Here is a 55,536-nt window from a genome sequence, read left to right as displayed (position 1 = left end):
AGGGTGATGCTGTCGCCCTGGCTGGCCTTCAGGCGGTCGAGGGTCACGATCGTGCCCACCTCGACCTTCTCCTGACGACCACCGGCGCGCACGACTGCGTAGACCATGGTTGCGTTCCTTGCTCGAGGTGGTGACGAAAGAGTGGGGGTCGGCGGCACGTGGGCGCACGACGAAGGGCTAGGGTACACGGCGTCAGCGGCCTCGGTCAACGAGCCCCGCGTAGCATCGATGCGTGAGCATCCTCATCGACGACCCCGTCTGGCCGGCCCACGGGACGCTCTGGGCGCACCTGGTCAGCGACGAGACGTACGACGAGCTGCACGACTTCGCCGGGCGGCACGGCGTGCCCCGTCGGGCGTTCGACCACGACCACTACGACGTACCCGAGGCCCGCTGGGCCGACCTCGTCGCCGCGGGCGCGGTCCCCGTCACCGGGCTCGACCTGGCCCGCCGCCTCGAGCGGAGCGGCCTCCGGGTGTCCCAGCGCCGCAAGCGCGGGCTCGGCGACGCAGCGGTCGCCCCGAGGCCCTGACCGACCGGGCCCACGGCTCACCAGGCGACGCTGGACCCCGCGAAGCTCGCGACGACGGCCGCGCCGGCCACGTCGACGACCACCGTCGTCGTCCCGACGGGGACGGGCGCGATGAGGTCGCTCGTCTCGGTGGGCGTCGACGCGTCGGCGGTCTCGACCGCGAGGTACTGCCCGTTCGGCGAGACCGAGAAGCCGACCACCGCGGCCGTCGCCGTCGGCTCGTAGAGCGTGACGGCCTCGCCGTCGTCGTCGAGCACGATCCGCGTCTCGTAGTCGGCTCCCTCGCCCACGGGGAGCGTGACCTCCTGCACGTACCGGCCGCCACCGACGGCCACCGCGTCACCGCGGAACGGCGTGCGCCCCTCGACGCCCGCGAAGGCCACGGGCTCCTCGCGCCCCGTGGCGAGGTCCACGCGCACCGTCTGCAGGGCGGTCGCCGCGACGAGCGACCCGCCGTCGGGCGAGACGGACTGCAGCGAGACGTAGGTGCCGACGGGCCGGGGCGGCTCGACGCCGGAGAGGTCGACGAGCGTGACCGAGTCGTCGTCGGCACGGACCACCAGGGCGTCGCGCCCCGGCACGACCAGCCAGTCGGCGACCGTGATCGGCTGGCCGGTGATCGACGGCACGGCGACCGGCTCGCGCGCGCCCTGCAGCGGCAGCGAGAAGAGCACCTCCGAGTCGCTGCCGGCCGCCCGGAACGAGAACGCCAGGGTCGTCGTCGCCCGGTCGGCGTCGAAGGCCGTGACGCGCCCCTCCCCCGGCAAGGGCAGCTGCTCGACGGCCACGCCGTCGTCCGAGACGAGCTGCAGCGCCGACCGCTCCCCGTCGTCGGTGACCACCGCGACCGCCGTGTCGAACGGCTCGAAGGCCTGGATGCCCGGCGCGCTCCAGACCTGCTCGCGCTCGCCCCCGTGCAGCGGGGCGCGCTCGAGGACGTCGTCCGCGCCCCCTGCCCCGCGCACGAGCCGCCACGTGTCGGCGGTGCCCGTGCTGAACCGCGTCTCGAAGGTCGACGACGTCGGCTGGTAGACGCTCGTCACGCCCTCGACCGTCACCCGGTAGGTGGCGTCCCAGCGCAGCCGCTCGGTGAACTGCACCGAGACGACGTCGCCGTCGGTCTGCACGGTCACGTCGGCCGCCGGCGAGACGGTGACCTGCGAGGGGTCGACCCGCGCCACGGCCTGGTTGGCGAAGAAGCGCAGCTGCTGCCCCGGGCGGTCGACGACGGCGCCCACGTCGACCGACGTGCGCTGGAGCTTGGGGCCCTGCAGGTGCGTCAGCACCCCGAACACGGCGCAGACGAGCACGAGCACGCCCACGACGCCGGCCAGGCCCCGTCGGAAGCGGCGGGAGCCCTGCGGGTCAGTAGAGGTACGGGTCACGCGGCTGGTCCACCTGCTCGATCGTCTCGGGGACGAGCGCGACGGGGTCGCTGCTCTCGGCGCTGCGGTTCGTCTGGAACCCGCCCTCCACGCGCACCCACTGGTCGACGGCGAGCTCGTCGCGCCAGTCGGGCAGCTGCACCGGCACGCCCACCGGCTGCGCGTCCACGGCGCAGCAGGTCACGACGAAACGGGTGAGGTAGAAGACGTCGGGGTCGTCGCCGGACGCCGTGACGATCCCTGTCACGTCGGCCTGCTTGCCCGTGTAGAACGCCACGTCGCTCGTCTGGCGCAGGAGGCCCGCCCAGTCGAGCACGCTGAACGAGGCGTAGGCCGACGAGCCCGCCGCGTTGGCCTCGTCGACCGTCGTGCCCTCGAGGGCAGCCGTCGACGAGTTGACGTCGCGCGTGGTGGCCGTGGCGCTCGTGAGCGTCGCCGGCGGCAGCGCCACGATCGCCACCGCGAGCGCCGTGACGACGATCGTGCCGGCCGTGAGCAGCGAGCGCCGGAGGGCCGTGCGGCCCGGGCGGGAGCGCCGGCGCCGGGCGCGCCCCGGCTCCTCGGTCGGCCAGGTCTCGTCGGCGTGGTCGTGGTCGTCGGGGTCGTCCCCGCGCGGCGACCACAGCAGCACGGCGAGCGAGGCCGCGACGCCGATGAGCGTCATGACCACCGTGAACACGACGTACCGCGGGTGGATGTAGAGCACGAGCTGCCCGGTCGCGGCCAGCCACAGGGTGGCGACGCCGACGACGAGGGTCAGCAGCACGCCCTGCCAGCGGGCGAGGAGGACGTCACGCAAGGAAGTTCACCACCAGTCCGATCGCGGCGCTCGTCAGGGCGACCACGAGGGTGATCTGCGCCAGCACCCTGGGTCGGTAGGTCGTGCGCAGGAGCGCGAGCATCTTCACGTCGATGATCGGTCCGAACACGAGGAAGGCGGCGATGCTGCCCGGCAGGAAGGTGCTCGCGAACGGGAGGACGAAGAACGCGTCGACGTTCGAGCAGAGGGAGATGACGAAGGCCAGGGCCATCATCGCGAGGACGCTCCACACGGGGTTGCTGCCGAGGGCCACGAGCACCGAGCGGGGCACGATCGTCTGGACCCCGCCTGCGATCGCGGCGCCGATGAAGAGGGCCGGCATCATCGTCGCCATCTCGCGACGGAACAGGTCGACGCTCTCGATCCTCCTGCCGGTCGCGTGACCGTGGTCGGCGACGGCGCACGCCGCGGCGAACGAGCCCGTGAGCAGCTCGTCGGGGCGGGGGTGACGGCTGAAGAGCCATCCGATGAGGTTGGCGATCGCGAAGCCGCCCACGAGGCGGGCGACGAGGATCCCGGAGTCCCAGCCGAAGGCCGCGTGCGTCGTGAGGATCGTGATGGGGTTGAGGATCGGCGCCGCGATGAGGAACGTCATCGACTCGGGGACCGTGAAGCCCTTGAGCACGAGCCCGCGGGCCAGCGGCACGTTGCCGCACTCGCAGACCGGCAGGAACATGCCCAGGAACGAGATCACGGCCCGGCGCAGCACCGGCTGACGCGGGAGCCACGACTCGAAGAAGGCCTGGGGCAGCCAGACCTGCACGACGACCGAGAGCACGATGCCGAGCAGCACGAAGGGCATCGACTCGACGATGACGCTGATCGTGAGCGTGACGAAGTCCTGCAGCGAGGGCGGCAGGAGGCCCGGGCCGGCCCCGGCGGTTGCCACGCGCAGGCCGACGAGCAGGACGAGCACGACGCCGCCCGCGACGAGCAGGCCCGCCGACGACCGGCGCACGCCGTGCTCGTGCCCGGCGTGGTCGGTCGTGGGACGTTCGGGGGCCGTCGTGCTCATCGGTCCTCCGGGGGCGCGAAGCGCGAGTGGTCGTCGGGGCGGGGCTCGCGACGGCCCGGCCCGGGCGGCGACGCGGCGGGGACGTCCGTGGGATCGAGGGCGGCGTGCGTCGAGGCGGTGCGCCGGGCGCGGGCGCCCTCGGCGTCGCCGGCGTCGGCACCGGTGCCGGGGGGCGGCACCGCTCCGTCGGTCGCGCTGGTCCGCTCGGGACGGTCGACGACGTCGTCGCCCTGCGGCTCGTGCAGCCAGAGGCGGGCCAGGACGCAGCCGACGAGCAGGACGGCCGTGAGGCCGATGCCCCGGCTCAGCGGGATGCTCGTCAGGTAGAGGGCCAGGTTGGCCCAGGTGCCGCCCTCGAGCGACAGCAGCACGCCCGGGACGATGCCGACGAGGGCGAGGGCGACCGTGCCGACGGCGCCCGCGAGGGTGCCGCGGACCAGGACGACGGGCAGCGGCAGCGCGGCCGAGACGGGACGGACCACGAGGAGGACGACGGCCGCCGCCACGTAGAACGGCCAGGGGTAGAGGAGGAACGTGCCCAGGAACTGGCCCACGGGAGTCGCGACGAACCCGCTGGGGAACGGCGTCGCCGTCGTGGCGACGGCCGCGCCCAGGAGGGCGGCGAGGCCGAGGACGAACTGCACCACGAGCAGCACGACGAGGGCCGTGCTCGTCGCGAGCACGCGCTCCCGCCACGACGCCGCCGGGCCCCCACGCGCCAGCGCCGCCCCGATCGACGACCGGAGGCGGCGCTGGGGGTGGTCTGCGGCGGGCACGCAGACACCCTAGACGACCTACAGCTCGTCGGAGCTGACGCCCACGCCCAGGATGAACGGTCCGCCCTCGGGGGCGTCGTCGGACGACGAGGCCGACGGGGCCGGCGCAGCCGTCGTGCCGGCGCTCGAGGCGCGACGCGAGCGCCCTCGGCCCTGCCCGGGCTGGGCCGGCTCGGGCAGCGCGCCGAGAACCGAGTCGAGCAGCTGCTCGGCGTCGGGCGAGATGCGGCGCGGCGCACGGGTCGTCGCCGCGACCGGCAGGTCGAGGATCGCGACCGTCGCGTCGGGCGTCGTGCCCGTGGACGTGGCCCGGCGACGCTCGCCGCGACGCGGGCGCTCCGGCTCGGCCTGGGCAGGCGTGCGCGCAGCGTTGCCGACGGGCGCCGGGTCCTCGGCCGGGGCGACGGGCGCCGACGACGGAGCCGGGGCCTCCTGCTCGGTCGAGGTCGGCTCGGAGGTCGCGGCCTGCGGCGGCTCGGTGCCGTCCGTGGCCTCGTCGTCGCGAGCGGGACCACGGCCCCGACGGCCACGGCGACCGGACCGGGCGCGGCGTCCGTCGCCGTCGTCCGCCGACGGCCCCGTGCCCGGCGCCTCGGACGGCCCCGTGGGGGCCTCGAGACCGGCGGCGCGTGCCGCGGCCTCGGCCGCGGCCGCATCGATCGCGGCCTCGACCGCCGCCGCCGCCTCGGACGCGGCCTGTGCCGGACGCGTCGCGTCGTCGGCGGCCGAGATCGTGCTCGCCGCGATGCGCGAGAGCGCGTTCTTCACGTCGTCCGTGATGGCGTGCGTGGGCGTCGTGGTCGACGCGCCCGAGCCGCGACCCGCGCCGGCACCCGCCGACGAGGGCTGGCCCGAGGACGCGCCCTGGCCGCCCTTGCCGCGACGACGCGGCTCCTGCTGGGCCCGGCGCGGCTGCTGGTCCTGCTTCTGCTCCGCACCGGCCGTGTCGGTGACCGACTCCGCGAGGCCGAGGCCCAACTTCTTGCGGGTCATCTGCACGAGGCCGAGCGAGGTCACCTCGGCGACCTGGTGCTTCGTGCGGTCCCGGCTGAGGCACTCGACGAGGCGGCGCAGCACGAGGTCGCGGTTCGACTCGAGCACCATGTCGATGAAGTCGACGACGATGATCCCGCCGATGTCGCGCAGGCGCAGCTGGCGGACGATCTCCTCGGCGGCCTCGAGGTTGTTCTTCGTGACCGTCTCTTCCAGGTTGCCGCCCGAGCCGACGAACTTGCCGGTGTTGACGTCGACCACGGTCATCGCCTCGGTGCGGTCGATGACGAGCGAGCCGCCCGAGGGCAGCCAGACCTTGCGGTCGAGGGCCTTCTCGATCTGCTCGTTGAGGCGGTGCTCGTCGAAGGCGTCGCGGTCGCCCTCGTACCGCTGCACGCGGTCGAGCAGGTCGGGCGCGACGGCCGAGAGGTACGACTGCAGCGTCTCGAAGGCCTCGTCGCCGTCGATGACGAGCTCGTGGAAGTCCTCGTTGAAGACGTCGCGCACGATCTTGATGAGCAGGTCGGGCTCCGAGTGGAGCAGCGCGGGGGCGACGCCCTTCTCGACCTTGGCGCTGATGTCGGCCCACTGGGCGAGGAGGCGCTGCACGTCGAGCGTGAGCTGCTCCTCCGTGGCACCCTCGGCGGCCGTGCGGACGATGACGCCGGTGTTCTCGGGGAGGGCCTCCTTGAGGATCTTCTTGAGACGGGCGCGCTCCGTGTCGGGCAGCTTGCGGCTGATGCCGTTCATCGAGCCGTTCGGCACGTAGACCAGGTAACGGCCGGGCAGGGAGATCTGGCTGGTGAGGCGGGCACCCTTGTGACCCACCGGGTCCTTCGAGACCTGGACCAGCACGCGGTCGCCGGGCTTGAGCGCGAGCTCGATGCGGCGGGGCTGGTTGCCGTGCTCGACGGCGTCCCAGTCGACCTCGCCCGAGTAGAGGACCGCGTTGCGACCGCGGCCGATGTCGATGAAGGCCGCCTCCATGCTCGGCAGGACGTTCTGCACGCGGCCGAGGTAGACGTTGCCGATGAGCGAGACGTTCTTCGACTCGGCGACGTAGTGCTCGGCGAGGGTGCCGTCCTCCATGACGCCGATCTGCACCCGGTCGCCCGAGGAGCGCACGATCATCTTGCGGTCGACGCTCTCGCGGCGCGCCAGGAACTCGGCCTCGGTGATGACGGGACGACGGCGCCCGGCGTCGCGGCCGTCGCGGCGACGCTGCTTCTTCGCCTCCAGTCGGGTCGAGCCCTTGACCTTCTGGGGCTCGGTGATGAGCTCGACCTGGCGCTGGGGCCGCTCGCGACCCTGCCGGTCGTCGCGGTCGTCGCGGTCGTCGCGGTCCTCGCGACGACGGCCCTCGCGATCACCGGAGCGGCCGCGGGTGCGACGACGTGACGAGGGCTGCTGGGGCCGGTCGTCGTCGTCCTCGTCGTCCCACGCGTCGTCCACGTCGTCCCGGCGGGCGCGCCCCGGACGCGCGGGCAACAGGTCGTACTGCGGCGCGTGGAAGATCAGCGACGTCGTCGTGAGGTTCGCCGGGATCGGCGACGACGCGGCCTCCGGCTCGGGCTCGGGGGCGTCCGCGGGCTCGTCGGGCGCCGTGGCGGGGTCCGTCTGGTCGACGGCCTCCTGGTCGACGACGCCCTGTCCCGTCGTCGCCTGGTCGGTGCTGGTGGGGTCGGTGCTGGTCGTGGCCTCGGCCGCGACCTCGGTCTCGTTCGTCACGGGTGATGCCTCCTGGGCGTCGTCCTGTCGGTTCGTCTCGATCGTCGCGGGCTCGTCGGAGCTCGCCGGGCGCCTGGCCGGTGCGGCCTGCCTGGCGAGCAGTCCGGCGAACAGCCCTCTCCGCCGCTTGGGGCGGACGGCGTCGGGACCGTCGTCGTGCGTGTCGTTCTCCACCACTGGTGGTGCTCCTCAACCCTGCCGACCATCTCGTCGGCGGGAACTCTCGTGTCGCGACCGGTCCGGAGGGGCTGCCCTCGGCAGCACCGGGTCCCGGTCGCCGCGCCCTCTCACGGCGCACGTCGTCTCGTCATCGTCTGCGGAGCTGGCCATCCGCCGCGAGCGCCTGCGCTCGTGACCCGGTACTCGCTCCGCCTCGCGAGAGCTGCCGTCTGCACGGAGCTGCCACCAGGACGAGCACGGCCCGGAAAGTCCGGTCCACGGGGCCTTCGCCCCGTGACTCGGTCCCATCTTCGCACGACCTGCACCGACGGGTGAGCAGGCTCGTGCGAGGATGACGGCCGTGACGGACTCCCAGCACGCCCAGCACCCCGCGTCCGACCGCCGCCCGGTGGTGGCCGCCGTGCTGCTCCTCGTCGCCGGCGCGACGGGCTTCGTCGGCTCGTTCGCCCTGGTGCTGGACAAGTTCCGCCTGCTCGCCGACCCCGGCCGGGCGCTCTCCTGCGACGTCAACCCGTTCATCGGGTGCAGCCCCGTGATGCAGAGCTGGCAGGCCTCGCTCTTCGGGTTCCCGAACCCCGTCATCGGCGTGGCCGCGTTCGTGGCCCCCGTCGTCGTCGCCCTCGCCCTCCTCGCCGGCGCCCGCTTCGACCGGTGGTTCTGGGTCGCGTTCCAGATCGGGCTGTTCCTGGCCTGGGCCTTCGTCACCTGGCTCTTCACCCAGGCGGTCTACGCGATCGGCGCGCTCTGCCCCTGGTGCATGCTCGTCTGGCTCGCGACGATCCCGCTCTTCTGGGTCACGACGGTCTGGATGGCCTCCCGGGGCCTCACGACCGGCCGGGCGGGCCTGCGACGCGCGGCGACGGCCTTCCTGCCGTTCTCGTGGGTGCTGCCCGCGGCCAACCTCGTCCTGGTGGCCAGCCTGATCCTCGTGCAGTTCCCGCGCCTCCTGCCGACGCTGTTCGGCTGAGCCCACGCCGGCGCCCGTGCCGGCGCCCCCGCCCGCAGCCGGGCCCGAGCGCGCGGCACGCGCCGCTGCCAGCGAACTCTTGGACTGGTCCGCCATGCTCGCTCCGACCGTCCACGACGACCCGTGAGGACCCATGACGCCAGCCGCCGACCCTGCCCCCTCCAAGCGCGACCGGCGCCACGCCGCCCGTGAGAAGGCCCGCCTCGCCCGCGAGGCCGAGGCCCGCCGTCACCGCCGCAACCGGTGGCTGCTGCAGGGCGGTCTCGTGCTGGGCGCCCTCGCCGTCGTCGCGATCGTCGTCCTGGTCGTGGTGCAGGTGGCGAAGCCCTCCGGACCGGGGCCGGCGAACATGGCCAGCGACGGCATCGTCCTGCGGTCGGACGGCGCCCAGGGGGTCGAGGCGGTGCGGACCGACGCGATCCCGGCAGGAGGCACGCCCACCGCGACCGAGACCGCGGACGACGGCCCGGCGCGCATCGTGATCTACCAGGACTACCTCTGCCCGGCCTGCGGCGCCTTCGACACGACGAACGCCGATCAGCTCGAGGCCCTCGTCACCAGCGGTGCCGCCACGCTCGAGCTGCACCCCATCTCGATCCTCGACCGGGCCTCCCAGGGCACGAAGTACTCGACCCGTGGCGCGAACGCCGCCGCGTGCGTCGCGGACGTCGACCCCGACGCGTTCCTCGACGTCAACACGGCCTTCTACGCGCAGCAGCCCGGCGAGAACACCCGGGGCCTGACCGACGACGAGATCGTCGAGCTCGTGCAGGGTGCCGGCGTCACCGACCCCGCGGTCGAGAGCTGCATCCGCGACGGGTCGTACGAGGACTGGGTCGCCGACGCGACGACGCGCGCTCTCGACGGGCCGCTGCCCGGCACCGACCTCCCCGCGGTGACCGGCACGCCCACGATCCTCGTCGACGGCCAGCGGTACGAGGGCGGCCTGACCGACGCCGCGGCGTTCGCGGCGTTCGTCACGGAGGTCTCGGGCGTCGAGGTCCCCGCGACCGACGAGGGCTGAGCGGGCCCGCGGCCGGCGCCCGCGCCCGCGAGCGCGAGCGCCGACGCGTGCCCCCGCACGTGACGAGGCCCGGACGTCAGGACGACGTCCGGGCCTCGTCACGCGCGGGCGCTCAGAACCAGAGGGCGAGCTCCCGGGCGGCGGACTCGGCCGAGTCGCTGCCGTGCACCAGGTTCTGCTGCACCTTCAGGCCCCAGTCGCGGCCCAGGTCGCCGCGGATCGTCCCGGGCGCGGCCGTGGTCGGGTCCGTCGTGCCCGCCAGCGAGCGGAAGCCCGCGACGACGCCGTTGCCCGCGACGCGGAGGGCGACCGTCGGTCCGCTCGTCATGAACTCGACGAGGGGCTCGTAGAAGGGCTTGCCGACGTGCTCCTCGTAGTGGGCGGCCAGCAGGTCGCGGTCGGCCTGCAGCATGCGGAGGTCGACGAGCGAGTAGCCCTTGGCCTCGATCCGGCGCAGGATCTCGCCGGTGAGGCCGCGGGCGACGCCGTCGGGCTTGACGAGGACGAGGGTCTCTTCGATGTCGGGCACGGTGGTCTCCTTGGATGGGTGGCCTGATCGGCCGGGGCGGGTGGTCGGTGGTCAGTCGGTGGCGGGTCGCCCGTCGGCGGCGTCGCCGAGCGCGCGGCGGCGCGCCGCGTTGGTGCGGTCGAGCTGCCTGCCCTTGACGAGGCAGTAGGCCCAGAGCGAGAGGAACACGGCGGCGACGGCGAACATGACGGGGTCGAGGAACCCGAGGGCGACGAGCCCCACCTGGACGAGGGCTCCCAGCACGACGCCCCAGCGGGTCCGCTGGACGCGCGAGACGAGCAGCACGACGACGATCGCGCCGAGGCCCCCGCCCCACGCGGCCCCGGCGGGCAGCAGCTGCCGCCCGAACACCACGAGGACCACGAAGAACAGCGAGATCGCCTCGAGCACCAGCACGATCGAGAGCAGGCTCTCGGCCGCGCCGCGCTCCCGACGCGGTCGGCGCGGGCGAGGAGCGGTGCCTCGGCTCACGCCAGGCCTCCCTCGCCCTGAGCCAGCGTGAGCACGTCGCCGACGAGCGTGACGGACCCGGTGACGACGACGCCGCCCGGCTCGTCGCCCTCGGTCTCGTCGGCGAGGTCGCGTGCGGTGGCCAGCGCCGCGCGCAGGTCGGTCTCGACGACGACGCGGTCGGCGCCGACGACGCCCACGGCGATCGCGGCGAGGTCGTCGGCCGCGACGGCGCGCTCCGAGGCGGACGCCGTCACGACGAACTGGCGCACCGAGCCGGCGAGCGCGCGGACGATGCCCGCGGCGTCCTTGCCCTCGACGACGCCCAGGACGGCGACCACCTGTCCGAACGAGAAGTACTCGTCCAGGGCGGTCGCGAGCGAACGGGCGCCGTGCGGGTTGTGCGCGGCGTCGACGAGGATCGTCGGCTCGTTCGCGACGATCTGCAGGCGACCGGGCGAGGTCGCGGTCGCGAGGCCCTCGGCCACGATGTCGGGGTCGAGGGGCTGCGAGCCGCCCCCGATGAACGACTCGACGGCGGCGACGGCCACCGCCGCGTTCTGCGCCTGGTGCCGACCGAAGAAGGGCAGCAGGAGGTCGTCGTAGCGCCCGGCGAGGCCGCGCAGGCTGACGAGCTGCCCGCCGACCGCGACCGTCGACGAGAGCACGCCGAAGGCGTCGTCCTCGACGACGAGCGTCGACTCGGTGAGCTCCGCCGCGCGGCGGAGCTCGGCGAGCGCCTCGGGGGCCTGCGCGGCCGAGACGACCGAGGCGTCGGGCTTGACGATCCCGGACTTGGTGCGGGCGATCTCGGCGAGCGTGTCGCCGAGGCGGTCCTGGTGGTCGAGGGCGACGGGCGTCACGACCGCGACCTGCCCGTCGGCGACGTTGGTGCTGTCCCACTCGCCGCCCATGCCGACCTCGAGCACGACGACGTCGACGGGGGCGTCGGCGAACGAGGCGAAGGCCAGCGCGGTGAGCGCCTCGAAGAACGTCAGGGCGGGTTCGCCGGCCGCCGCCAGCTCGACGTCGACCATGCCGAGGTACGGCTGCACGTCGTCCCAGTTCGCCACGAGGTCGGCGTCGGGGATCGGCTCGCCGTCGACGACGATCCGCTCGTTGAGGCGCACGAGGTGCGGGCTCGTGAGCAGCCCCGTGCGCAGCCCGTGGGCACGCAGGAGGCTCTCGATCATGCGGCTCGTCGACGTCTTGCCGTTGGTGCCCGTCACGTGGACGATCGGGTAGGCGCGCTGCGGGTCGCCGAGCAGCTCGACCGCCCGCCGCGTGGGCTCGAGCCGCGGGCGCGGGGCCTGCTCGCCGACGCGGGCGAGCAGTTCGTCGAGGACGCGACGCGCCCCCTCGGCGTCGCGAGCCTCCTGCTGGTCGTGGTCACTCACCGCGCTGCACCTGCACCTTCACTGCCGAGCCGGATCCCACCGGCGTGCGGTCGTCGCCGGACGGCACGACCTCCAGCCTCTCGACGACCAGGTCGGTCGTGAGGGTCTCCCCCGCGATGAGCGCGCGGTGCGCCTCGACCGCGGCCGCGGCGGTCGGGTCGGCGACGATCGTCGTGACGATCCGGTCGCCCACGTCGAGGCCTGCCGCACGACGGGCCTGCTGCACGGCCCGGACGACGTCGCGGGCCAGGCCCTCGGCCTCGAGCTCGGGCGTCGTGGTCGTGTCGAGCAGCACGAAGCCGCCGTCCCCGACGAAGCCGATCGCGGCGTCGGGGTCCGCGACCGCGAGCTCGAGGGTGAACTCGCCGGGCAGCAGCTCGACCCCGCCGACCACGACGCGGTCGCCCACGGCGTGCCAGTCGCCGCGCTTGGCCGCGGGGATCACCTGCTGCACCTGCCTGCCGATGCGCGGGCCGGCGGCGCGGGCCGCGACCGTGAGCCGGCGCGTCACGCCGTAGCCGCCCAGCGTCTCGTCGCTGAGGGGCTCGAGCACGACCGCCTTGACGTTGAGCTCGTCGCGGAGGATCCCCACGAAGGGCTCGAGGGCCGCGGGGTCGGGCGTCACCACGGTGAGGGTCGACAACGGCAGTCGCACGCGCAGGCTCGTCGCCTTGCGCAGGGCGAGCCCGGCGGAGGCGACCTCGCGCACGGCGTCCATCGCGGCGACGAGGGCGTCGTCGGCCGGGAACGCGTCGGCGTCGGGCCAGTCCTCGAGGTGCACGCTGCGACCGCCGGTGAGGCCCTTCCAGATCTCCTCCGTGACCAGGGGCGCGAGCGGCGCGGCCACGCGGGTCACGGTCTCGAGCACGGTGAACAACGTGTCGAAGGCGTCGCGGTCGTCGCCCGACCAGAAGCGGTCGCGGCTGCGTCGCACGTACCAGTTCGTGAGCACGTCGGCGAAGTCGCGCAGCGAGGCGGCCGCGAGGGGCGAGTCGAGCGCGTCGAGGTGGCCCTGGACGTCCACGACGAGGTCGTGGACCTTCGCCAGGAGGTACCGGTCGAGGACGTCCGTCGAGTCGGTCCGCCAGGTGGCCTCGTAGCCGTCCGGCCCCGCCGCGTTGGCGTAGAGCGAGAAGAAGTACCACGTGCTCCACAGCGGCAGCAGGAACTGCCGCACGCCCTCGCGGATGCCCTCCTCGGTGACGACGAGGTTGCCGCCCCGGATCACCGAGCTCGACATGAGGAACCACCGCATGGCGTCCGCGCCGTCGCGGTCGAAGACCTCGCTGACGTCGGGGTAGTTGCGCAGGCTCTTCGACATCTTCTGGCCGTCGGAGCCGAGCACGATGCCGTGGCTGATGACCGACGAGAACGCCGGACGGTCGAACAGCGCGGTCGAGAGCGCGTGCACGACGTAGAACCAGCCGCGCGTCTGGCCGATGTACTCGACGATGAAGTCGGCGGGCGCGTGCGTCTCGAACCACTCGCGGTTCTCGAACGGGTAGTGCACCTGCGCGAAGGGCATCGACCCGGAGTCGAACCAGACGTCGAAGACGTCCTCGATGCGCCGCATCGTGCTGCGCCCCGTGGGGTCGTCGGGGTTCGGGCGCGTGAGGTCGTCGATGTACGGCCGGTGCAGGTCGGGCTCGCCCTGCTCGTCGAGCGGCAGGCGGCCGAAGTCGGCCTCGAGCTCGGCCAGCGAGCCGTAGACGTCGGTGCGGGGGTACGCGGGGTCGTCGCTGCGCCACACGGGGATCGGCGAGCCCCAGTAGCGGTTGCGCGAGATCGACCAGTCGCGGGCGCCGGCGACCCACTTGCCGAACTGGCCGTCCTTGACGTTCTCGGGCACCCAGGTGATCTCCTGGTTGAGCTCGCCCATGCGGTCGCGGAACTCGCTGACGCGCACGAACCAGCTCGAGACGGCCTTGTAGATGAGCGGGTTGCGGCAGCGCCAGCAGTGCGGGTAGCTGTGCTCGTAGCTCGCCAGGCGCACGAGGCGGCCGTCGGCGCGCAGGCGCTGCACGAGCGTCTTGTTCGCGTCGAACACCTGCTGCCCGGCGACGCCGAGCTGGTCGAACATCGGCAGGAAGCGACCGTTGTCGTCGACGGACACGAGGACGGGGATCCCCGCCGCCGCGCAGACGAGCTGGTCGTCCTCGCCGTAGGCCGGGGCCTGGTGCACGATGCCGGTGCCCTCGCCCGTGGCGACGTAGTCGGCGACGAGCACGCGCCAGGCGTTCTCGGTCCCCCACGCCTCGGCGTCGGCGTAGACGTCCCAGAGGCGGTCGTACTCGAGGCCCTCGAGCTCGGACCCGGCGAAGGTGGCCGTGACCGCGGCCTGCGCGGCCTCGGCGGACTCGTAGCCGAGGTCGCGGGCGTACGCCGCGAGCGTGTCGGCGGCCAGCAGGAAGACGCTGCCGGTGAGGAGCTCCTGGTCGCCCCGGCGCTCACCGGGCAGGAGCGCGTGCGGCACGGTGACGTAGTCGATGCCGGGGCCCACGGCGAGCGCCATGTTCGTCGGCAGGGTCCACGGCGTCGTGGTCCAGGCGAGCGCCTCGACGCCGGTCAGCCCGAGGGCCTCGGCCTTGGCGCCGACGAGCGGGAACGCGACCGTGACGGTCTGGTCCTGACGCATCTTGTAGACGTCGTCGTCCATGCGCAGCTCGTGGTTCGACAGCGGGGTCTGGTCGTGCCAGCAGTAGGGCAGAACGCGGAACCCCTCGTAGGCGAGGGACTTGTCGTGCAGCTGCTTGAAGGCCCAGAGCACGCTCTCCATGAAGGTCACGTCGAGGGTCTTGTAGTCGTCCTCGAAGTCGACCCAGCGCGCCTGGCGCGTGACGTACTGCTGCCACTCGTCGGTGTAGCGCAGCACCGAGGCACGGGCGGCCGCGTTGAACTCGCCGACGCCCATGTCGTCGATCTGGTGCTTCTCGGTGATGCCCAGCTGGCGCATCGCCTCGAGCTCGGCCGGCAGCCCGTGGGTGTCCCAGCCGAAGCGGCGGTGCACCTGCTTGCCGCGCATCGTCTGGTACCGCGGGAAGAGGTCCTTGGCGTACCCGGTCAGCAGGTGCCCGTAGTGCGGCAGGCCGTTGGCGAACGGGGGGCCGTCGTAGAAGACCCACTCGTCGCAGCCCTCGCGACGGCGGATGGACTCCTGGAAGGTGTCGTCGCGGCGCCAGAAGTCGAGCACGCCCCGCTCGACGTCGGGCAGGCGCGGCGAGGCGGGGACGCCGCGGTCGGCGGCGTCGGGGCCCTTGGGGTAGGTCATGGTCGGTCTCCAGTCGTGCCGAGGCTGCTGCACGAGGACGCCACCTGCCGTCGCCGGTGCCGCGGTACCACCCCGCTTGCCGTCGCCCCGACCCGCGTGGCGACGACCGCTCTCTGCTGCGGCTGTGACGGGCCTGCCCCGCTCGGGTCTAGTGACGCCGCCCGAGGGCGGCGCGTTCTTCCGAGTGCTCCCCGGTGATGGCCGGATCGGTGCTCCTCCATGCTAGCGGCGCGGGGCAGGAGGCGCGATCACCCCCGCCGGGTCGCCTCCGCCCGCCGTCGCGACGGTCGGGCGGCCCCGGGAGCAGACTCGGGGGCATGCCCACCGACCCCTCGCCCACCGGAGCCGCCGCGCCCGGGGCGTCCGCGCCTCCTGCGGCGCCCGAGAGCACGCTCACGGTCCTCGTCGCCTTCGGCGCCAACCTCCTCATCGCGGTCGCGAAGAGCGTGGCGGCCCTCCTGACGGGCTCGGCCTCGATGGTCGCCGAGGCGGCGCACTCGTGGGCCGACACCGGCAACGAGGTCTTCCTCTTCGTGGCGGGACGCCGCGGCGCACGGCGTCGCGACGAGGCCCACCCGCTCGGCTACGGCAAGGAGTCGTACGTCTGGTCGATGTTCGCCGCGTTCGGCCTCTTCACGGCGGGTGCCGTCGTCTCGATCACGCACGGGATCTCGGAGCTGTCCAGCACCGCCGAGGACACCGACTACCTGGTCGCCTACGTCGTGCTCGCGATCGCCTTCGTGCTCGAGGGGACGTCGTTCCTCCAGGCCCTGCGGCAGGCGCGCGGCACCGCGCGGCGCACCCGCACGCCCCTCCTGCGCAGCGTCCTGCGCGGCTCGGACCCGACCCTCCGGGCGGTCTTCGCGGAGGACGCCGCGGCGCTCGTCGGCCTCGTGGTCGCGTTCCTGGGGATCCTGCTGCACGAGCTCACGGGCGACGCCGTCTGGGACGCGATCGGCTCGATCGCCGTGGGCGTGCTGCTCGGCCTCGTGGCCCTCGTGCTCATCGACCGCAACCGGAGGTTCCTCGTCGGCGAGGGCCCGGGACCGGACGTCGAGGCCCGCGTGCTCGAGCGCCTGCTGGCCCGACCGGACGTCTCCCGCGTGACCTACCTGCACCTCGAGTTCGTCGGCCCCGGCCGCCTGTACCTCGTCGCCGCCGTCGACCTGGTCGGCGACGAGCGGGAGGAGCACGTGGCCGTGGCCCTCCGGCGCCTCGAGGCGGACGTGGAGGAGCACGACCTCGTCGAGGAGGCCGTGCTCACCCTCGCCACCCCCGACGAGCCGAGCCTCGTGCCTCAGCGGCCCGTGGCCTCCTGACCGCGACGGGCCGGGGCACGTCGACGAGCGAGCGCGAGCGTCGCCGACCCGACGCCGGCCAGCAGGAGGCCGACGAGCAGGGCGTCGCCGGCGCCGTCCGCGCTGCCCGTGCTCGCGAGGGCGGGGCGCGAGGACGCAGGGCGGGCCGTCGGCACGAGCGTCGTGGTCGGCGTCGGCGCCGCGGGTGCGACCGCCGCGACGGGCTCCACGGGCGCCACGACCGGAGGTGCGGCCTGCGCCGGCACGAGGCGGACGTCGATGCTCGTCGCGGGCGAGAGCCGGGTGGTGGCCGTGCCGAGGAGGTAGCCGTCCTCCTCCCGGACGTCGGTCAGCCCGTACTGCGCGACGCTGACGCGCCACGTGCCGAACGGGCGGGCGATGTCGAGCGTCCACCGACCGTCGGCCCGGACCTGCACGGGGACCCCGTCGGTGCCGTGGTCCGACTCGAGGTCGAGCGCCCGGAGGTCGAGGTCGAGGTACTGGCCGGGCACGCCCGTGCCCGTCACGCGGAACCAGCCCCAGTCGGGCGTCGTCGGAGCGCTCCCCGGGCCCCGGTCGACGACGTCGGCGGCGAGGACCGAGCCCGTCGCCGGCGACGTGACGACGACGGGCGGGCTGGTCGGCACGTCGATCGTGACGGTGCGCTCGGCGCGTCCGAGCTCGGCGCCCGCCGCGTCGACGCTGCGCACGGTCACCGTGAGGCTGGACGCGACGTCCGAGGGCAGCTCCGCCCGGAAGGCGAAGCGGGGCGCTCCCCCGACCTGCCCTCCGTGCACGCGCGGGTCGCTCGTGACGAACTCCACGGACTCGGCCCCGGGCGACTCCCCCTCGATCCGGAGCTCGAGGTCGCGACGGACCTCGCCGGCCACCGGACTCGTGAGCACCAGGGGCTCCGCGGCGTCGGCGTCGGCGTCGGCGTCGGGCTCAGCCTCGGCCTCGGGCTCGGCGACCCCGTCGACGACCTCGAGGTCGACCGGGGGGCCCACGACCGGGGCCTGGTCCAGGGGTGCCGGCTGCGTCGGGGCCTGCTCCCCCTCGACCTCCGCCCCGGGCTCCGACGGCGCGGGCACCACTTCGGGTCCCTCCTCGTCGGCAGCTCCCGACGACGCTCCGGCTCCCGGTGCGGGCTCGGTCGGCGCGGGGCCTGGCGTGCTCGTCGTCCTCGGCGCCGGTTCCGCGTTCGCGGGCGCGGTGGCGGTGGCGACCGCCAGTCCGCCCAGGGCCAGCGCGATCGCGGTCGGGAGCGCCAGCAGGCGGCTCCGGGTGTTCGTCATGGTCGTCCCGTTCGTCGTGGGTCGCTGCCGGGCCACCTCGCTCCGACCCACCCCCGAGCGACGACCCCCTCGCGGCACGGGCCGTCCGGTGCTGCCGACGGTAGCCCTGGGCGGAGCCCTGGAGGGGCGTCGTGACGCCTTCGAGACCTGACCGTCCCGGAGTTCATCCAGAGGACTGAGGGGTCGTCCACCTCAGGGCGGATCGTGCGGTGCCTCCCAGCCCGCGGGAGGGTCGCGGCGTAGACTGGGCCGATCGCGCCGTCGCCGTCGCTCCCACCCTCTCCCCGCCCCGTCGATCGGACGCCCTTCGTGACCGCAGTCCTCCGCCTGCTGCAGCAGCACCGTTCTGCCGTGCGGTTCCTCGTCACGGGCGGCCTCGGCTTCGTCATCACCATGGCGATCAGCTACGGGCTCAAGCTCTTCGTGATCCCCCAGCACCCCGTGACGGCGCTCGCGGTCGGCATCACGGTCGCGACGGTCGTGTCGTACTGGATGAACAAGAAGTGGTCCTTCGACGATCGGGGCGACCTGCACACCGCGCACGAGGTGGTGCTCTTCGTGCTCGTGAGCCTCGTGGGCGTCGCGCTCAACTCGGCTCCGCTGTACCTGTCCCGGTACGGGCTCCACCTCGAGGTGCCCTACGTCACGCGGACCACGCAAGAGGTGGCCGACTTCGTGAGCGGCCCCGTGATCGGCACCGCCATCGCGATGGTGTTCCGCTACTGGGCCATGAACAAGTTCGTGTTCCCCCGCGCGGCCGTGGCGCTGACGACCCGCGAGCTGGCCATCGTGCGCGACGCGCGGACGGGCACCGAGGCCTGACCCCACGCCGGCGCGCGGTTCAGGCGAAGGCCGCCGCGACGCGGGACACCGCGGGCGACACCAGCTCGACCAGGGGCGACCGCCCCACCCCGGCCCGGGACCACGCCACGAAGGCGGCGACGGCGGCCGCGGTCACCGTCGCGCCGGCGACGACGCCGCGTGCGCCGTCCCCGTCCCAGCCGCGCGCCGAGAGGTGCCCGACGACGACGCCCTGGGCGACCGCGACCCGCGTGGCCGCGCTCGTCACGACGTCGTCGCCGAGCCGCATCGTCTCGGCCTGGGTCAGCGCCCAGGGCACGCCCGAGGGGTCGTGCGCCGCGGAGGCCGCGACGAGGGCGCGGGCGACCTCGTCGAGGGGCGTCGCGCCTCCTGTGGTCCGCAGCAGCTCCGGCAGGGACGCGAGGGTGCGGTCGACGTCGACCCAGAAGGTGTCCGCCTTCGAGTCGAAGTAGTTGAAGAACGTGCCCCGGCTGACCCCGGCGCGGCGGGCGACGTCGTCGACGGTCGTGCCCGCGTAGCCCCGCTCGAGGAAGAGCTCGGCGGCGGCGTCGGCGAGGACCGCGGCGGACGACCGGCGCGGACGCCCCACGCGGGCGGGCGGTCGGGCGGCGTCGGTCATGCACCCATCCTGCCGGTAGACTCGACGACGCAGTTCTTGAACGCGGTCGAACAACCGGGCCGCGACGTCCCCCGAGGAGCACCGTGCGCACCCGACTCGTCCCCCTGCTCGCCCTCGCCTCCGCGAGCGGCCTGCTGCTCACCGGCTGCACGAGCGGGGGCGAGCCCGAGGCCGCGACCACGCCGACGCGCGGCGGCACGCTCGTCTACGCGACGGGCGACGCCGAGCCCACGTGCCTCGACCCGCACGTCGGCGGCAACTACCCCCAGGCGCTGCTGGCGACGCAGGTGCTCGAGTCCCTCGTCTCGAAGGACGACGACGGCCAGATCGTGCCCTGGCTCGCCGACTCGTGGCAGGAGGCCCCGGACGGCCTCAGCTGGACCTTCGACCTCCGCGACGGGGTGAGCTTCACCGACGGCACGCCCTTCGACGCCGCCGCGGTCGTCGCGAACGTCGAGCACGTGCAGGACCCCGCCACGCTCTCGTCCACCGGCTACCTCGCCCTGCAGAAGGTGACCGGGGCCGAGGCCGTCGACGACGGCACCGTGCGCCTCGACCTCTCCTCCCCCGACAGCGCCCTGCTCGAGTCGCTCACGCAGCCATGGCTCGCCATGGAGTCGCCCGAGGCCCTGCAGCGCCCGCAGGAGGTCAACTGCGAGTCGCCCGTGGGCACCGGCCCCTTCGTCGTGACGGACTGGACCAAGCAGGACTCGGTCTCGCTCGAGCGCAACGACGACTGGTCCTCCCCGCCCGCCGACGCCGACCTCGAGGGCCCCGCGCTCCTCGACGGGATCACCTGGCGCTTCGTGCCGGACAGCGCGTCGCGCTTCGCGGCCCTCCAGGCGGGCCAGGTCGACGTGATCGACAACGTGCAGCCCGACGTGCTCGTCACGGCGGCCGACGACGACTCGCTCACCGAGATCGACGCCCCTCGGCCGGGCGCCTCCAACCGCCTCGAGCTGAACGCCGGCAAGGCCCCCTTCGACGACGAGCGCGTGCGCGAGGCCTTCGTCCGCGGCGTCGCCGTCGACGACGCGATCGACTCCCTGTTCTTCGGCACGGCCGAGCGCTCCTACTCGCCGCTGTCGAGCGTCGAGCCCCTCGCGCACGGCGACGCCTCCCTCTTCGACGTCGATGTCGACGAGGCGCAGGACCTCCTCGACGAGGCCGGCTGGTCCGAGCGCGACGACGAGGGGTACCGCACGAAGGGCGGCGAGCGCCTCACGCTGCGCTTCCCCGTGAGCACGAACCAGTCGATCCCGGCCGAGCAGTCGCTGTTCGAGCAGGTGCAGGCCGGCGCGCGCACGCTCGGCTTCGACGTGCAGCTCGAGCTGCTCGACCTCTCCAGCTGGTACGCGGCCCTGGGAGCGGACGAGTACGACCTGGTGAGCGCGCCGTACACGAAGGTCGGCCCCGACGTGCTCCGCGTCCTGTACCGCTCCGACGGCATCACGCCCGCGCCGAGCGGCTACTTCGCCAACCACGCCCAGCTCTCCGACCCCGAGCTCGACGACCTGCTCACCCGGGCCTCCGAGACCACCGACGCCGACGAGCGTGCCGACCTGGTCGAGCGGGCCCAGCAGGCGATCCTCGAGAGCCGCACGGTCCTGCCCCTCTACGACCAGCAGAACCACTACCTCGTGAGCGACGCCGTCGCGGGCGTGCGGGCGCTGCCGCCCGTGTCGGCGATCAGCCTCGCCGGCGCGCACCGGGTGCGGTGACGGTCGACGCGCCTCCTGCCCCCGCCCGGGCGCGGCGCGACCCCCGGCCCGCCCTGCGCTGGCTGGCGGGTCGCGTGGTGGGCGGCGTGGTCGTGCTGTGGGCGGTCGCGACGCTCATCTTCTTCGCCGTCCGGCTCGTGCCCGGCGATCCCGCCGAGGCGATCCTCGGCGGGCCGGGCTCGCAGGCCTCCGACGAGGCGCTCGCCCTGGTCCGCGAGCAGTACGGCCTCGACCAGCCGCTCGCCGTGCAGTACCTCGCGCAGCTCGGCCGCCTCGCGACCGGCGACCTCGGGTCGTCGTACTCGCTGCGCGTCGACGTGGCCGACCTGCTGCTCGCCCAGCTGCCCGGGACGCTCGTGCTCGCCGCCGCCGCGCTCGTCGTCGCCTGGGCCCTCGCCCTCGTCGGCGCCTGGTGGGCCTCGCGCAGCGGCCCCGTCGGCGTCCGCGTGTCGTCGGGCCTCGAGGTGCTCGCCTCGTCGCTCCCCCAGTTCTGGCTGGCGAGCGTGCTCATCGTCGTGCTCAGCACCGAGCTCGGCTGGTTCCCGCCCGTGAGCACGGGCACCCCGATCGGGCTCGTCCTGCCCGTCGTGACCCTCGCCGTGCCCGTCGCCGGGTTCCTGGGCCAGGTCACGCGCGACTCGCTGCTCGAGGCCTCGGCAGCGCCGTTCGCGCTCTCGGCGCGGGCCAGGGGCGAGACGCCGGGCGGCCTCTTCGCCCGGCACCTGCTGCGCCACGCCGCGCTGCCGGGCCTCGCCCTCTCGGGCTGGGCGTTCGGCTCGCTGCTCAGCGGCGCCGTCGTGGTCGAGTCGGTCTTCGCCAGGCCGGGCCTCGGTCGCACCCTGCTGCAGGCCGTCACGCTGCGCGACGTCCCGCTCGTCACGGGCGTGGCCCTGGCGTCGGCCCTGGCCTACGTCGTGGTCGTCGCGCTGGGCGACCTCGCCGAGCGGCTCGTCGACCCGAGGAGGCGCACCCCGTGACCGTCCTGCCCGGGCTCCCCGGGGGCGCAGGAGGCCCGGTCGCCCCCGGCTCGGACGTCGCCCCCGCCCCGCGCCCCGCCCGGCGTCCGCGGCCCTCCGCCGTCGAGGTCGCCGCCGCTGCCGTGCTCGGCCTGCTCGTGCTGGCCGCGGTCGCGCCCGGGCTCCTGGCCCCCGCCGACCCGCTCGCCGTGTCGCCGGTCGACGCCTTCTCGCCGCCCTCGCTCGCCCATCCCCTCGGCACCGACGAGTCGGGGCGCGGCCTCTGGACGCGCGTGGTGCACGGCACGGGCGCCTCGCTGCTCATCGGCCTGCTGGCGACCCTGCTCGGCACGGGCCTCGGCGTCGTGCTCGGCGTCGCGTCGGGCCTCGGCCGTGGCGTCGCCGGCCGGGTCGCCGACGCGGGCGTCGGCCGGCTCATCGAGGTGCTCTTCGCGCTGCCGGGACTGCTGCTCGCCCTGGTCGTCATCGCCTTCACGGGGCCGGGCGCCCTGCCCGCGACCCTCGCGGTGGGCCTCGCGACCGCGCCCGGGTACGCGCGCATCGTGCGGACGCAGGTGGCGACGGTGCGGCGCAGCGCCATGGTCGAGCAGGCCGTCGTGCTCGGCCGGTCGCCCGCCACGGTCCTGCTGCGGCACGTGCTGCCCAACGCCCTCGCGCCCGTGGTCGTGCTCGCGACCCTCGGGGTGGGGCAGGCGGTGGTCTGGGCGTCCTCGCTGAGCTACCTGGGCCTGGGCTCCCCGCCGCCCGCGCCCGAGTGGGGCGCGATGCTCGCGGCCGGCCGCACCTACCTCGGCTCCGCCTGGTGGATGACGGTCGTCCCCGGGCTCGCGGTCGTCGTGACGGCGGCCGCCTCGACGGTGCTGGGGCGGGCCCTCACCCGACGCCGCGCGGAGGTCCGCTGATGCTGCGGGTCGAGGGGCTCGCGGTCGCGTTCGGCGGCCGCCGCGTGGTCGACGACGTGTCGTTCTCGCTCGACGCCGGCGAGTGCGTCGCGATCGTCGGCGAGTCGGGGTCGGGCAAGAGCGTCACGGCCCGCACCCTGCTGGGGCTCAGCGGCGGGACCGTCGACGCCCGCCGCCTCGAGCTCGACGGCGACGACCTCCTCGGCCTCGACGAGCGCGCCTGGCGCCGGGTGCGCGGCTCGCGGGTCGGCCTCGTGCTGCAGGACGCCCTCGTCTCGCTCGACCCGCTGCGCCCGGTGGGCCGCGAGATCGACGACGTGCTCCGCCTGCACGGCTCCGCGCGCCCCGCCGAGCGTCGAGCGCGCGTGCTCCAGACCCTGCGCGAGGTCGGCATGCCCGAGCCCGAGCTGCGCAGCCGGCAGCGGGCCGGCGAGCTCTCGGGCGGGCTCCGCCAGCGCGCCCTGCTCGCCGCGGCGCTCGCCCCCCAGCCCGGCCTCGTCGTCGCCGACGAGCCGACGACGGCCCTCGACGCGGCCGTGCAGCGCGTCGTGGTCGACCGGCTCGCCGCCCTGCGCGACGGCGGCACCGCCGTCCTCGTGATCACGCACGACCTCGCCGTCGCCCGCAGGCTCGCCGACCGCGTCGTCGTGCTCCACGCCGGGCGCGTGGTCGAACGGGGACCGACCGACCACGTCCTCCGGGCGCCCGAGGCCGAGCGCACGCGGAGGCTCGTCGCCGCCCTGCCCGCGGGGAAGCCCCGGGGCACGCGACTGTCGCCGGCGCAGGAGGCCGGGGCGCGGCCCGGCGCGACGGTCCCGCCCGCGCGCCCCGCGCCTCCTGCGCCACCCGCCGTCGACCAGCCCGTCGTGCTGCGGGCGACGGGCCTGCGCCGCTCGTTCGGCGCGCGCGCCGCCGTCGACGGCGTCGACCTCGAGCTGCGCGCGGGTGAGACGCTCGGCGTCGTCGGGGCCTCCGGGTCCGGCAAGACGACGACCGCGCGGCTGCTGCTCGGGCTCGAGCAGCCCGACGCCGGCACCGTCGAGCTGCTGGGCGAGCCGTGGTCGCCGCTGCCCGAGCGGCGTCGACGCCCGCGACGCCACCTGCTCGGCACCGTGCCGCAGGACCCGGCCGCCGCCTTCGACCCGCGCTGGACCGTCGCCCGCGTGCTCGTCGACGCCCTGAGCGACGGCCGCGCCACCCGGCCGGGAGCCCGCCGCGACGACGTGTCCGCCCTGCTCGCGCGCGTCGGGCTCGACCCCGACGTGGCCGGCAGGATGCCCGTCACGCTCTCCGGCGGGCAGCGCCAGCGGGTGGCGATCGCCCGGGCCCTGGCGGCGAGGCCCCGCGTGCTCGTGCTCGACGAGCCCGTGTCGGCCCTCGACGTGTCGGTGCAGGCGCAGGTGCTCGACCTCCTCGACGACCTCCAGCGCGCCGACGGCCTGGCCTACCTCTTCGTCTCGCACGACCTCGACGTCGTCGAGCACGTGAGCGACCGGGTCGCCGTCGTGCACGAGGGACGCGTCGTCGAGACCGGGCCCACCGCCGAGGTGTTCGCCACGCCCCGCCACGCGCACACCCGGCAGCTGGTCGCAGCCCGGGGCTGACGACGGCCGGGTACGATCGGGGCAGCACAACCAGGCACCTCACCACCGACACGGTGCCGCCCACACGCCCAGCGAAAGGCCGCACCATGCCCGCACCCCTGCCCGACAAGCCCGCCCTCGAGGGTCTCGAGTCCCGCTGGGGCCAGGAGTGGGAGTCGGCCGGCACCTACCGCTTCGACCGCGGTGCCGCGACCCGCGAGACGATCTTCTCGATCGACACCCCGCCGCCCACCGCCTCGGGCAGCCTGCACATCGGCCACGTCTTCAGCTACACGCACACCGACGTCAAGGCGCGCTTCGAGCGCATGCGCGGCAAGAGCGTCTTCTACCCCATGGGCTGGGACGACAACGGCCTGCCGACCGAGCGCCGGGTGCAGAACTTCTACGGCGTGCGCTGCGACCCGTCGCTGCCGTACGACGCCGACTTCACGCCGCCCTTCGAGGGCGGCGACGGCAAGAGCAGCAAGGCCGCCGACCAGGTGCCGATCTCGCGCCGCAACTTCGTCGAGCTGTGCGAGCGCCTCACCGTCGAGGACGAGAAGCAGTTCGAGGACGTCTGGCGCACCCTCGGCCTCTCGGTCGACTGGACGCAGAGCTACCGCACCATCGACGACCGTTCGCGCTCCATGGCGCAGAAGGCGTTCCTGCGCAACCTCGCGCGCGGCGAGGCGTACCAGGCCGACGCGCCCACGCTGTGGGACGTCACCTTCCGCACGGCCGTGGCCCAGGCCGAGCTGGAGGACAAGGAGATGCCGGGCGCGTACCACAAGCTCGCGTTCCACCGCACGGACGGCCAGGGCGACGTGCTCATCGACACGACGCGTCCCGAGCTCCTGCCCGCCTGCGTGGCCCTCGTCGCGCACCCCGACGACGAGCGCTACCAGCCGCTCTTCGGCAGCACCGTGCGCTCCCCGCTCTTCGACGTCGAGGTGCCCGTGCTCGCGCACCACCTCGCCCAGCCCGACAAGGGCTCCGGCATCGCCATGATCTGCACCTTCGGCGACACCACCGACGTCACCTGGTGGCGCGAGCTCGACCTGCCCAACCGTGCCGTCGTCGGGTTCGACGGCCGCTTCGTCAGCGAGCCCCCGGCGGCGATCGAGTCCGAGGCCGGACGCGCCGCCTACGCCCAGCTCGCCGGCAAGACCGTGTTCAGCGCCAAGCAGGCCGTCGTCGACCAGCTCACCGCCTCGGGCGAGCTGGTCGGCGAGATCAGGAAGATCTCGCACCCCGTCAAGTTCTTCGAGAAGGGCGACAAGCCGCTCGAGATCGTGTCGACCCGCCAGTGGTACGTCGTGAACGGGGCCCGTGACGAGCAGCTGCGCAGCACCCTGCTCGAGCGGGGCCGGCAGATCGGGTTCCACCCCGACTTCATGCGCGTGCGCTACGAGAACTGGGTCGAGGGCCTCAACGGCGACTGGCTGATCTCGCGCCAGCGCTTCTTCGGCGTGCCGATCCCCGTGTGGTACCCGCTCGACGGCGACGGCAACCCCGTCTTCGACAGCCCGATCGTGCCCGACGAGGCGTCCCTGCCCGTCGACCCGTCGTCCGACGTCGCGCCGGGCTACCAGGCCGACCAGCGCGGCGTGCCCGGCGGGTTCCAGGGCGAGGTCGACGTCATGGACACCTGGGCGACCTCGTCGCTGACCCCGCAGCTCGCCGCCGGCTGGGAGGTCGACCCCGAACTCTTCGAGCTCGTCTACCCGTACTCGCTGCGCCCGCAGGGCCAGGACATCATCCGCACCTGGCTCTTCTCGACGGTGCTCCGCTCGCAGCTCGAGCACGGCGTCGCGCCCTGGTCGGACGCGAGCATCTCGGGCTTCATCGTCGACCCCGACCGCAAGAAGATGTCGAAGTCGAAGGGCAACGTCGTGACGCCCGCCGGCATGCTCGAGGAGCACGGCTCGGACGCGGTGCGCTACTGGGCGGCCTCGAGCCGCCTGGGCACGGACGCGGCCTTCGACCCGCAGAACCCGAAGCAGATCAAGATCGGTCGTCGCCTCGCCATCAAGGTGCTCAACGCCGCGAAGTTCGTCTACTCGTTCGAGCTGCCCTCGGGCGAGCACTCGATCACGGAGCCGCTCGACCTCGACCTGCTGGCCGAGTTCGCCGGCGTCGTGCGCACGGCGACGGAGGCGCTCGACGGCTACGACCACGCCCGCGCGCTCGAGACCACCGAGAAGTTCTTCTGGACCTTCTGCGACGACTACCTCGAGCTCGTCAAGGAGCGCGCCTACGGTGCCACGACGCCCGCCGAGCAGGCGAGCGCCGTCCTGACGCTGCGCCTCGTGCTGGAGGGCCTGCTGCGCCTCCTCGCGCCGTACCTGCCCTTCGCCACGGAGGAGGTGTGGTCCTGGACCCACGACGACTCCGTGCACCGGGCCTCCTGGCCGTCCGTCGACGAGCTCGGCGAGGTGGGCGAGCCCACCGGGCTGCTCGGCCTCGTCGGCGCCGCCCTCATCGGCGTGCGTCGCGCCAAGTCGGAGGCCAAGGCACCGCAGAAGACGCCGGTCGCGACCGCGACCATCGCGGCCCCCGCCGCCCAGCTCGAGGTGCTGCGTCGCGCCGAGGGCGACCTGTCCGCCGTCGGGCGCATCCGGTCGCTCGCCTTCGTCGAGGGCGAGGAGCTCGCCGTCACCGACGTCGAGCTCGCCGAGCTGCCCGAGCAGGCGGGCGCCTGATGCAGCTGGGCACCCGGTGGAGCGTCGGTGCGGAGGCACCCTCGCGCCTGTCGCCCGAGGTGGTCGAGGCCGTCGCCGGCGTCGAGCGCGAGCTCGCCGACCAGGGCGTCGACGCGTCGACCTGGCGCTGGACGCTGACCTGGCTCGAGGGCAAGCCCGTCGTCGAGCTCGACGACGGCACCTCGATCACGGTCGACCAGGACGGCACCGCCCGGGTCACCGACCCGGAGGACGCCGCCGAGGAGGACTGACCCCCGGCACGACGACGGCCCCGCGACCCCGTGTCGCGGGGCCGTCGTCGTGCCGCGTGCGCCCGCGGCACGCCCGCACCATGCGGTCCAGGCGCGCGCGAGCACCTCGCCGTGCGGCATGAGGAGGGTGCCGACCGGATCGTCGCGCCAGGCGAGCCACGCGGCGGCGATCTCGTCGAGCTCGACGGCCGTCGCGGCACCGCTCGACACGGCCTGCTCGGCGAAGGAGGATAGCGTGGCCCGCTCGGCCCAGGCCCCGCCCCACCAGGAGCGCTCCGCGTCGGAGGCGAACCTGCCCGACCGACGAGACGGGACGCCCTCGGCCTCAGGCGGACTTCTCGGCGCGCACCGCGCGGCGCGGCACGATGGTGGGTGCCGCGTTCTCGAGCACCGCGGCGCGCGTGACGACGACCTTCGCGACGTCGTCGTCGCTGGGCACGTCGAACATGATGGGCCCGAGCACCTCTTCGAGGATGGCGCGGAGCCCGCGTGCGCCCGTCTGCCGCAGGACGGCGAGGTCGGCGATGGCCTCGAGGGCGGGGCGCTCGAACTCGAGCTCGACGCCGTCGATCTGGAACATGCGCTGGTACTGGCGCACGAGGGCGTTCTTGGGCTCGGTGAGGATCTGCATCAGCGCGACCTGGTCGAGCTGGGTGACCGTCGTGACGACGGGGAGACGGCCGATGAACTCGGGGATGAGACCGAACTTGTGCAGGTCTTCGGGGAGCACCTCGCTGAACAGCGTGGCCTCGTCCTCCTTGTTGTGGAGGGGGGCGCCGAACCCGATGCCCCGCTTGCCCGCCCGGTTCGAGATGATGTCCTCCAGGCCGGCGAAGGCCCCGGCGACGATGAACAGCACGTTCGTCGTGTCGATCTGGATGAACTCCTGGTGGGGGTGCTTGCGACCGCCCTGCGGCGGCACCGACGCGACGGTGCCCTCGAGGATCTTGAGCAGCGCCTGCTGCACGCCCTCGCCCGAGACGTCGCGCGTGATCGACGGGTTCTCGGCCTTGCGCGCGATCTTGTCGACCTCGTCGATGTAGATGATGCCCGTCTCGGCCCGCTTGACGTCGTAGTCGGCGGCCTGGATGAGCTTCAGCAGGATGTTCTCGACGTCTTCACCGACGTAGCCGGCCTCGGTGAGCGCCGTGGCGTCGGCGACGGCGAACGGCACGTTGAGGCGCTTGGCGAGCGTCTGGGCCAGGTAGGTCTTGCCGCAGCCGGTGGGACCGATGAGCAGGATGTTCGACTTGGCGATCTCGACCTCGTCGGCCAGCGTCTCAGCCGCCGTGAGGGTCGACGTGGACCGGATGCGCTTGTAGTGGTTGTAGACGGCCACGGACAGCGCGCGCTTGGCCGGGTCCTGGCCGATGACGTACTCCTCGAGGAACGAGTAGATCTCGCGCGGCTTCGGCAGCTCGAACTCGCTCGCGGGCTCCTCGCCGGTCTCGGCCAGTCGCTCCTCGATGATCTCGTTGCAGAGCTCGACGCACTCGTCGCAGATGTAGACGCCGGGGCCGGCGATCAGCTGCTGCACCTGCTTCTGGCTCTTGCCGCAGAACGAGCACTTGAGCAGATCGGCACTCTCACCTATGCGCGCCACGCCCGCCTCCTCTGACCCCGCCCGGACGACCCGGATCGTCCGTCGAGCCTAACCCGAGCCGGGGACACTCCGTGAACGCCACGAGGGCCCCGGGATCATCCGGGGCCCTCGTGACGCGGTGGAGGAGCGTCAGCGCGTGAGCGCCTGGAGCGACGCCTTGCGCGACGTCAGCACCTGGTCGACGAGGCCGTACTCCAGGGCCTCCTGCGCACCGAGGATGTTGTCGCGCTCGATGTCGCGGTTCACCTCTTCGGGCGTGCGCTTCGAGTGCTTCGACAGCGTCTCCTCCAGCCAGGTGCGCATGCGGAGCACCTCGGCGGCCTGGATCTCGATGTCGGACGCCTGGCCCTGGCCGGCGCCGCCGGTGGCGGGCTGGTGGATCAGCACGCGCGCGTTCGGCAGCGCGAGGCGCTTGCCGGGCGTGCCGGCGGCCAGCAGCACCGCCGCGGCCGAGGCCGCCTGACCCAGGCACACGGTCTGGATCTCGGGGCGGATGTACTGCATCGTGTCGTAGATCGCCGTCATGGCCGTGAACGAGCCGCCGGGCGAGTTGATGTACAGCGTGATGTCGCGGTCCGGGTCCATGCTCTCGAGCACGAGCAGCTGGGCCATGACGTCGTCGGCCGACGCGTCGTCGACCTGCACGCCGAGGAAGACGATGCGGTCCTCGAAGAGCTTGGCGTACGGGTCCTGGCGCTTGTAGCCGTAGGCCGTGCGCTCCTCGAAGCTGGGCAGGATGTAGCGGGAGCTGGGGGTCTGCACGCGACCGGCGCCACCCATCATCGGAAGTTCCATGTGTCCTGTTCTTCTCTCTGGTCGGTGATAGCGGGTGGGCGTCAGGCCTGGTCGGTGCCGCCGCCGCCGGTCACGTCCGTGGCCGAGCCGCGGATGTGGTCGACGAAGCCGTACTCGAGGGCCTCCTCGGCGGTGAACCAGCGGTCGCGGTCGCCGTCCTCGTTGATCTGCTCGACCGACTTGCCGGTCTGCGCGGCGGTGATCTCGGCGAGTCGGCGCTTCATCGAGAGGATGAGCTGCGCCTGGGTCTGGATGTCGGAGCTGGTGCCGCCGAAGCCACCGTGCGGCTGGTGCAGGAGCACGCGCGCGTTGGGGGTGATGTACCGCTTGCCCTTCGTGCCGGCGGTGAGCAGCAGCTGGCCCATCGAGGCGGCCATGCCGATGCCGACCGTCACGATGTCGTTGGGCACGAACTCCATGGCGTCGTAGATCGCCATGCCCGCGGTGATCGAGCCACCGGGCGAGTTGATGTAGAGGTAGATGTCCTTCTCGCTGTCCTCCGCGGCGAGGAGCAGGAGCTTGGCGGCGATCTCGTTCGCGTTCTCGTCGCGCACCTCAGCCCCGAGCCAGATGATGCGGTCCTTGAGCAGTCGGTCAAACACACTGTTGGGCAGTGTCACGTCGGCCATGGTGGAGCTCCCATTCAGTTCAGGTTGCGTTCGAATCTACAGAGGTGGACGCGCCGGATCCGGCCTGTTCGCCCACGGCAGATGACCGCTGCGGCGCAGGAGGCGCGCAGCGGCGAGCGGGACGTCGCGGGACGACGGAGGGCCGGGTGCGCACTGCACCCGGCCCTCCTGTCACCGCGTCGACCTACTCGTGGTCGTGACCGGCGTGGTCGTCGTCGGAGCCGACGCCGGCCGTCGCCGTAAAGGCCGACAGGTCGACCTCGGCGCCCTTGTCGTCGACGACCTTCGCCTTGCTGAGCACGACCGCGAGGGCCTTGCTGCGGGCGACCTCGCCGACCATGGCCGGGATCTGGCCGTTCTGGTCGAGGACCTTGATGAACTCGCCGGGCTCCATGCCGTACTGGGCGGCGCCCTGGATCAGGTACTGGGTGAGCTCGTCCTGCTCGACCTTGACCTGCTCCTTCTCGGCGATGGCGTCGAGCAGCAGCTGGTTGCGGAAGGCCTTCTCGCTGGCCTCCTCGACCTCGGCACGGTGCTCGGCGTCCTCGAGGCGGTTCTCCTGCTCGAGGTGGCGGTGGACCTCGTCCTCGACGAGCTTCTCGGGGATCGGGATCTCGACCTGCTCGAGGAGCTTGTCGACGACCTGGTCGCGCGCCTGGGCGCCCTGACCGAAGGTCTTCGACTTGGCGAGCTGCTCCTTGAGGTCGCCCTTGAGCTCGTCGATGGTGTCGAACTGGCTGGCGATCTGCGCGAAGTCGTCGTCGGCCTCGGGGAGCTCGCGCTCCTTGACGGCACCGACGGTGACGGCGATGAGGGCGGTCTGGCCCTCGCGGTCGCCACCGAGGAGCGTCGACTCGAACGTCGTCGACTCGCCGGCGGTGAGGGACTCGAGCGCCTCGTCGATGCCCTCGATGAGGTCGCCGGAGCCCAGCTCGTACGAGATGCCGGTCGCGTTGTCGACCTCGTCGTCGCCGATGGTGGCGGTGAGGTCGATCTGCACGAAGTCGCCCTTGGTGGCGGGACGGTCGACCGTGACGAGCGTGCCGAAGCGCGTGCGCAGGTTGGTCAGCTCGTCGGCGACCTCGTCGTCGGTGATGTCGACGCTGTCGACCGTGAGCTCGAGGCCCTCGTAGTCGGGCAGGTCGAACTCGGGGCGCACGTCGACCTCGACGGCGATGGTGAGGTCGCCCGAGAAGTCCTTGACGTCGGGCCAGCCGACGACGTCGGCCTCGGGGCGACCGAGGACGCGCACCTCGGACTCGGTGACGGCGTCGCGGTAGAACCCGTCGAGGCTCTCGCTCACGGCGTGGTTGAGGACCTCTTCGCGGCCGACGCGCTGGTCGATGATGGGCGGCGGCACCTTGCCCTTGCGGAAGCCGGGGATGTTGACCTGCTCGGCGATGTGGCCGTAGGCGTGCGTGATGCTCGGCTTCAGCTCGTCAGGGCTCACGACGATGTTGAGCTTGACGCGCGTGGGGCTGAGCTGTTCGACCGTGGTCTGGACCAATGTGGGGCTTCTCCTGTGTCGGCGGCGCTGGGCTCACGTCCGAGCCAGCAGGTAGACGATCGTCGGGGCGACAGGACTCGAACCTGCGATCTTCCGCCCCCAAAACGGACGCGCTAGCCACTACGCTACGCCCCGTGCATCACCATGAAGTCGACCCTCTCTGAGGTCCCCGTTGAGGTCGGGGAGAAATGGCCGGGCTCGAGTCTAGCGGACCCCGTGCGCGCCGTGACGGACCACGCCGATCGGATGCCGTATGCTTGGCGTGCCCGTGCGGACACCGCCGGCACGGGGATGTAGCTCAATGGTAGAGCCCCAGTCTTCCAAACTGGCTACGCGGGTTCGATTCCCGTCATCCCCTCCACAGCACGACGACCGCCGACCGGCGGCCCCTCCTCCCGGCTAGCGCTGCAAGAAGGCCAGCACGGCGAGCACGCGCCGGTGGTCGGTCCCCGTGTCCTCCAGCAGCAGCTTCTGGAAGATGCTCGTCACGTTCTTCTCGACGGCCCCCGTGCCGATGAACAGCTCGGCGGCGATCGCCGTGTTCGTGCGCCCCTCGGCCATGAGCGCGAGCACCTCGCGCTCGCGCGGCGTGAGCGCGGCCAGCGGGTCGCCTCGCCGCCCCATGAGCTGCTGCACGACCTGCGGGTCGAGCACGGTGCCGCCGGCCGCGACGCGCTCGAGCGCGTCGCTCAGCTCGTCCAGGCTCGTCACGCGGTCCTTGAGCAGGTAGCCGACGCCGCCCGAACCGGCCGCGAGCAGCTCCTGGGCGTAGGCCACCTCGACGTACTGCGAGAGCAGGAGGATCGCGAGGTCCGGGCGCCGACGTCGCGCCTCGATCGCGGCACGGACGCCCTCGTCGCGGTGCGTGGGCGGCATGCGGACGTCGAGGATCGCCACGTCGGGGGCGTCGCCGTCGAGCGCGGCGAGGAACGCGTCCCCGTCGGGGTGGGCAGCGACGACCTGGACGCCGAGCTCCTCGAGCAGGCGGACGAGGCCCTCGCGGAGCAGGACGGAGTCGTCGGCCACGACGACGCGGAGGGGCGGGGTCACCCGCTCATCCTAGGAGCGGACGACCGGGGCCGCCGTCGGGGGCCGGCTCACGCCTCCTGCGCGGCCGCCCGCGCCCCGAGGGGCACGGGGATGCTCACGGTGACGACGGTCGGGCCGCCCTGCGGGCTCGTGATGTCGAGGGACCCGCCCAGGCCGACCAGGCGCTCCTGCACGCCCGCGAGGCCGTGGCCGTCGCGGAGGCCCGCACCGCCGCGCCCGTCGTCCTCGACGACGACGTCGAGCAGCGTGCCCCGCCCGTCGCGCGCCGGTCGCGTGCCGATGCTGAGCCACGCCTCGCCCGCCGCGGCGTGCTTCGCGACGTTCGTCACGAGCTCCGCGGCGATGAAGTACGCGTTCCGCTCGAGCTCGGCCGGCAGCACGGCCCCCTCGGGCAGGGCCGACCGGAACGTGGTCGGCACGGGCGCCGTGGCCGCGAGCGACGACAGGGCGGCCGAGAGCCCGCGGTCGGCGAGGAGGGGCGGCGCGAACCCCCGGCTGAGCGCCCGGAGCTCCTCGAGCGCGTCGCGGGACAGCTGGAGGGCCTCGGCGATGAGGCCCCGTGCACGCTCGGGATCGGCCTCGACGGCGCGCGAGGCCGCACCCAGGTCCATCTGCAGCCGGACGAGGCGCTGCTGCGGACCGTCGTGGATGTCGCGCTCGAGCCGGCGCAGGGCCGTTCCCTCGGCCGACACCGCGGCCGAGCGCGACACCTCGAGCCCCGCGACCTCGGCCGCGAGCTGCTCGCTGCGGAAGCCCCCGAGGAGCGCGTGGCCGATCCGCTCGTGGAGCAGCACCAGGAGGTGCACGAGCGACGGCAGGAGCACCACGAGGGCCAGCGCGCCGCCGAGGGAGAGGAGCCCCCACCCGAGGCGGTCCCCCGCCGTGGCGGCCCACTGGCCCCACACCGGACCGGACGACGCCAGCCGGGCGATCCCGAACGTGGCGCCCAGCAGGCTCCAGAGCACGGCCGCGCCGACCAGGGAGGTCGACACGGCGCCCACGACCGGGAACACCACGACCGTGAACAGCAGGTACAGCCAGTAGTGCGGGTTCGCCAGGACCGACACCGCACGGAGCGCTCCCCCGCTCCCGGGCGCGGTCCGCGGGGACCAGTCGACGGGGCGGGCACGGTGCCCGGTCGCCCAGTGGAGGCGCACGAGCTCGACGTGCCCGAACCACCGCGCGGCCCACAGGGCGCCGACGAGCACCGCCGCCGCCAGCGCGAACGCGGGCAGCGAGCTCGTGCCGTTGCCGAGGAGGGCGGCCACCGTGAACGAGAAGCCGCCGACCAGCCCGACGAGCACGGCGGTGAGCGCCAGGTAGCCGGCGCCGCGCGGCAGTGCGCGCCAGTGGCGCCGCCACGCCCCTCCGGCGGGGCGGACTGGGAACGCCCCCGTGACCTCGGTGGGCTCCCGCCCGTCGTCGGGTCCGGGTCGGGGGATGGTCCTGATGGGGTGCTCCTGCGTCATGGTCCGAGCCTGCCGGGACGACCGGCTCGGTCCCATGGTGCCAGCGGACCGGGTCGGACGGGGGCTCACCCCCGTCCCGGGCAGGCGAGCCTGCCCTTGCTGAGCCGAGCCTCAGCTTCGTTGCGCCCGTCGTCAGGACGGCTAGCGTCGTACCCACCGTCTCGGAAAGGACATGCCATGACCGACGTCACCATCACCGTCCCCCAGGGTTCCGTCGACCCGGACGTCGCCGCCGGCGTCGCCCAGTTCTTCGGACCCGTCGTCGCCGACCTCACCGCGCTGGGCGTCAACGGCAAGCAGGCGCACTGGCACGTGCGCGGCATCGCGTTCATCGCCGTCCACGAGCTCATCGACACGGTCGTCGAGCACGCCCGCGAGTGGGCCGACCTGGCCGCCGAGCGCGTCGTCGCCCTGGGCCTGCCCGTCGACGCGCGCATCGGCACCGTGGCCGCGACGACGCGGATCCCCGCCACGAGCCCCGGCTTCAACCAGATCGACCGCACGGTCGCCGAGCTGGTGGCCCAGATCGACGCCACGCTCGTCGGCGTGCGCACCGCCATCGACGAGCTCGGCGAGCTCGACGCCTCCAGCCAGGACGTCGCGATCGAGATCTCGCGCGGGCTCGAGAAGGACCGCTGGTTCCTCGCCGCGCACGTCGCCGGCTGACGTCCTGCCACCCCCACTCGGGCCGCTGCTCCTCCGGGGGCAGCGGCCCGCGTCGTCCGCCGGCCCGGCGCCCCGGCGCCCCCCGGCGCCCCCGGCCCCGGCCCTACAGGTCCAGGTGGGTGGCCCGCCCGGCGACGAACGTCGCCGAGACGGGCATCGCCCGCAGCTGCTCGCCGTCGGCCGCCAGCGGGTCCCCCTCGGTGACGACCAGATCGGCGACGTCGCCGAGGGCGACGGCGCCGCGACCGTCGGTCGAGGCGGCGTGCGCCACGGACGACGGGACGCGCTGCTCGGGATGCCACGGCTCGCGTCCGTCGCGGCTCCGCGTGACCGCCGCGGCCATCGAGGCCCAGGGGTCGAGCGGTGCGACGGGCGCGTCCGAGCCCAGGCGCAACGTCGCCCCGGCGGCGACGAGCGCCTCGAGCGCGAAGGCCTGCCCGGTGCGACCGGCCCAGTACGCGTCGGCCTCGTCCCGGTCGTCCATGGCGTGCTCGGGCTGCACGCTCGCGACGACGCCGAGACGTGCGAAGCGCGGCACGTCGGCCGGGCGGACGAGCTGGGCGTGCTCCATGCTCCCGCGCGCACCGGTGGCCTCGAAGGCGTCGAGCACCTCCGTCACGGCCGCGTCGCCGATCGCGTGGACGGCCGGGACGAGACCCGCGTGCCAGGCCCGCGCCATCAGGGCCCGCAGCTCGTCGGGCCGGTACGTGGCGACGCCGCGCCCCGGGTCCTCGCCGTGCAGGGACGCGTAGGGCTCGTGGCACCAGGCCGTCCGCGTGCCGAGCGACCCGTCCGTGATGATCTTGGCCGGTCCGACGGTGACGAGGCCCGCGCCTCCTGCCACGACGTCGCCCGTGCGCAGCCCGCGGGCGATCGCCTGCTCGAGCTCGGCCGGGTAGACGCCGCAGCGGACGCGCAGCTGGTCCGTGCCCGCCCCGACGCGGCGCACCCAGCGGTCGATCGAGGGGGTCATCTCGAGGTCGACGACGCCGACGACGCCGCGGGCGGCAGCAGCACGGACGGCGTCCGCGACCCAGCCGTCGAGCACGGCGTCGGGCACGACGCTGACGTCGGCGGTGACGGCGAACGCGTCGGCCTCGCGCAGGAGGCCCGAGCCGTCACCCGGCCGTCCGTGCCGTCGCAGCGCCGCCCCGTTCAGCCAGGCGGCGTGCAGGTCGCTGCTCACGAGCACGACGGGCACGGGACCGCTGACCGCGTCGAGCAGGGTCGCGCTCGGCGCGTCCGGCCAGAGCCCGTCGCGGTACCCGTAACCGACGAGCGTCTCGCCCGGAGCGGGAGGATCCGCCCGGAGCCGCTCCCCCACGAGCGACGCGGCCTCGGCCGCGGACCGGGCGCTGCGCAGGTCGAGCCGCCGGCGCACGAGGGCCCACTGGTCGAGGTGCACGTGCGCGTCCCAGAGTCCCGGGCCGAGCCAGCGCCCGTCGAGCTGGACGACCTCGGCCGCGCCGGGTGCGATGCCCGCGGCGATCGCCTCGACCGTGCCGTCCTCGACGAGGACGTCGACCACGTCGCCGCCCCGACCGACGAGCCGAGCACCGCGGAGCAGCAGCGCGCTCATCGCCCGTGCACCCGTCGCATCTCGGCGGCGAGCGCGGGCTGACGGTACCGGTCGCCGTGCTCGAGCTCGTCGATGATCCGGTCCACGACCTCCGGCGGCTTGTTCTGGCTGAGCTTGTGGCGGGCGTCGAAGCGCGTCACGCGGATCCGGAGGCCCACCGTGCCCTGGGCGAGCCGGCGCGTGCCCGCCTCGTCGAGGGTCAGCGAGCTCGGCTCGGGCACGACGCGCTCGAAGTGGTCGACGAGCTCGCCCAGGACCCGGTAGTTCTCGTCGTCGGACAGGATCTCGGGCACGCCCCACAGGTGCGCCGTGACGTGGTTCCAGGTCGGCACGACCTGGCCCTCGGGGTACCAGCCCGGCGACACGTAGCCGTGCGGTCCCTGCACGACGACGAGCACCTCGTGCTCGCCGAGCTCGTGCGACCGCTCGTCGGGTCGACCGACGTGGCTCAGGAGCACGATCTCGCCGGGCGCCGACTCCTCGAGCAGCACCGGGTAGTGGGAGGCCACGAGGCCGTTCGCGGTGTGCGACACGATCGTCGCCCACGGGTTCTCGGCCACGAGGCGGCGCACCTCGGCGACGTCCTCGACGACGAACTGCGGCGTGCGCCTCACGACGCCTCCTGCGACGCGGGCGCCATCTCGTCCGGTCCGATGCCCGCCTGGCAGCTCGGGCACCAGTAGAGCTTGCGGCCGGCCGCGTCCTCCATCGTCACGGTCGTGCGGCAGACGCGGCAGGGCAGCCCCTCGCGGTGGTACACCCAGTGCCGCTCGTCGCGCGTCGCGAGGGCCCGCTCGTACGCCTTGCCCCGCAGGCCGTCGCGGGTCATCATCTGCCCGAGCTCCACGCCGCTCTTGAGCAGCTTGGTCCAGTCCTTCCAGAGCGACGTCGCCATCTCGGGCGGCACCTGCGAGCCGGGCGTCCACGGGTTCAGCCGCGCCCGGAAGAGCATCTCGGCCCGGTAGATGTTGCCGATGCCGCTCACGACCGACTGGTCCATGAGCAGGAGGCCGATCGGCGTGCGCGTCTTCGCGATCCGCTCGCGGAAGCGTCGCTCGCCCACCCGCGGCGAGTCGACGAGCGGGTCGGGGCCCAGCTTGGCGAGGACCTCGTCGACCTCGGCGGGGCCGAGCACCTCGCACTTGGTGGGGCCACGGAGGTCGGCCACCGCGTCGTCGATGAGCAGGCGCACGCGCACCTGACCGACCGGCTCGGGCGGGAACCCCTCCTCGACGTCGTCGTGCCGACGCTCGGACTCGGCCATGCGCAGGCGCGTCGTGCGCGGCGCGCCGATGCTGTGCGGGCTGTCCTCGCCGTCGGCGTCGAGCACGAGGCCCTGCTGCCGGGCGCGCCCCTTGCGGCCGCCCGCCGTGGCCGCCGAGGGCTCGGTGCTGATCCGGCCCGCGAAGTCCCACGCCCCGTAGAGGCCGAGGTGGACGCGCAGGAACAGCCCGCCCTGGAACTCGAGGAAGAGCTGCTTGCCGACCGCCTTCGAGCCGATCATGCGCACGCCGTCGAGCTGGGCGGCGCCGGCCGCGAAGCGGCCCTGCGGCGACGACGCCGCCACGCGGTGCCCGACGAAGGTCTGCGCGAACTGGTTCGCGATGCGGTGGACGGAGTGTCCCTCGGGCACGACGGCCCCTCTCGACGTGGGTGGACGGGGCGGCACGGCAGGGGCCGCGCCGAGCGGAGCCGGAGGCCGCGGGTCAGTCGACCGGGTGACCGGCGATCGCACCCGTGGTCTCGTACTCGCCGACCTGGGCGATGCGGCGCGCGTGGCGCTCGTCGCCCGAGAAGGGCTCGGCGACGAAGGCGTCGATGAACGCCAGCACCTCGGCCTCGTCGTGCTGGCGCGCGCCGATCGCGATGACGTTGGCGTCGTTGTGCTGACGCGCGAGCAGTGCCGTCGAGAGGTTCCACACGAGCGCGGCGCGCACGCCCTCCACCTTGTTCGCGGCGATCTGCTCGCCGTTGCCCGAACCGCCGAAGACGACCCCGAGGGCCTGCTCGCCGGCCCGCTGGTCGCGCACGACCGCCCGGGCCGCCGCGATGCAGAACGAGGGGTAGTCGTCGAGCGGCTCGTAGCTCGTCGGCCCGTGGTCGGTGACGTCGTGGCCGGCGTCGCTCAGGTGTTGGATGACGGTCCCGCTGAACTCGAGGCCGGCGTGATCGGTCGCCACGTGGATGCGCATGGCGTCCATCTTGGCACCGACGGCCGACCCGGCGGCCCTGCGCGGGCCTCCTGCGCCTCAGTCGAAGATCGGGCCCACCGTGCGGCTGCGCTTGAGCTCGAAGAAACCGGGGTACGCGGCGACGGCGACGACGCCGTCCCAGAGGCGGACGGCCTCGTCGCCCTTCGGTGCCGGCGAGAGGACGGGGCCGAAGAAGGCCACGCCGTCGACGGCGATGATCGGCGTGCCGACGTCCTGGCCGACGCGGTCGAGGCCGTCGGAGTGGCTCGCCCGCAGCGCCGCGTCGTGCTCGTCGGAGTCGGCGTACCGGGCGAGGTCGGCGTCGAGCCCCACCTCGGCGAGCGCTCCCGTGATGACGGCGTCGGCGTCCTTCTGCTGCTCGAGGTGGATGCGCGTGCCGAGGGCGTCGTAGAGCGGCTTGACGTGCTCGGCGCCCGCGCGCTCCGCGACGGCGGTGACGAGACGGACGTAGCGCAGCATCCTGGGCATCGCCGCCCGGTGGGCGTCGTCCATCGACTCGTTCCCCTCGTTGAGGATCGCGAGGCTCATCACGTGCCAGGTGACGTCGACGTCGCGCTGCCGCGCCACCTCGTCCATCCAGCGGCTGGTCATCCACGCCCACGGGCAGGAGGGGTCGAACCAGAAGTCGACGGCGGTGCGGGACGCGGGGACGGGGGCCTGGACGGTGTCGGTCATGCCCCCCAGTGTCGGCCATGCACCCGGTGAACGCCCCAGCAGTAGGCTCGTCGGCGGGCCACGAGCCCGACGACCCACCCCCAAGGACGGACGGAGCCAGCGTGCCTGGAGAGAACCTCACCCGAGTCGAGGCCGAGGAGCGCGCAGCGCTGCTCGCCGTGCAGTCGTACGACATCGACCTCGACCTCACCCGCGGCGCGGAGGTGTTCGGCAGCAGCACCACGGTGCGCTTCACGGCCACCGAGGGCGCGTCGACCTTCATCGACGCCCTCACGCGCACCGTGCACTCGGTGACGCTGAACGGGCGCTCGCTCGACCCCGCCGGCGTGAGCGACGGCGTGCGCATCCAGCTCGACGGCCTCGCCGCCGAGAACGTGCTCGAGGTCGTCGCCGACGCCGAGTACACCAACACCGGCGAGGGGCTGCACCGCTTCGTCGACCCCGTCGACGACGAGGTGTACCTCTACAGCCAGTTCGAGGTGCCCGACAGCCGTCGCGTCTTCGCGGTCTTCGAGCAGCCCGACCTCAAGGCCACCTTCCGCTTCACCATCACCGCCCCCGCGCGCTGGGAGGTCGTGAGCAACCAGCCGACGCCCGAGCCCACGGTCGACGGCGACGTCGCCACCTGGGCGTTCGAGCCCACCCCCGTGCTGTCCAGCTACATCACGGCCGTCGTGGCCGGCCCCTACGACGTGGTGCGCAGCGAGCTCACGAGCTCGGACGGCCGCACGGTCCCCCTCGGCATCTTCACGCGCCGCTCGCTCACCGAGCACATGGACGCCGACTACGTCTTCGAGAAGACGCGCCAGGGCTTCGCCTACTACGAGGAGAAGTTCGCGTACCCGTACCCGTTCGACAAGTACGACCAGCTCTTCGTGCCCGAGTTCAACGCGGGCGCCATGGAGAACGCGGGCGCGGTCACCTTCACCGAGACGTACGTCTTCCGGTCGAAGGTCACCGACGCGATCAAGGAGCGCCGGGTCGTCACGATCCTGCACGAGCTGGCCCACATGTGGTTCGGCGACCTCGTCACCATGAAGTGGTGGAACGACCTCTGGCTCAACGAGTCGTTCGCCGAGTGGGCGTCGACGATCGCGACCGCCGAGGCCACGGAGTGGACCGAGGCGTGGACCACGTTCCAGGCCATGGAGAAGAGCTGGGCCTACCGGCAGGACCAGCTGCCCTCGACGCACCCCGTCGTGGCGACGATCAACGACCTGGAGGACGTCCAGGTCAACTTCGACGGCATCACGTACGCCAAGGGCGGCTCGGTGCTCAAGCAGCTCGTCGCGTGGGTCGGCATCGACGCGTTCTTCGCCGGCGTCGCCGCGTACTTCGCGAAGCACCACCACGGCAACACCGAGCTCAAGGACCTCCTCGCCGAGCTCGAGGTCACCTCGGGCCGCGACCTCTCCGGGTGGTCGGCCCTGTGGCTCGAGACGGCCGGCGTCAACACCCTCCGCCCCGAGCTCGAGGTGGACGACCAGGGCGTGATCACCGCGGCCGCGATCCTGCAGGAGGCACCGGCCGACCACCCGACGATCCGTCCCCACCGCCTCGCGATCGGCGTGTACGCCCTCCGCGACGGCGCGCTGGTGCGCACCGAGCGGGTCGAGATCGACGTCGACGGCGAGCGCACCGAGGTGCCCGAGCTCGTCGGCCTGCACCGGGGCGACCTCGTGCTCGTGAACGACGACGATCTCGCCTACGCGAAGGTCCGCCTCGACGAGCAGTCGCTCGCGACGGCCCTCGAGCACCTCTCGAGCATCACCGAGCCGCTGGCCCGCGCCATCGTGTGGGGGTCGGTGTGGGACGCGACGCGCGACGGCGAGGCCTCGCCGAGCGACTACGTGCGCCTCGTGCTGGCGAACATCGCCTCCGAGACGGAGTCGACGACGATCCGCACGACGCTCGCGCAGCTGCTCACGACGGCGCGCACCTACGTCGCGCCCGAGCGCCGCACCGAGACCCTCGAGCGCGTCGCGGACGGCCTGTGGGCCCTCGCGCAGGAGGCCGAGGCCGGCAGCGACGCGCAGTTCCAGTTCGTCAAGTACTTCGCGGCCGCCGCCTCGACCGCCGCCCACGGGGACGCCCTGCAGGGGCTGCTCGAGGGCAGCACGGCGCTCGACGGGCTCACGGTCGACACCGACCTCCGCTGGGAGCTGCTCGAGGGCCTCGTGCTCGTCGGCCGTGCCGGTCACGACGAGATCGACGCCGCCCTGGCGGCGGACGCGACGGCCGACGGGGCCCAGGCCGCCGCCCGTGCCCGCGCCACCGTGCCGACGGCCGAGGGCAAGCTCGCCGCCTTCGCCTCGGTCGTCGACGCCGCCGACGCCCCCAACGCGATCGTGCGCGCCACCACCGTCGGCTTCCAGCACGTCGTCGACCCGTCGGTGCTCGAGCCCGTCGTCGCGCGGTACTTCGACTCCCTCACGACCATCTGGGAGTCGCGCAGCTACCACATCGCCGACACCCTGGTCACGGGCCTCTACCCCGCGGGCCTCGCCAGCCAGGAGCTCGTCGACGCGACGACCGCGTGGCTCGACGCGAACCAAGACGTGCCGGCGCTGCGCCGGCTCGTCGTGGAGAACGTCGCCGGCGTCGAGCGCGCCCTGCGCGCACAGGCGGCCGACCGCGGCTGACCCACCGGCAGCACGCACCCACGGGCGGGTCCTCCTCGGAGGGCCCGCCCGTGGTCCGTCCACAGCTCGTACCGAGGCTTCGCAGCCCGCGTCGAGGTGGCGTCGGGAGGGCCGGTTAGCATGGTCGGCGTCATGAGCCCCTCTCCCGCCAGCACCCTCCTCGCCCGTGCGACCACTCCCCCGGACGCCGTCGCCGAGATGGGCGAGACCTTCTGGGAGATGTGGCACGTCCCGATCTCGATCGGCATCATCCTCGTCGTCGCCGTCCTGGTGCGGATCGCCCTGCACTTCGTGATCCGCCGCGTGGTCGACCAGATCGTCAACGGCATCAAGCGCAAGCAGAACGTCACCGAGACGCGGGCGCTCACGGTGTCCCCGCTCGCCGCCGTGCGCGTCGTGCAGCGCACGCGCACGCTCGGCAGCGTGCTCAACAACGTCGTGACGGTGCTCGTCGTCGCGGTCGCCCTCGTGCTCGTGCTCGCGCAGCTCGACGTCAACCTCGTCACCGTCCTCAGCGCGGCCGGCGTCGTGGGCGCGGGCCTCGCGTTCGGCGCCCAGAACATCGTCAAGGACGTCCTCAACGGCATCTTCATGATCGCGGAGGACCAGCTCGGCGTCGGCGACGTCGTCGACGTGGGGCCCGCGACCGGGGTCGTCGAGGCGGTCGGGATCCGCGTGACGCAGGTCCGCGACGTCAACGGGATCCTCTGGTTCGTCCGCAACGGCGAGATCCTCCGCGTGGGCAACATGTCGCAGGGCTGGTCCCGCGTCGTCGTCGACGTGGCCGTCCCCTACGAGACCGACGTCGACACCGTGCAGTCCGCCCTCCTCGCGGCCGCCGTCGACATGGCGGCGACGCCCAAGTGGCAGCGCATCGTGCTCGACGAGCCCGAGGCCTGGGGCCTGCAGTCCATCTCCGAGGAGCACCTCGTGCTGCGCATCGTCGCCAAGTGCAAGCCCGCCGACCGCGACAACGTCGACCGCGAGCTGCGGACCCGCTTCAAGGCGGTGGCCGACGGCCTCGACATCCAGCTGCCGAGCCTGGCGAGCGTCGTGCTCACGGGCACCGACGGGGCCGCGTCGATCGCGGGCGCGAAGGCACCGCGCACCTCGCCGCTGCCCGTGCACCACCACCACGACGTCGCGAAGAGCCGCCGCCGATGACCGGCGTCCCGCTCACGCCGGCAGGAGGCCCGCCCCGCTCCGGTCAGCCCGTCACGCTCCGCACCGGGGCCTCCGGTCCTGCCGCCACCGAGTCGTTCTGGCACCAGGTCGGAGGGCGCCCCACCTTCGAGCGCCTCGTCCGGCGCTTCTACGAGGGCGTCCGAGGCGACGAGGTCCTGTGGCCGATGTACCCGGAGGACGACCTCGAGGGCGCCGTGCAACGCCTGACGGGGTTCCTCGAGCAGTACTGGGGCGGGCCGGGCACCTACAGCGAGGAGCGCGGCCACCCGCGGCTCCGCATGCGGCACCTGCCCTTCACCGTGACGCCCGAGGCGCGCGACCACTGGCTCGCCCACATGCGGGAGGCCGTCGACGAGCTGGCGCTCCCGTCCCTGCACGAGGCGACGCTGTGGGACTACCTCGAGCGCGCCGCCCACGCCATGGTCAACGCCCCCGGCCGCTGACCCCGGGCCTGGACCTGGACCTGGACCTGGACCTGGACCTGGACCTGGACGATCAGAGCAGGGTCGCGCGCTGCTTCACGAGGACGTGACCGCGCCTGGTCGTCAGGCGGGTCCAGGGTCCGGTCTCGAACACCGACACGGGCTCGTCGTCGGCCAGGAACCCCAGGCTGAGCGCGGCGAAGGCGGCCCCGGCGGGCACGCCCTCGGCTCCCTCGACCGGTCGCGACCACACCTCGGAGCGCACGCGGTGCACGATCTGCTCGCCCGTCCCGGTGGGCACGGCGGCCGCGACCTCGGCGATGCCCGCCTCGGCCGCGGTGACGAGACGGTCGTGACGGACCACGGGGAGGGAGGACCACCCGCCGCGCGGCGGCGAGATGGCCGCCCACGTGACGGTGGCCACCTCGACGGGCATCGACACCTCGACCGGCGCGGTCGGGTCGACGACGGTGTTCTGCAGGCGCGTCAGCCGCTCGCGCAGCGATCGGACCGGCACCACGAGGTCGAACTCGGCGTCGTCGCCCACCTGGTAGGTGCGCAGCCCCAGGACCGTGGGCGTGGAGTCGAGCAGGCCCGCGGGGTAGAGCACCGCCGCGTAGGCGGCGAGGACGCCCCCGCCGGCGATGAGGCGGACGGAGCCGTCCTCGACGCGCGCCGCCCGTCCGAGGAAGGTGGCGAGGTCGCTGAGGGACAGGGAGTCGGGGAGCGTGATCGTGCGCGTCATCAGCGGATAAAGTACAGCGGGTGACCGATGCTCCGCTGAACGCCGACCCGCTCGCCAGCCTCCTGACCACGCTCGACCTGGCCAGCGCCGGGGTCGTGGGCGGCCAGGACGTCTTCACCGGCTCCAGCCAGCGGGACCCGCTGGGCCGCGTCTTCGGCGGGCAGGTGCTCGCGCAGTCGCTCGTGGCCGCACAGCGCACCATCCACGACGACCGCGTCGTCCACTCGCTGCACGGGTACTTCCTGCGCCCGGGCGACCTCACGCGGCCGATCACGTTCTCGGTCGACCGCATCCACGACGGGCGGTCCTTCGCCACGCGGCGGACCCAGGCCTCTCAGGACGGCGTGCCGATCCTGTCGATGATCGCGTCGTTCCAGACGCCCGACGGCGGCCTGGAGCACCAGGTCGACATGCCGGAAGGGCTGCCCGAGCCCGACGACGTCCTCAGCGACGCCGAGCACCTCGCGACGGTGGACCACCCCATCGCCCAGGCCTGGGCGCGAGACCGTCCCTTCGACATGCGCCACGTGGACTCCCCCGTGTACTTCTCCGTGGAGGGCGACCGCGTGCCGCACCAGGCCGTGTGGCTGCGCGCGACGGGTCCGCTGCCCGACGACGCCGACCTGCACCGTGCCGCGCTCCTCTACGCGAGCGACTACACGCTGCTGGAGTCGGTCTACCGCCGCCACGGCACCCCGCTGGCGACGCCCGGCATGAAGGTCGCGAGCCTCGACCACGCGATGTGGTGGCACCGCCCGGCGCGCGTCGACGAGTGGCTGCTCTACGTGCAGGAGTCGCCGAACGCGATCGGCGGCCGCGGCCTGGCCCTCGGGCGCATCTACGACCGCAGCGGTGCGCTCGTCGCGAGCGTCGCCCAGGAGGGCATGGTGCGGGTGCCGTCGACGCGACCCTGACGCCCCCGGCCCCCTGCGCGCGACGACCGCCTCAGCGGCGCCGGAAGGTCAGCGGGTCCTCGACGTAGGGCGACCACGCGGCACGCTCAGCCTCGCTGATGCGCCGTGGGCGACCGCTCGCGGTGTCGACCAGGACGATGGTCGTCGACGCCCGCGTGAAGAGCTGCGCGACGTCGGCGCCCACGGGCGAGCGCACCTCGTAGCAGACCTCGAGGCTGGCACCGCCCAGGCGGCCCAGCCAGAGCTGCACGTCGAGCGGCGCACGCAGGTACGGGATCGGCACGAGGTACTCGAGCTCCTGCCGGGCGATGAGCGTCATGGTGCCGGAGTCGGTGCGCCCGTCGAGCACCGCCGTCGCGAGCCCCTCGCTCGAACCGTCGCCGGGCGCCCAGAACGCGTCGATGCGCGCCTCCTCGAGGAGGCGCAGCATCGCCGCGTTGTTCACGTGCCCGTACGCGTCGAGGTCGCTCCACCGGAGGCGCGTGGGGACGTGCAGCCGGGCCACGTCAGTCGCGCGTCAGCTTGCGGTACGTCGCCGAGCTCGGCTTGGCGGCGTCGGCACCGAGCCGCTCGATCTTGTTCTGCTCGTAGGCCTCGAAGTTGCCCTCGAACCAGTACCAGTTCGGGGTCCCGTCGTCGTTGAGGCCCTCCCACGCCAGGATGTGCGTGGCGATGCGGTCGAGGAACCACCGGTCGTGGGTGATGACCACGGCGCAGCCGGGGAACTCGAGCAGGGCGTTCTCGAGGCTGCCGAGGGTCTCGACGTCGAGGTCGTTGGTGGGCTCGTCGAGCAGGAGGAGGTTGCCGCCCTGCTTGAGGGTCAGCGCCAGGTTGAGGCGGTTGCGCTCCCCGCCCGAGAGCACGCCGGCCTTCTTCTGCTGGTCGGGGCCCTTGAAGCCGAACTGCGAGACGTAGGCGCGCGACGGGATCTCGGTCTTGCCGACCTGGATGTAGTCGTGGCCCTCCGAGACGACCTCCCAGAGGTTCTTGTTCGGGTCGATGCCGCCGCGGCTCTGGTCGACGTAGGAGATGTCGACCGTCTCGCCGACCTTCAGGTCGCCGCCGTCGAGGGGCTCGAGCCCGACGATGGTCTTGAACAGGGTGGTCTTGCCGACGCCGTTCGGGCCGATGACGCCGACGATGCCGTTGCGCGGCAGCGTGAACGTCAGGTCGTCGATGAGCACGCGCTCACCGAAGGACTTGTGCAGCTTCTTCGCGTCGATGACCTGCGAGCCGAGGCGCGGCCCGACGGGGATCACGATCTCCTCGAAGTCGAGGACCTTCGTGCGCTCGGCCTCGCTCGCCATCTCCTCGTAGCGGGCCAGGCGGGCCTTCGACTTGGCCTGGCGACCCTTCGCGTTGCTGCGGACCCACTCCAGCTCGCTGGCGAGGCGCTTGGCGAGCTTGGCGTCCTTCTTGCCCTGCACGTTCAGGCGCTCGCCCTTCTTCTGCAGGTAGGTCGAGTAGTTGCCCTCGTAGGGGTAGAGGCGACCGCGGTCGACCTCGGCGATCCACTCGGCGACGTGGTCGAGGAAGTACCGGTCGTGGGTCACGGCGAGCACGGCGCCGGGGTACTTGCTCAGGTGCTGCTCGAGCCAGAGCACGCTCTCGGCGTCGAGGTGGTTGGTGGGCTCGTCGAGGAGCAGGAGGTCGGGCTTCTGGAGCAGCAGCTTGCAGAGCGCGACGCGGCGCTTCTCACCGCCCGAGAGGTTGGCGACGGCGGCGTCGCCCGGGGGCGTGCGGAGGGCGGACATCGCCTGCTCGAGCTGCGAGTCGAGGTCCCACGCGTCGGCCGCGTCGATCTCTTCCTGAAGGGTGCCCATCTCGGCGAGGAGCGCGTCGAAGTCGGCGTCGGGCTCGGCCATGGCGGCCGAGACCTCGTTGAAGCGGTCGAGCTTCTGCTTGATCGGCCCGACGCCCTCCTGCACGTTCTCGAGGACGGTCTTCGACTCGTCGAGCTCGGGCTCCTGCATGAGGATGCCGACGGTGTAGCCGGGCGAGAGCTTCGCCTCGCCGTTGCTCGGGGTGTCGAGCCCCGCCATGATCTTGAGGATCGTCGACTTGCCGGCACCGTTGGGGCCGACCACTCCGATCTTCGCCCCCGGGATGAACGACATGGTGACGTCGTCGAGGATCAGCTTGTCGCCGACCGCCTTGCGGGCGCGGACCATGGAGTAGATGTATTCGGCCATGCCGCCCAGTCTATTCGGGGCGACCGGCCCCGCGGCTCACCAATTGATGGCGCGGGTGGTGCCGACGAGGCAGGCACCCGTGCCGAGCACGGGCGCGGTCTGCGCGGCGTAGTCGCCGCCGGCCACCTGGCCCACGAGGCACGAGTCGGCCCAGAGCGCCGAGAACTGCACGCTGTCGGCGTCCCTCTCCGTCCAGGTCGAGTCGGGCGTGACCTGCAGCGTGCCCTTGTCGAACCCGGCGGCGACGAGGGCGTCGACCACGTCGCGACCGCCGGGAGCGCCGTCGCGCTCCAGCAGCTCGCGGACGGTGCGGTCGAAGACCGCGCGCGCGTCGTCGACGGACGAGTCGGCCGTGAGCTCCACGGGGCCTGCCTGCTCGGCGGCCGGCGAGGGAGCGGGCGTCGGCTCGGGAGAGCTGGTGCACCCGGCCACGAGGACGACGGCGGCGAGGCCGACCAGGACGGACGGCACGCGACCGAGCGGGGACCGGGCGGCGCGGGGAGTCGTCACGGGTCCGATCCTACGGGCCCCGCCCGCGCCGCCAGGGCACCACCCGCTGCCACCCCGGAACCCGCTGCCACCCCAGGAAGCCCTGCCACCCCAAGAACCCGCTGCCACCCCAGGAACCCGCTGCCACCCCAGCATGGTTCCTGGGGTGCGGGCGTGCGCCTGGGGTGCCGACGACGACGGACCGATTCAGAACGCGGGCTCGGCCTCGGCCGGGGACCAGTCGTCGGCCGCGGACGCGCCGACCTCGGCCGGGGCCGAGAGTGCCCCCACGTCCGCAGACGTGGAAGCCGCGGACCCGTCGCTCGCGCCGACGGGCGCGACGGGCGCGACGGGCGTGCCGGGAGCGACCGGGGCCTCCTGCGCGGTGCCCGCGTCGTCGACCGCGCCCGTCGCGTCGTGCGCGAGTGCTTCCGCGCCCGGGGCCGCCGCGGCCGCCGTGCTGCGCGTGAACCGCGTGCTCCCCCAGAGCAGGTCGTGGCCGAGCGCGTCGGCGTCGACCTCGACGGAGGTGCCGCTCTTCTCGCCGGACTCCCACGGGCGCACCCGCAGACGACCGGTGACGAGGACCCTCTCCCCCTTGGCCACCGAGGCGGCGGCGTTCTCGGCGAGCGCCCGGAAGCACGTGACGGTGTACCAGTTGGTCTCGCCGTCGGACCAGGTGCCCGCGACGCGATCGTAGCGGCGCTGGGCGGAGGCCAGGCGGAAGCTGGTGATCGCCAGCCCCTCGGAGGTGCGGAGCGAGCGGGGCGTCGTCGCGACGACGCCGGTGAGCGTGATGTGGTCTGTCATGTCGGCGAGTCTCGCCCCGCCTCTCGGCGCCGCGAGGACCGGCCCGACGATCCGGTGGAGGGCAGGAGGCCCACCCCACCCGTGGAGGACGGGTCGCCCCGGTGCCGGCTCAGGTCGCGCGGACGTACCTCGCGTACGACCTGCGCACCTCGTTCACCTTCGGCTGCGCCACCGCGACGCAGTAGCCCTGGCCGGGGTTCTTCGCGAAGAAGTCCTGGTGCTCGGGCTCGGCCTCCCACCAGTCGCCGAGGGGCTCGAGGGTCGTCACGACGCCACCGCCCCACGTGTCGTCGGCCCTGCTGCGGGCGGCGGCGAAGACCTCGCGCTGGGCGTCGTCCCGCGGGAACATCGCCGAGCGGTACTGCGTGCCCACGTCCGCGCCCTGCCGGTCGCGCTGCCGGGGGTCGTGGAGCGTGAAGAAGACGTCGAGGGCGACGTCGGGCGGGAGCACCTCGGGGTCGAAGGTCACCGCCACCGCCTCGGCGTGGCCGCTCGTCCCCGTGCCGACCTGCTCGTACGTGGGAGCGGGGACCGTCCCGCCCGTGTAGCCCGAGACCACGGCGGTCACGCCGTCGAGGGTGCGGTAGACCGCGTCGAGGCACCAGAAGCACCCGCCGGCGAGGACGAACGTCGTCATGCCGCCGAACCTACCCCGGCCCGTGCGCCCCGTCCCGGTGCACCCCTAGGCTCGGCGCATGCGCTCCCCCTTCACCCCCTACGTCGCCGACGACGCACGGTACTCCCGCCTCGACTACGCCAGGACCGGCCGCAGCGGCCTGCGCCTGCCCCGCATCTCGCTCGGCCTCTGGAACAACTTCGGCAGCGACAGGCCCCTCGAGACGCAGCGCGACATCGTGCTCCGCGCCTTCGACCGCGGCGTGACCCACATCGACCTCGCCAACAACTACGGACCGCCCTACGGCTCCGCCGAGTCGCAGTTCGGCCGGATCCTCGCCTCCGACCTCCGCCCCTACCGGGACGAGCTCGTCATCTCCACGAAGGCCGGCTACGACATGTGGCCGGGACCCTACGGCGACGGCGGGTCGCGGAAGTACCTGCTGACCTCGCTCGAGCAGAGCCTGACCCGGCTGGGCGTGGAACAGGTCGACGTCTTCTACTCGCACCGGCCCGACCCCGGGACGCCGGTGGAGGAGACGATGGGCGCGCTCGCGACCGCCGTGCGCCAGGGGAAGGCGCTCTACGCGGGCATCTCGAACTACGACCCCGAGCAGACCAGGGCGGCCGCCGCCGCGTTGGCCGCCGAGGGGGTGCCGCTGCTGATCCACCAGCCCCGCTACAACATGTTCGACCGCCGGCCCGAGCAGGGGCTCTTCGACGCGCTCCTCGAGCTCGGCGTCGGGTCGATCGTCTTCTCGCCGCTCGCGGGCGGCCTGCTCACGAACCGGTACCTGTCGGGCCGCGCGCCCGCCGGCAGTCGCGCCGCCGAGGGCCGGTGGTTCACCGAGGACGCCCTCAGCGAGACGTACCTCGAGAGGGTCCGCGGACTGCAGGCCGTCGCCGAGGCCCGGGGGCAGTCCCTCGCCCAGCTCGCCCTGACCTGGGTGCTGCGGCAGCCGGCCGTGACCAGTGCGCTCGTCGGTGCCTCGTCGGTGGCCCAGCTCGACGACAGCCTCGACGCCCTCGAGGCCGCTCCCCTCGACGACGACGAGCTCGCGGCCATCGACCCCCTGGCGGTCGACGGCACCGGGCGCTGACGCCGCCCAGGTGGTCGCCGGTGGTGTCGGCGGCGGTGTCGGTGGTCGGTCGTAACGTCGGGCTCGTCCTCGACAGCATCGGCCGGATGACCTCAGGAGACACCATGACCGCCCGCACGACCAGCCGCCCCGCCACCGCCTCCCGCGCCGTCGCCTCGATGGCGCCCCTCGACGTCCGGCGGGGCGGCCTCCGCCTCGTCCAGGTGCACGACGACCTCGCCCGCGTGACGCGTCCGAACGGCGAGGTCGCGGGCTACGTGGAGCGCGTCGTCGACGCGGGCGGCACGCGCTGGCGGGCCAAGCGGTTCCTGCCGCGGCAGCGCCGCTTCGACGACGTGGCCGAGTTCTGGAGCCGCGACGACGCGGTCGACGTCTTCCGCTGGTCCTGACGGCGACGGCTCTGCCCGGGGCGCACCCCTCCGGACCGGCCTGTCGCTGCTGAGCGGCACCTTCGGGCACCGGTACCCTTCGCCGCATGGAGTGGTGGAACGCGTTCGTGCAGTGGGTGTCGTCGGACGAAGGGCAGCGCATCTTGACCGGTGCCGTCGTGCCGTTCGTCGCCATCGTCGTGGCGGGCCTCGTCGCCGCGCTCATCGCTCGATCGGCCGTGCGCCGCGTGGTGGCGCACCTCGAACGCGAGCAGAAGGCGGCGGCCGTGGCCGGCATGATCCGGGCCGCGCGCAAGGCCGCCGTCTACAGCTCCCTGGGCGCTGAGGAGCGCACCTACGCCGACCATCTCGCCCAGGAGGCCGAGGTGCGGTTGCGCCTGCTGCCCGCGGCGGGCGCGGCCTCGGCCGCCAGCTGGGCCGAGCACGAGCTCGGCGACATCAAGCGCAACAGCGTCTCGTTCAGCTTCCAGGCCGAGCAGTCGCTCGCGCAGTTCCGCGATCGGCTGCTCGAGTGGCAGGCGAAGCCCGGGAGGGCCAAGAAGCTCTTCCGGTACGACCTCGACCGCTGGAGCCAGGAAGAGGCGGACACGGCTCGTCGCGCCGAGGACGACGTAGCGGACGAGGCGGCGTCGACCGCCGCCCTGCGGTCGCCGATCCGTCCGGCAGCACCGGCCTCGCGGCCGACGTCGCCGAGCGTGGCCCCCCTCGTGGCGGCGGCACGGGCGACCGAGCGTCCGGTGCACGACGACGCCCGCTACGCGGCCCCCGCCGACGAGGACCAGCGCCCCGAGCTGGCGCAGCGCGACGACGACGTCGACGACGCCCGCCACGACTCCCCCGTCAGCGCCGCGACGGTGCGCCGACGCACGACGCACCAGCCCCACGACAACTGACGCCCCAGCGGAGCGCCCTCGGCAGGGATCGAACCTGCGACCAAGAGATGAGAAGCACCACGTGGATCACGTCGAGGCGCCCTCGGCAGGGATCGAACCTGCGACCAAGAGATGAGAAGCACCACGTGGATCACATCCGGGTGCCCTCGGCAGGGATCGAACCTGCGACCAAGAGATTAGAAGGCTCCTGCTCTATCCGCTGAGCTACGAGGGCTGGCAGGTCCACAGTAGCGCGCACGCCGGGTGCGGCCGCCGGGGGTCAGAGGGCGAGCGCGGCGGCGGCGAGGACCTGGTCGACGCGGGGCACGCCCGCGGAGCGGAAGACCTCGCGCCCGTCGGGGCCGGTCACGACGAGGGTCGGGGTGGACGTGATGCGGGCCGCCTCGGCCTCGTCGGGGGCGGCGGCGACGTCGCGTTCGGTGACCTGGAGGGCCGGGGCGAGCCTCCTGGCCTCACCGACCGCGGCGCGTGCCGCTGAGCACGCGCCGCAGAAGGAGGACGTCCAGAGGTCGATCCGGACGCCGGGCTGATCAGATCTGGTCGAACTCACCGCTGCGGTCGCCCCGGTTCTCGAGCGCGTCGACGGGGTCGCTCTTGTCGCCGTCGAGGGCGTAGTGGACCTGGAGCTGGTCCTGGTTCATGGTGGCCTCGCGGGCCTTGTAGGTGAAGCCGGTCTCGATGCCCTCGACGAGCACGTAGTCGACGATCTCGTCGTCGTAGCTGCCGTTGGTGCTGACGCGGGTGTCGGTGCGCCCGTCGCTGGGGCCGCCCTCGAAGAAGACGACGTACTCGGACCCCTCGGGGATGCTGGGCTTGGATTCGGTCATGCCCCGTGTCTACCAGGGGCGGGGGCAGGAGGCCCGCGCGGCGGGCGGGGCGGGGACGCTCTCGGCGAACGACGAGCACGATGCATAGTGCGGCTATATAGCCGCGCTATACTTGCCGGATGACTTCTCAGCCGACCGACATCCTGGAATCCCTCCTGACGTCGACCCATCGCCTGACGCGCCTCGCCGCGCAGGAGACCGGCCGCACCACCTCGCCCGCCGTCTGGCGCACGCTCTCGATCCTCACGACCGACGGCCCCCTGCGCGTCGGCGACCTGGCCCGCGCCAGCCGCGTCGCGCAGCCCACCATGACGAAGCTCCTGCAGCACCTCGTCGAGGACGAGCTCGTGTCGCGCATCGCCGACGTCGACGACAGCCGCGCCTGGCTCATCGCCGTGGCCCCGAAGGGCACCCGCGCCCTCGACGAGTGGAAGGCGCAGCTGGCCGACGCCCTCGGCGGGCTCTTCGACGACCTCGACGAGGCCGAGTGGCGCGTCCTCGACCACGCGGCCCAGCTGCTCGCGACCCGCGTCGACAGCAGGAGGCCCGACGCCCCGGCGAGCGCGTCCCGCGTCGTCACGGCCGACGCCACGGGGGTGACCGCGTGACCGCCTCGACGACCGCGGCGGCGCACGGTGGTCGCGCGCCGAGCATCCTGCACCAGCCGCGTGCCGTGTGGGCCATCGCCTTCGCCTGCGTCGTGGCGTTCATGGGCATCGGCCTCGTCGACCCGATCCTGCCCGCGATCGCGGAGTCCCTCGAGGCGACCCCGACGCAGACCGAGCTGCTCTTCACCAGCTATCTCGCCGTGACGGGCGTCGCCATGGCGTTCACGAGCTGGGTCTCGAGCCGCCTCGGCGCCAAGCGCACCCTGATGATCGGACTCGTGCTCATCGTCGCGTTCTCGCTCGCGGCGGCGCTCAGCCAGGACGTCTGGAGCATCATCGGGTTCCGCGCCGGCTGGGGCCTCGGCAACGCCCTCTTCATCTCGACGGCCCTCGCGACCATCGTGGGCGCGGCGAGCGGCGGGACCGCCTCGGCGATCATCCTCTACGAGGCGGCGCTCGGGCTCGGCATCGCGATCGGCCCGCTCGTGGGCGGGCTGCTCGGTTCCGTGAGCTGGCGCGGCCCGTTCTTCGGCGTGACGACGCTCATGGCCGTCGCCTTCGTCGCGATCGCCGTCTTCCTGCAGACCCGCAGCCTCGAGGCGCCGACGCCGACCCCGCTCTCGGCGCCGTTCCGGGCCCTGGCGCGCCCGGCGCTCGGGGCGCTCGCGGCCACGGCGTTCTTCTACAACATCGGCTTCTTCGTGCTGCTCGCCTACACGCCCTACCCGCTCGGGTTCGGCGCCATGGGCATCGGCCTCACCTTCTTCGGCTGGGGCCTCGGGCTGGCCGTGACCAGCGTCTGGGTGGCACCGATGCTCACCGCACGCCTGCGCCGCACGACCGTGCTGCGCGGGGCCCTCGCCCTGCTCACGCTCGACCTCGTCGCGGCCGCGCTCGTCGTGCACGAGCCCACCGCGCTCGTCGCGTGCGTCGTCGTCGGCGGCCTCGTCCTGGGCGTGCTCAACACGGTGCTCACGGAGAGCGTCATGGAGGCGACGGACCTGCCCCGCTCGGTGGCGTCGAGCGCGTACTCGTCCGTGCGGTTCCTCGGCGGGGCGGTCGCGCCTCCTGTGGCCACCGCCCTGGCCGCCGCGATCGCGCCGAGCGCGGCCTACGTCTTCGCGGCGGCGAGCGTCGCCGTGGGCCTGCTCGTCACGGTCCTCGCGACGAGGGTGCTCCGACGCGTCGACGACGGGCCCGAGGCCCCGCTCGTCGAGGCCGAGGCGATCGGGGCCGGCGAGGTCTCCTGATCCGGGGCCCGCGCCTCCTGGGGCAGGAGGCGCGGGCGCGTCGGACCCCGTCGCTAGACTCCGTCCCATGGCTTCTGCGAACGACCGTCTGGTCTGGATCGACTGCGAGATGACCGGGCTCGACCTCGAGGTCGACGAGCTCGTGGAGGTGGCCGTCGTCGTCACCGACTTCGACCTGCGGCCCGTGCACCCCGGCTTCGCGATCGTCATCAAGCCCGACCAGTCGGCGCTCGACCACATGAACGACTTCGTCACCGAGATGCACACCTCGTCGGGCCTGCTCGACGAGATCCCCGACGGCGTCAGCCTCGCCGAGGCCGAGTTCGAGGTGCTCGAGTACGTGCTGCGCCACGTGCCCGCCGGCCAGACCGCCCCCCTCGCCGGCAACACCATCGGCACCGACCGCGCGTTCCTCGCCAAGTACATGCCCCGCGTCGACGGCCACCTGCACTACCGCAGCGTCGACGTGTCGAGCATCAAGGAGCTCGCCCGCCGCTGGTTCCCCCGCGTCTACTTCAACGCCCCGCAGAAGGCGGGCGGCCACCGCGCCCTCGCCGACATCCTCGAGAGCATCCGCGAGCTCGAGTACTACCGCCGCGCGGGCTTCGTCGCCGACCCCGGCCCCACCACCGACGAGGTGCAGGCCATCTCGAAGGCCGTCGTGGACGAATGGGCCCCGCGGCTGTAGTACCATCGTCAGGTCGCACCGGTTCGTCCCGGTGCACATGGTGGGTATAGCTCAGCTGGTAGAGCGCCGCGTTGTGGTCGCGGAGGCCGCGGGTTCAAGCCCCGTTACTCACCCCAGCAGAAGGCCCCGTCCCGTGTGGACGGGGCCTTCGTCGTTCCCGCTCGGTCCGCGCACGGGTTCGCGGGGACGTGTTCGATGGCGTCATGACCGATCCGAGCGAAGGCCGACAGGACCGCCTCGCGCCCTGGTGGGTGCTGGTGCTCGGTGGGGTCGCCCTCGTCGCGGTCGGCATCGGCGCGATCCTGGCGTACTCGTACTCGTACTGGGGCTGGGACGGCCGCGTGGAG

At 73.4% G+C, this 55,536-nt stretch carries 54 protein-coding genes and 4 tRNA genes (2 of these 58 only partly in view); 25 read left to right on the top strand and 33 right to left on the bottom strand.

What is annotated here, in order from left to right; genetic code table 11:
- Positions 1-107 carry the 5' portion of a 50S ribosomal protein L21 gene (rplU, locus tag ACYVHQ_RS01370; protein WP_460510210.1) on the bottom strand. 202 nt of this gene lie to the left of the window's left edge, so only the first 107 of its 309 coding nucleotides appear in the window; the start codon lies at positions 105-107; the stop codon falls past the left edge of the window.
- Between the two features lie 125 nt (positions 108-232).
- On the opposite strand from rplU, the gene ACYVHQ_RS01365 reads away from it, so the two are divergent.
- Positions 233-532, top strand: a complete 300-nt coding sequence (locus tag ACYVHQ_RS01365) for a DUF4031 domain-containing protein (RefSeq protein WP_460510208.1) — start codon at positions 233-235, stop codon at positions 530-532.
- Positions 533-549: 17 nt separating this feature from the next.
- On the opposite strand, the gene ACYVHQ_RS01360 is transcribed toward ACYVHQ_RS01365, so the two are convergent.
- From ACYVHQ_RS01360 to ACYVHQ_RS01340, 5 genes are read right to left on the bottom strand one after another with little or no spacing between them, the layout of a single operon-like run.
- Positions 550-1,917, bottom strand: a complete 1,368-nt coding sequence (locus ACYVHQ_RS01360; protein ID WP_460510206.1) for a WD40 repeat domain-containing protein — start codon at positions 1,915-1,917, stop codon at positions 550-552.
- Complete coding sequence (locus ACYVHQ_RS01355) at positions 1,898-2,716, bottom strand: TIGR03943 family putative permease subunit (RefSeq protein WP_460510204.1); 819 nt, start codon at positions 2,714-2,716, stop codon at positions 1,898-1,900. Before ACYVHQ_RS01355 ends, ACYVHQ_RS01360 begins: the two co-directional genes overlap by 20 nt.
- Positions 2,709-3,752 carry a permease gene (locus tag ACYVHQ_RS01350; protein ID WP_460510202.1) on the bottom strand — a complete coding sequence of 348 codons (1,044 nt, stop codon included), beginning with the start codon at positions 3,750-3,752 and terminating at the stop codon, positions 2,709-2,711. Before ACYVHQ_RS01350 ends, ACYVHQ_RS01355 begins: the two co-directional genes overlap by 8 nt.
- A complete protein-coding gene (locus tag ACYVHQ_RS01345) occupies positions 3,749-4,528 on the bottom strand; it encodes a hypothetical protein (protein ID WP_460510200.1) in 780 nt (259 codons plus the stop codon). Before ACYVHQ_RS01345 ends, ACYVHQ_RS01350 begins: the two co-directional genes overlap by 4 nt.
- 18 nt (positions 4,529-4,546) lie before the next feature.
- Positions 4,547-7,426: an Rne/Rng family ribonuclease gene (locus tag ACYVHQ_RS01340; protein WP_460510198.1), complete on the bottom strand. Its 2,880-nt coding sequence runs from the start codon at positions 7,424-7,426 to the stop codon at positions 4,547-4,549.
- A gap of 343 nt (positions 7,427-7,769) precedes the next feature.
- On the opposite strand from ACYVHQ_RS01340, the gene ACYVHQ_RS01335 reads away from it, so the two are divergent.
- Both ACYVHQ_RS01335 and ACYVHQ_RS01330 read left to right on the top strand, forming a co-directional pair.
- On the top strand, positions 7,770-8,396 hold the full coding sequence (locus tag ACYVHQ_RS01335) for a vitamin K epoxide reductase family protein (protein ID WP_460510196.1): 627 nt from the start codon (positions 7,770-7,772) through the stop codon (positions 8,394-8,396).
- A 133-nt stretch (positions 8,397-8,529) separates the two neighbouring features.
- Positions 8,530-9,420, top strand: coding sequence for a DsbA family protein (locus tag ACYVHQ_RS01330; protein WP_460510194.1), 891 nt, complete (start codon positions 8,530-8,532; stop codon positions 9,418-9,420).
- A 112-nt stretch (positions 9,421-9,532) separates the two neighbouring features.
- Here ACYVHQ_RS01330 and ndk read toward each other — a convergent pair whose 3' ends face one another.
- The 4 genes from ndk to ileS are packed head-to-tail and all read right to left on the bottom strand — an operon-like array spanning position 9,533 to position 15,064.
- The gene (gene ndk / locus ACYVHQ_RS01325; protein WP_460510192.1) at positions 9,533-9,949 is read right to left on the bottom strand and encodes a nucleoside-diphosphate kinase; all 417 of its coding nucleotides are present in this window, start codon (positions 9,947-9,949) and stop codon (positions 9,533-9,535) included.
- 51 nt (positions 9,950-10,000) lie between these two features.
- Positions 10,001-10,420: a DUF4233 domain-containing protein gene (locus ACYVHQ_RS01320; RefSeq protein ID WP_460510190.1), complete on the bottom strand. Its 420-nt coding sequence runs from the start codon at positions 10,418-10,420 to the stop codon at positions 10,001-10,003.
- Positions 10,417-11,796: a bifunctional folylpolyglutamate synthase/dihydrofolate synthase gene (locus ACYVHQ_RS01315; protein WP_460510188.1), complete on the bottom strand. Its 1,380-nt coding sequence runs from the start codon at positions 11,794-11,796 to the stop codon at positions 10,417-10,419. Before ACYVHQ_RS01315 ends, ACYVHQ_RS01320 begins: the two co-directional genes overlap by 4 nt.
- Complete coding sequence (gene ileS, locus ACYVHQ_RS01310; protein WP_460510186.1) at positions 11,789-15,064, bottom strand: isoleucine--tRNA ligase; 3,276 nt, start codon at positions 15,062-15,064, stop codon at positions 11,789-11,791. Before ileS ends, ACYVHQ_RS01315 begins: the two co-directional genes overlap by 8 nt.
- Before the next feature lie 317 nt (positions 15,065-15,381).
- Here ileS and ACYVHQ_RS01305 point away from each other — a divergent pair, with 317 nt between their 5' ends.
- Positions 15,382-16,383, top strand: coding sequence for a cation diffusion facilitator family transporter (locus ACYVHQ_RS01305; RefSeq protein WP_460510184.1), 1,002 nt, complete (start codon positions 15,382-15,384; stop codon positions 16,381-16,383).
- On the opposite strand, the gene ACYVHQ_RS01300 is transcribed toward ACYVHQ_RS01305, so the two are convergent.
- Positions 16,362-17,657 carry a hypothetical protein gene (locus ACYVHQ_RS01300; RefSeq protein ID WP_460510182.1) on the bottom strand — a complete coding sequence of 432 codons (1,296 nt, stop codon included), beginning with the start codon at positions 17,655-17,657 and terminating at the stop codon, positions 16,362-16,364. The genes ACYVHQ_RS01305 and ACYVHQ_RS01300 overlap by 22 nt on opposite strands.
- 309 nt (positions 17,658-17,966) lie before the next feature.
- Between ACYVHQ_RS01300 and ACYVHQ_RS01295 the strand changes: the two genes are divergently transcribed.
- Entirely contained in the window at positions 17,967-18,479 is a 513-nt protein-coding gene (locus tag ACYVHQ_RS01295) for a GtrA family protein (RefSeq protein WP_460510180.1), read from the top strand.
- A 19-nt stretch (positions 18,480-18,498) separates the two neighbouring features.
- Here the strand turns inward: ACYVHQ_RS01295 and ACYVHQ_RS01290 are convergent, their stop codons facing one another.
- On the bottom strand, positions 18,499-19,098 hold the full coding sequence (locus tag ACYVHQ_RS01290) for a TetR family transcriptional regulator (RefSeq protein WP_460510178.1): 600 nt from the start codon (positions 19,096-19,098) through the stop codon (positions 18,499-18,501).
- Between the two features lie 83 nt (positions 19,099-19,181).
- On the opposite strand from ACYVHQ_RS01290, the gene ACYVHQ_RS01285 reads away from it, so the two are divergent.
- From ACYVHQ_RS01285 to ACYVHQ_RS01260, 6 genes are all read left to right on the top strand, one after another.
- Positions 19,182-20,819: an ABC transporter substrate-binding protein gene (locus ACYVHQ_RS01285; RefSeq protein WP_460510176.1), complete on the top strand. Its 1,638-nt coding sequence runs from the start codon at positions 19,182-19,184 to the stop codon at positions 20,817-20,819.
- The gene (locus ACYVHQ_RS01280; protein WP_460510174.1) at positions 20,816-21,796 is read left to right on the top strand and encodes an ABC transporter permease; all 981 of its coding nucleotides are present in this window, start codon (positions 20,816-20,818) and stop codon (positions 21,794-21,796) included. The genes ACYVHQ_RS01285 and ACYVHQ_RS01280 overlap by 4 nt, the downstream gene beginning before the upstream one ends.
- A gap of 5 nt (positions 21,797-21,801) precedes the next feature.
- Positions 21,802-22,698, top strand: coding sequence for an ABC transporter permease (locus tag ACYVHQ_RS01275; protein WP_460511205.1), 897 nt, complete (start codon positions 21,802-21,804; stop codon positions 22,696-22,698).
- Positions 22,698-24,302: a nickel ABC transporter ATP-binding protein NikE gene (nikE, locus tag ACYVHQ_RS01270; RefSeq protein ID WP_460510172.1), complete on the top strand. Its 1,605-nt coding sequence runs from the start codon at positions 22,698-22,700 to the stop codon at positions 24,300-24,302. The genes ACYVHQ_RS01275 and nikE overlap by 1 nt, the downstream gene beginning before the upstream one ends.
- Positions 24,303-24,388: 86 nt before the next feature.
- A complete protein-coding gene (gene valS, locus ACYVHQ_RS01265; RefSeq protein ID WP_460510170.1) occupies positions 24,389-26,983 on the top strand; it encodes a valine--tRNA ligase in 2,595 nt (864 codons plus the stop codon).
- Entirely contained in the window at positions 26,983-27,234 is a 252-nt protein-coding gene (locus ACYVHQ_RS01260; RefSeq protein ID WP_460510168.1) for a hypothetical protein, read from the top strand. Before valS ends, ACYVHQ_RS01260 begins: the two co-directional genes overlap by 1 nt.
- 325 nt (positions 27,235-27,559) lie before the next feature.
- Here ACYVHQ_RS01260 and clpX read toward each other — a convergent pair whose 3' ends face one another.
- The 5 genes from clpX to ACYVHQ_RS01235 form a co-directional block, all read right to left on the bottom strand.
- Positions 27,560-28,837, bottom strand: a complete 1,278-nt coding sequence (clpX, locus tag ACYVHQ_RS01255) for an ATP-dependent Clp protease ATP-binding subunit ClpX (protein ID WP_460510166.1) — start codon at positions 28,835-28,837, stop codon at positions 27,560-27,562.
- A gap of 129 nt (positions 28,838-28,966) precedes the next feature.
- Entirely contained in the window at positions 28,967-29,632 is a 666-nt protein-coding gene (locus ACYVHQ_RS01250; protein ID WP_460510164.1) for an ATP-dependent Clp protease proteolytic subunit, read from the bottom strand.
- Between the two features lie 41 nt (positions 29,633-29,673).
- Positions 29,674-30,261 (bottom strand): ATP-dependent Clp protease proteolytic subunit, encoded by a 588-nt coding sequence (locus tag ACYVHQ_RS01245; protein WP_460510162.1) that lies wholly within the window; start codon positions 30,259-30,261, stop codon positions 29,674-29,676.
- Between the two features lie 184 nt (positions 30,262-30,445).
- Positions 30,446-31,768 (bottom strand): trigger factor, encoded by a 1,323-nt coding sequence (gene tig, locus ACYVHQ_RS01240; protein WP_460510160.1) that lies wholly within the window; start codon positions 31,766-31,768, stop codon positions 30,446-30,448.
- Positions 31,769-31,830: 62 nt separating this feature from the next.
- Positions 31,831-31,903: transfer RNA gene (locus ACYVHQ_RS01235), tRNA-Pro, on the bottom strand.
- A gap of 152 nt (positions 31,904-32,055) precedes the next feature.
- On the opposite strand from ACYVHQ_RS01235, the gene ACYVHQ_RS01230 reads away from it, so the two are divergent.
- Positions 32,056-32,129 (top strand) — tRNA-Gly (locus ACYVHQ_RS01230).
- Positions 32,130-32,167: 38 nt separating this feature from the next.
- Here ACYVHQ_RS01230 and ACYVHQ_RS01225 read toward each other — a convergent pair.
- Both ACYVHQ_RS01225 and ACYVHQ_RS01220 read right to left on the bottom strand, forming a co-directional pair.
- Positions 32,168-32,818, bottom strand: coding sequence for a response regulator transcription factor (locus ACYVHQ_RS01225; protein ID WP_460510158.1), 651 nt, complete (start codon positions 32,816-32,818; stop codon positions 32,168-32,170).
- A gap of 47 nt (positions 32,819-32,865) precedes the next feature.
- Positions 32,866-34,287: a sensor histidine kinase gene (locus ACYVHQ_RS01220; protein ID WP_460510155.1), complete on the bottom strand. Its 1,422-nt coding sequence runs from the start codon at positions 34,285-34,287 to the stop codon at positions 32,866-32,868.
- Positions 34,288-34,464: 177 nt separating this feature from the next.
- Between ACYVHQ_RS01220 and ACYVHQ_RS01215 the strand changes: the two genes are divergently transcribed.
- Positions 34,465-34,953, top strand: a complete 489-nt coding sequence (locus ACYVHQ_RS01215; RefSeq protein WP_460510153.1) for a Dps family protein — start codon at positions 34,465-34,467, stop codon at positions 34,951-34,953.
- Positions 34,954-35,056: 103 nt separating this feature from the next.
- Here ACYVHQ_RS01215 and ACYVHQ_RS01210 read toward each other — a convergent pair whose 3' ends face one another.
- The 5 genes from ACYVHQ_RS01210 to ACYVHQ_RS01190 all read right to left on the bottom strand — a co-directional run bounded on the left by ACYVHQ_RS01210 (position 35,057) and on the right by ACYVHQ_RS01190 (position 39,420).
- The gene (locus ACYVHQ_RS01210; protein ID WP_460510151.1) at positions 35,057-36,532 is read right to left on the bottom strand and encodes an amidohydrolase; all 1,476 of its coding nucleotides are present in this window, start codon (positions 36,530-36,532) and stop codon (positions 35,057-35,059) included.
- The gene (locus ACYVHQ_RS01205) at positions 36,529-37,146 is read right to left on the bottom strand and encodes an FMN-binding negative transcriptional regulator (RefSeq protein ID WP_460510149.1); all 618 of its coding nucleotides are present in this window, start codon (positions 37,144-37,146) and stop codon (positions 36,529-36,531) included. The genes ACYVHQ_RS01210 and ACYVHQ_RS01205 overlap by 4 nt, the downstream gene beginning before the upstream one ends.
- Positions 37,143-38,165, bottom strand: coding sequence for an Fpg/Nei family DNA glycosylase (locus tag ACYVHQ_RS01200; RefSeq protein WP_460510147.1), 1,023 nt, complete (start codon positions 38,163-38,165; stop codon positions 37,143-37,145). Before ACYVHQ_RS01200 ends, ACYVHQ_RS01205 begins: the two co-directional genes overlap by 4 nt.
- Positions 38,166-38,238: 73 nt before the next feature.
- Positions 38,239-38,724, bottom strand: coding sequence for a ribose-5-phosphate isomerase (locus ACYVHQ_RS01195; protein WP_460510145.1), 486 nt, complete (start codon positions 38,722-38,724; stop codon positions 38,239-38,241).
- Positions 38,725-38,781: 57 nt separating this feature from the next.
- A complete protein-coding gene (locus tag ACYVHQ_RS01190; protein ID WP_460510143.1) occupies positions 38,782-39,420 on the bottom strand; it encodes a mycothiol-dependent nitroreductase Rv2466c family protein in 639 nt (212 codons plus the stop codon).
- 101 nt (positions 39,421-39,521) lie between these two features.
- On the opposite strand from ACYVHQ_RS01190, the gene pepN reads away from it, so the two are divergent.
- The 3 genes from pepN (at position 39,522) to ACYVHQ_RS01175 (ending at position 43,690) form a co-directional block, all read left to right on the top strand.
- Positions 39,522-42,062 carry an aminopeptidase N gene (pepN, locus tag ACYVHQ_RS01185; protein WP_460510141.1) on the top strand — a complete coding sequence of 847 codons (2,541 nt, stop codon included), beginning with the start codon at positions 39,522-39,524 and terminating at the stop codon, positions 42,060-42,062.
- A gap of 132 nt (positions 42,063-42,194) precedes the next feature.
- A complete protein-coding gene (locus ACYVHQ_RS01180) occupies positions 42,195-43,226 on the top strand; it encodes a mechanosensitive ion channel family protein (RefSeq protein ID WP_460510139.1) in 1,032 nt (343 codons plus the stop codon).
- Positions 43,223-43,690, top strand: a complete 468-nt coding sequence (locus ACYVHQ_RS01175) for a globin (protein ID WP_460510137.1) — start codon at positions 43,223-43,225, stop codon at positions 43,688-43,690. Before ACYVHQ_RS01180 ends, ACYVHQ_RS01175 begins: the two co-directional genes overlap by 4 nt.
- 52 nt (positions 43,691-43,742) lie before the next feature.
- On the opposite strand, the gene ACYVHQ_RS01170 is transcribed toward ACYVHQ_RS01175, so the two are convergent.
- Positions 43,743-44,414 (bottom strand): hypothetical protein, encoded by a 672-nt coding sequence (locus tag ACYVHQ_RS01170; RefSeq protein WP_460510135.1) that lies wholly within the window; start codon positions 44,412-44,414, stop codon positions 43,743-43,745.
- Positions 44,415-44,434: 20 nt separating this feature from the next.
- Between ACYVHQ_RS01170 and ACYVHQ_RS01165 the strand changes: the two genes are divergently transcribed.
- Positions 44,435-45,328, top strand: coding sequence for an acyl-CoA thioesterase (locus ACYVHQ_RS01165; RefSeq protein WP_460510133.1), 894 nt, complete (start codon positions 44,435-44,437; stop codon positions 45,326-45,328).
- 31 nt (positions 45,329-45,359) lie between these two features.
- On the opposite strand, the gene ACYVHQ_RS01160 is transcribed toward ACYVHQ_RS01165, so the two are convergent.
- The 5 genes from ACYVHQ_RS01160 to msrA form a co-directional block, all read right to left on the bottom strand.
- Positions 45,360-45,833, bottom strand: a complete 474-nt coding sequence (locus ACYVHQ_RS01160) for an acyl-CoA thioesterase (RefSeq protein ID WP_460510131.1) — start codon at positions 45,831-45,833, stop codon at positions 45,360-45,362.
- Position 45,834: 1 nt separating this feature from the next.
- A complete protein-coding gene (ettA, locus tag ACYVHQ_RS01155) occupies positions 45,835-47,520 on the bottom strand; it encodes an energy-dependent translational throttle protein EttA (RefSeq protein WP_460510129.1) in 1,686 nt (561 codons plus the stop codon).
- Between the two features lie 36 nt (positions 47,521-47,556).
- Positions 47,557-48,030, bottom strand: coding sequence for a DUF6993 domain-containing protein (locus ACYVHQ_RS01150; RefSeq protein ID WP_460510127.1), 474 nt, complete (start codon positions 48,028-48,030; stop codon positions 47,557-47,559).
- 186 nt (positions 48,031-48,216) lie between these two features.
- Complete coding sequence (locus tag ACYVHQ_RS01145; protein WP_460510125.1) at positions 48,217-48,819, bottom strand: single-stranded DNA-binding protein; 603 nt, start codon at positions 48,817-48,819, stop codon at positions 48,217-48,219.
- A gap of 109 nt (positions 48,820-48,928) precedes the next feature.
- Positions 48,929-49,456 (bottom strand): peptide-methionine (S)-S-oxide reductase MsrA, encoded by a 528-nt coding sequence (gene msrA / locus ACYVHQ_RS01140; protein ID WP_460510123.1) that lies wholly within the window; start codon positions 49,454-49,456, stop codon positions 48,929-48,931.
- A gap of 58 nt (positions 49,457-49,514) precedes the next feature.
- Between msrA and ACYVHQ_RS01135 the strand changes: the two genes are divergently transcribed.
- From ACYVHQ_RS01135 to ACYVHQ_RS01125, 3 genes are all read left to right on the top strand, one after another.
- Positions 49,515-50,534 (top strand): aldo/keto reductase, encoded by a 1,020-nt coding sequence (locus tag ACYVHQ_RS01135; protein WP_460510121.1) that lies wholly within the window; start codon positions 49,515-49,517, stop codon positions 50,532-50,534.
- A gap of 86 nt (positions 50,535-50,620) precedes the next feature.
- Positions 50,621-50,923 carry a hypothetical protein gene (locus ACYVHQ_RS01130; protein ID WP_460510119.1) on the top strand — a complete coding sequence of 101 codons (303 nt, stop codon included), beginning with the start codon at positions 50,621-50,623 and terminating at the stop codon, positions 50,921-50,923.
- Between the two features lie 86 nt (positions 50,924-51,009).
- Positions 51,010-51,816 (top strand): hypothetical protein, encoded by an 807-nt coding sequence (locus ACYVHQ_RS01125; protein ID WP_460510117.1) that lies wholly within the window; start codon positions 51,010-51,012, stop codon positions 51,814-51,816.
- A gap of 141 nt (positions 51,817-51,957) precedes the next feature.
- Here ACYVHQ_RS01125 and ACYVHQ_RS01120 read toward each other — a convergent pair.
- The 3 genes from ACYVHQ_RS01120 to ACYVHQ_RS01110 form a co-directional block, all read right to left on the bottom strand.
- Positions 51,958-52,030, bottom strand: a tRNA-Arg gene (locus ACYVHQ_RS01120).
- 45 nt (positions 52,031-52,075) lie between these two features.
- The gene (locus ACYVHQ_RS01115; protein WP_460510115.1) at positions 52,076-52,366 is read right to left on the bottom strand and encodes a YbbN family protein; all 291 of its coding nucleotides are present in this window, start codon (positions 52,364-52,366) and stop codon (positions 52,076-52,078) included.
- Positions 52,347-52,643 carry a hypothetical protein gene (locus tag ACYVHQ_RS01110; protein WP_460510113.1) on the bottom strand — a complete coding sequence of 99 codons (297 nt, stop codon included), beginning with the start codon at positions 52,641-52,643 and terminating at the stop codon, positions 52,347-52,349. The genes ACYVHQ_RS01115 and ACYVHQ_RS01110 overlap by 20 nt, the downstream gene beginning before the upstream one ends.
- A 119-nt stretch (positions 52,644-52,762) precedes the next feature.
- On the opposite strand from ACYVHQ_RS01110, the gene ACYVHQ_RS01105 reads away from it, so the two are divergent.
- The 5 genes from ACYVHQ_RS01105 to ACYVHQ_RS01085 all read left to right on the top strand — a co-directional run.
- Positions 52,763-53,251, top strand: coding sequence for a MarR family winged helix-turn-helix transcriptional regulator (locus ACYVHQ_RS01105; protein ID WP_460510111.1), 489 nt, complete (start codon positions 52,763-52,765; stop codon positions 53,249-53,251).
- Positions 53,248-54,501, top strand: a complete 1,254-nt coding sequence (locus ACYVHQ_RS01100) for an MFS transporter (protein WP_460510109.1) — start codon at positions 53,248-53,250, stop codon at positions 54,499-54,501. The genes ACYVHQ_RS01105 and ACYVHQ_RS01100 overlap by 4 nt, the downstream gene beginning before the upstream one ends.
- A gap of 67 nt (positions 54,502-54,568) precedes the next feature.
- Positions 54,569-55,189: an oligoribonuclease gene (gene orn / locus ACYVHQ_RS01095; RefSeq protein ID WP_460510107.1), complete on the top strand. Its 621-nt coding sequence runs from the start codon at positions 54,569-54,571 to the stop codon at positions 55,187-55,189.
- 40 nt (positions 55,190-55,229) lie between these two features.
- Positions 55,230-55,305 (top strand) — tRNA-His (locus ACYVHQ_RS01090).
- 87 nt (positions 55,306-55,392) lie between these two features.
- Positions 55,393-55,536: the 5' portion of a hypothetical protein gene (locus tag ACYVHQ_RS01085; protein ID WP_460510105.1), read on the top strand. Its footprint extends 138 nt past the window's final position; the window shows 144 of its 282 coding nt (coding positions 1-144); it begins with the start codon at positions 55,393-55,395; its stop codon lies beyond the right edge, outside the window.

It is taken from the genome of Frigoribacterium salinisoli (assembly GCF_054781095.1).
The sequence above is the reverse complement of the archived record's forward strand: the minus strand, read 5'-3'. Positions and strand labels throughout refer to the sequence as shown.

Excerpts from the sequence above, each read along its gene's own strand:
- ACYVHQ_RS01350 (WP_460510202.1), bottom strand. The coding sequence starts at position 3,752 with ATGAGCACGACGGCCCCCGAACGTCCCACGACCGACCACGCCGGGCAC.
- ACYVHQ_RS01330 (WP_460510194.1), top strand. The coding sequence starts at position 8,530 with ATGACGCCAGCCGCCGACCCTGCCCCCTCCAAGCGCGACCGGCGCCAC.
- ileS (WP_460510186.1), bottom strand. The coding sequence starts at position 15,064 with ATGACCTACCCCAAGGGCCCCGACGCCGCCGACCGCGGCGTCCCCGCC.
- ACYVHQ_RS01305 (WP_460510184.1), top strand. The coding sequence starts at position 15,382 with ATGCCCACCGACCCCTCGCCCACCGGAGCCGCCGCGCCCGGGGCGTCC.
- ACYVHQ_RS01300 (WP_460510182.1), bottom strand. The coding sequence starts at position 17,657 with ATGACGAACACCCGGAGCCGCCTGCTGGCGCTCCCGACCGCGATCGCG.
- ACYVHQ_RS01290 (WP_460510178.1), bottom strand. The coding sequence starts at position 19,098 with ATGACCGACGCCGCCCGACCGCCCGCCCGCGTGGGGCGTCCGCGCCGG.
- nikE (WP_460510172.1), top strand. The coding sequence starts at position 22,698 with ATGCTGCGGGTCGAGGGGCTCGCGGTCGCGTTCGGCGGCCGCCGCGTG.
- valS (WP_460510170.1), top strand. The coding sequence starts at position 24,389 with ATGCCCGCACCCCTGCCCGACAAGCCCGCCCTCGAGGGTCTCGAGTCC.
- ACYVHQ_RS01260 (WP_460510168.1), top strand. The coding sequence starts at position 26,983 with ATGCAGCTGGGCACCCGGTGGAGCGTCGGTGCGGAGGCACCCTCGCGC.
- ACYVHQ_RS01250 (WP_460510164.1), bottom strand. The coding sequence starts at position 29,632 with ATGGAACTTCCGATGATGGGTGGCGCCGGTCGCGTGCAGACCCCCAGC.
- ACYVHQ_RS01245 (WP_460510162.1), bottom strand. The coding sequence starts at position 30,261 with ATGGCCGACGTGACACTGCCCAACAGTGTGTTTGACCGACTGCTCAAG.
- ACYVHQ_RS01220 (WP_460510155.1), bottom strand. The coding sequence starts at position 34,287 with ATGACGCAGGAGCACCCCATCAGGACCATCCCCCGACCCGGACCCGAC.
- ACYVHQ_RS01215 (WP_460510153.1), top strand. The coding sequence starts at position 34,465 with ATGACCGACGTCACCATCACCGTCCCCCAGGGTTCCGTCGACCCGGAC.
- ACYVHQ_RS01210 (WP_460510151.1), bottom strand. The coding sequence starts at position 36,532 with ATGAGCGCGCTGCTGCTCCGCGGTGCTCGGCTCGTCGGTCGGGGCGGC.
- ACYVHQ_RS01195 (WP_460510145.1), bottom strand. The coding sequence starts at position 38,724 with ATGCGCATCCACGTGGCGACCGATCACGCCGGCCTCGAGTTCAGCGGG.
- ACYVHQ_RS01190 (WP_460510143.1), bottom strand. The coding sequence starts at position 39,420 with ATGACCGACACCGTCCAGGCCCCCGTCCCCGCGTCCCGCACCGCCGTC.
- ACYVHQ_RS01180 (WP_460510139.1), top strand. The coding sequence starts at position 42,195 with ATGAGCCCCTCTCCCGCCAGCACCCTCCTCGCCCGTGCGACCACTCCC.
- ACYVHQ_RS01175 (WP_460510137.1), top strand. The coding sequence starts at position 43,223 with ATGACCGGCGTCCCGCTCACGCCGGCAGGAGGCCCGCCCCGCTCCGGT.
- ACYVHQ_RS01170 (WP_460510135.1), bottom strand. The coding sequence starts at position 44,414 with ATGACGCGCACGATCACGCTCCCCGACTCCCTGTCCCTCAGCGACCTC.
- ettA (WP_460510129.1), bottom strand. The coding sequence starts at position 47,520 with ATGGCCGAATACATCTACTCCATGGTCCGCGCCCGCAAGGCGGTCGGC.
- ACYVHQ_RS01145 (WP_460510125.1), bottom strand. The coding sequence starts at position 48,819 with ATGACAGACCACATCACGCTCACCGGCGTCGTCGCGACGACGCCCCGC.
- msrA (WP_460510123.1), bottom strand. The coding sequence starts at position 49,456 with ATGACGACGTTCGTCCTCGCCGGCGGGTGCTTCTGGTGCCTCGACGCG.
- ACYVHQ_RS01135 (WP_460510121.1), top strand. The coding sequence starts at position 49,515 with ATGCGCTCCCCCTTCACCCCCTACGTCGCCGACGACGCACGGTACTCC.
- ACYVHQ_RS01130 (WP_460510119.1), top strand. The coding sequence starts at position 50,621 with ATGACCTCAGGAGACACCATGACCGCCCGCACGACCAGCCGCCCCGCC.
- ACYVHQ_RS01125 (WP_460510117.1), top strand. The coding sequence starts at position 51,010 with ATGGAGTGGTGGAACGCGTTCGTGCAGTGGGTGTCGTCGGACGAAGGG.
- ACYVHQ_RS01110 (WP_460510113.1), bottom strand. The coding sequence starts at position 52,643 with ATGACCGAATCCAAGCCCAGCATCCCCGAGGGGTCCGAGTACGTCGTC.
- ACYVHQ_RS01105 (WP_460510111.1), top strand. The coding sequence starts at position 52,763 with ATGACTTCTCAGCCGACCGACATCCTGGAATCCCTCCTGACGTCGACC.
- orn (WP_460510107.1), top strand. The coding sequence starts at position 54,569 with ATGGCTTCTGCGAACGACCGTCTGGTCTGGATCGACTGCGAGATGACC.